A 55,718-nucleotide genomic window follows, 5' to 3' on the forward strand; every position below is an offset into this window, starting at 1 on the left:
CGGGCAGAAGATGCTCGGACTGATCCATGCGGCCGCCGTGATCGATGGGATCTACGACCGGCTCACCCAGCAGGCCCGGATGGTGCAGGTCGCGAACACGGCAGCCGTGAAAGACGCCACTGCGGGACGGACACCGGATCCGGACGCTCCGGGCGATTCGGACGATGACCGCAGCATCGACCAGCTCCGCGCRGACCTCTGCGCCGACACCCTCCTCACSGGYGCCSCGTCMGGGCACGACACGACCGCGGGSYTGCTSKCCGCGATCCAGGCRCGRGTSGAAGTCACAGTCCCCGTGTTCACCGCGATGGCCGCCGACACCGCGGTCGCAGGTCTCGGCTCCACGTTCGGGATCCGCACCGAGCAACCCGCCGAACTCGCCGGTGGGCAACCCATCGACACGCACACCGCCCGCATCCTCGCCGGTAACGCCGTCGCTTGGGAACGCGTGCTCACGCATCCGATCACCGGGGCGATCCTCGCCGTCGACCACTACCGGCCCAACACCGACCTGCGCCGACTCCTGCACGCCAGAGACTCCCGATGCCGATTCCCCACCTGCGGACTCCCACCCGCCGCCCAAGACCTCGACCACACCATCGACGCCGCCTACGGCGGCGCCACCGAAGAAGGCAACCTCGGCGGGCTCTGCCGACGCCACCACGTCCTCAAACACCAGACGGCGTGGAAAGTGAAACAACGCGGCGCCGGGGTCCTGGAATGGACCAGCCCCGCCGGATCCACCTACATCGACAAGCCACCCGCACCCGTCACCTTCACCACCGAAGACCCGGAACCGGATCCACCACTCATCGACGAAACCGCGCCGTTCTGATGCAGTCCTGAGCGTGTCGGCAGGATCCCGTGGCGGGGCGCTTCGACAAGCTCAGAGACAGACGGGCTCAGCGCCCCTCACCGGAGGATGACGCTGGCCTCGGACGTGTACGCCGAGAACGTCACCGACTCCTGCGCGTACAGCCGGATCCCGTCCGCGTCGTGCGAGAGGTAGCCGATCGCCACGTCCTGGCCGAGGGTGAGCGCGTAGTCGCCGCCGCGCATCGTGAGCACGATCGCACCGTCGAGCGCCGGCGCGAACACGATGGTGCCGTCGTCACCGAGCAGCCGGCGCAGATGCTCGTGCACGGGGTAGCCGTGATCGACGGTCTCGGAGGCCGCGGTGTACAGCTCGGCCGAGAGCAGCAGCGCGTACGGGCCCTGCACACCGACAGTACGGAGCACCGTGAGCGCCCGCGCGACCGCCGCCGGCAGCTCGCGCGGATCCGCGGGCACCGGGATCGTCGCGTTCGAGCTGCTCGCGACGATGCCCTGCACGCCCGCCGCGTCGGAGCCGGCGAACACCAGGGTGTCCTCGGCGGTGGCAAGCGCCTCCACGGCATCCTTCACGGGCTGCCAGTCGGAGTCCTGCGCACCGCGGTCGACGTCGTCGACGGCGGCACGGGTGACGGTGAACTCTGCGCGCAGCTCGATCAGCGGCTGCACTCGCCGGCGCCGCGCCTGCACGGCGGGGGCGGGAGCGTCGATGGCCTCGAGGTGCCCCGTGCCGACGGCCGACAACGCGGTGCCATCCGGTTCCGGCACATCCACGACGCGGCGCCCCGCGATCCGCGTGATGAAGGTGCGCCGTGCCTCGTCGTCGATCTGGTCCCACGCGGCCGAGGAGATCGGCGCGAGCCTGCGGTGGAGGTTGTCCATGTCTGCGACCTTTCGCTGGGTGGGGGTCAGTGCGCGGCGGCGCTGCGGAGCCCGCCGATGCCCAGGTCCGCCTTCGCGTCGGCATCCGACGGAGCGCCCACCGGAGCGGTCGCCGATGCCGAACCGGGCCCGGGTGGTACGTCGTCGAGGAAGTCGAGGGTGGGCGTGAAGAACAGGGTTCCCGTGCGGGCGGTCGAGAAGTCCAGGATCCGGTCGGTGTTGCCGGGCGGGCTGCCCAGGAACATGTTGCGCAGCATCTGCTCGATCACTCCGGGATCCGCCGCGTAACCGATGAAGTAGGTGCCGAACTCTTCGGTGCCGAGCCGGCCGAACGGCATGTTGTCGCGCAGGATCTGCCGCTGCACGCCGTCGGCGTCGATGACCGTGTTGAGGTGCACGTGGGAGTTGACCGGCTTGATCGCGTCGGGCATCTCGACGTCCTCGAGTTTGCTGCGACCGATCACGCGTTCCTGCTGCTCGACCGACAGCTCTCCCCACGCCTCCAGGTCGTGCGTGTACTTCTGCACGATCACGTAGCTGCCGCCGGCGTATTCCGGATCCTCGTCGGCGACGAGCACGGCGGCCGGGGCGGCGGCGCCCTCGGGGTTCTCAGTGCCGTCAACGAAACCGAGCAGATCGCGCTCGTCGAAGTACTTGAATCCGTGGGTCTCGTCGATGACCACGGCGTGGCCGCGCAGCCGGTCCATGACCTGCCGGGACAGTTCGAAGCAGATGTCCATGTGATGCGCGCGCACATGCAGCAGCAGATCCCCGGGCGTGGCCGGGGCGCGGTGGCGCGGGCCGTCCAGCGGCACGAACGGGTGCAGACCTCTCGGACGCGGCAGCGCGAACATCCGGTCCCAGAACTCGGCGCCGATACCGAGCACGCAGTTCAGCTGATCGTCGGGGATGCGGAACGACACCGATCGCGTGATGCTGGAGAGGTCGGCGAGCACGTCGCGCACGACCTCCTCGCTGCCTTCGTTCACCGTGAGCACGAGGAACAGCGCCGCGCGAGCGGGTGGTGCGACGAACTGCTGAGTGACCACCGGATCCGTCCCCTCCGCGCGCGTTTGCGACGCACGGTCAGCCTGTCACGGGCTCGCATCCGCTTCAAGCCGGTTGTCGCCTGCGTCAGGTGGCCTTGGTCCCTGTCACAGGGCAAGCGACGTGCGGAACCTCCCCCGGAAGCGTCCTCACCCGTCGCTTCCGGAGGGGGCCTTCTTCGCCGGCCGATAGCAGAGCGCGAGCTGGCCGAGACCGCCCGCCACCCCCAGTCCGGCGGCGATCGCCAGCGCGGGCCAGCCCGAGAGCAGCGGGGCCAGCGGGGTGTGCGCCAGCAGGAGGCCGTCCCCGCTGTAGCGGCCGGCCCCGATCGTCGCGATCGCGACCGGAGCGACGGCGAGCACGAGGTTGTACTCCCAGCCGTTGGTCGTGACGAAGAACCCCTTGCGCCCCTGCACCGTCCAGATCGCCACCAACATCAGGGCGACGAATCCGGCCGCCGGAAGCGGGGTGAGCACGCCCGCCGCGAGCCCGAGGCCCGCGAGCACCTCGAGCGATGCCGCCGCTCCGGCATTGAGCAGGCCGGGGCGCATGCCGACGCTCTCGAACCAGGCGGCCCGTCCACGGATCCCGCCCTTGCCGAAGAACTTGTCGAGCCCGTGCGCGGTCAGCGTCAGGCCCAGCAGCAGCCGCAGGATCAGCACCCCCGCATCCACCGCCGTCGAGTCCCCGATCATCGGCCCCGCTCCCTCCGGTCTGCCCGACCCACAGATGTCACCGCTCGGCCTCGTCGTCCTCCGCTGCCCAGCGCTCGCTGTTGGCGCGGAGCACCTCGGGCGCGCGCTCGGCCTCCTCGCGTGTCGCGAAGGGGCCGACCCGCACCAGCGACGGGGACTCGAGGCCGTACTCCACGGCACCCGTGCGGGAGTTGTACCAGTACGAGTGCTCGCCATCGGGCATCCGCACGGTGTGCGCGGCGCCGGGATCCGCCGGGAACACGCTCCACTCGGGGCGCAGGAACGGCTCCGCCAGGTCGGCGCCGTCCACCTGGAAGAGGGCCTCGTCGTCGGTGAGGGTGCGCAGGAACACGGCGGCGTGGCGCGCCGCGCCGCTGCGCAGCTCGTAGGTGTGGCCGGCGACCAGGCTCGACCAGTCATGGATCTCGTTCGCGTCCGCAGACGTCGGTTCGGAAGTCATGCGGGAGATCCTAGGAGCGGATCGCCGGGCACGTCGAGGTAGCCCGCCCTCAGTTCGTCCCGCAGCGCCGGGCGTGTCGTGCGCCAGCCGAGCCGGTCCTTGGCGCGGTCCGCGCGGGCGTGCTGGTCGAGCAGCAGCACCCCGGCGAGCGCCGCGCCGAGGCGCTCGCCTGTCTCCTCCGCGGACTCGGCGCGCACCGTCGCTCCGGCGGCGGACGCCGCCGCCGCGGCGAGCTCGGCGACGGTCTCGTCCGCCTCCGATGCCGCGATGTAGACGTCTTTCTGGTGCGATTCCGCGCCGATGATCCGCACGTACAGGTCGGCGAGGTCGTCGACGTGCACGGTGGCCCAATGCTGGGATCCGTCGCCGATCGACGGCAGCACCGGCTCCTGACCGCTGCGGTCGAGGTCGTCGACGAACCGGCGCGGGATGCCCTGACCGTGCCCGTAGACGATGCCCGGCGCGACCACGACCACCCGCATGCCCTCGCTGTCGTCGGCGAGGAGCCGGCGCGCGGTCTCGTCCATCCAGGCCACGGCGGCGGGCGGCGCAGCGGGCGACTCCTCGGTGAGGTCGAGTCCCGATCCGTACGTCCACAGGCTGCTCGTGTAGACGAACGGCTTGTCGCTCGTGAGCAGGCCCGGCATCACTGCGGCGATGAAGTCCGCATCGTCCGCGCGCGAGGTCGCCGTATGGATCACCCCGTCCGACTCGAGCGCGAGCTCGGATATCGTGCGGGTGTCCTCCTCCGACGCGAGGAACGGATCCGCTCCCGCGGCGCGGACCTGATCCGCGTCGTCCTGGTCGTCGACCAGGGCGGTCACCCGGTAGCCCGCGGCGACGAGCGCCGTCAGGACCGCTTGCCCGATGAAACCGGTCGCGCCGGTCAGCAGCACGCTCATCGATCCTCCTCGTCATCCGATCCCGGATCCGCGGCGATGTCCTCGGGCACCTCGTAGGAGAGCACATACGAGAACAGCTGCCCCTCGCGCTCCTCCGGCTCGACCTCGTAGACCTTGGTCCAGCGCCGGCCGTCCTGCTCCACGTGGCGACGGAGCACCTCGTCGGGTCGTCGCTCGATGAGGAGCAGTCCCTCGAGCCGCTCCACCACGGGGCCGAAGGGCCGGTCGCGCAACTCCGCGGTGTACGTCTCCGGGCTCATCATCGTCGTGTCGCGATGGTCATGGCAACCCCCTTGTGGCACGCCACGCTAGCCCGCCCGGCGCCCCCTCGGCAGGGGTCCGGCCACGGACCTGTCCGCGGGCACAAGAGGCCCTGTGCCGCGGACAGAGCTGACCGAACACGCCGCTCCCTCGGGGCGACCGGATCACGCGGACGGGCTCGCGGCGTAACCTCGCTGTCAGCGACGCGCTGAAGGCAAGACGGAAGCCGCGCAGGATCGACAGGAGTGGACATGACCGACCTCACGGCGGCGGACGCATCCGGCGCAGGGGTGCGATGAGCACGAGCGATCGCGACGAGGGAATCGCCTGGGTCGAACACCACCTGCCCGGCCTGATCGAGAGGGTCTACGCCCGCAGCGTCGAAACACTGGCCGTCTATCAGGACGAGAAGCACGTCTCCACCGGGGAGCTGCGGCGCTCCATCGAGGACAATCTGCGCTTCCTCGTGCACGCTCTTGGGCACCCGGAAGCTCCTCTCGACCCGACCGTGCCGGAGCAGACCGGACGGCGCAGGGCGCACCAGGGCGTGCCACTGCCCGAGGTGCTCCAGGTGTACCGGATCGGGTTCGGGATCCTGTGGGGAGCGCTGGTGGAGCGCGCCACAAAGGACCCGCGCACCGAGACGCTCACGCGCCTGCTGAGCACCTCGACGCGGATCTGGGACGTCGCCGAGGAGCACGCGACCGTCCTCACCGAGGCGTACCGGGCAGCGACCGCAGAGATCATCATCGCGCAGGAGCATCGCCGCGCCGCGTTGGTGGAAGTGCTGCTCACCGGGCATGTCAGCAGGGACGCCGGGCCGTGGGAGGCGGCGTCGCTGCTGGGCTTCCCCTCGGACGCCGACCTGATCGTGGTCGCCGCGCAGACCAACGAGGTGGCAGCGGAGTCGCTGCCGGGGATCGCCCGTCGGCTCGCCGAACAGGGCTGCGTCTCGGGGTGGCGGCTCACCCCGGCCCTGCAGCTCGGAGTGGTCGCCCTCACCCGGCCCGAGGCGCTCGAAGAGGTGCTCACCGTGCTGCGCAGCTACACGGGAGCTCGGGTGGGCGTGAGTCCGCCCTTCCCCGTGCGCACCGACGCGCCACGCGCGCTGCGCCTCGCCCGTGCTGCGCTGTCGATGACGGCGCGTGGCACGTCCGCGGTGCGCGTGTTCAGTCCTAGCCCGATCGCCGCGATGATCGCGGCGGATCCGCACGAGGCCGAGCGCCTCACCGAGGATGTGCTCGGGCCGGTGCTGCACCTGCCCGAGGGCGACCGCGATGTGATCCTGGAGACGCTCGAGACCTACATCGACACCGGCGGATCGGCAGCCGACGCCGCGGCGCTGCTGCACTGCCACCCGAACACGGTGCGGTACCGGCTGCGGCGGATCGAGGAGCTCACCGGGCGCAGCTTCACGCGCCCGAGCGACATGGCCGAGCTCTCGGCCGCGTCATACGGCCTCGAACTGACCCGCATCGCGCAGCACCGCGGAGCCTGAGCCGACGCGCCGTCGGGGTTACGGGCGACATGCCCGGGGCGGGTGCGGCGTGCGGGAGAATTGAGTCATCCCCTCTTCTCCCCCGACCGAGGATCTGCGTGAGCGACTCTTTGAACGCCTTGGGCCGCTATGTCCGCGCACGACGCGGGGTCGTGCTGCCCGAGGACGTCGGGTTGGTCCGACAGCCGGGGCGGCGAGTCACCGGGCTCCGCCGGCAGGAGGTCGCCGAGCTCGCCGGGATCAGCGCCGAGTACTATCTGCGGATCGAGCAGGGGCGCATCGGGCGCCCGTCGGAGCAGGTCCTCTCGGCCCTGGCCCGTGCGCTCCGCCTCGACGACGAGTCGATCGCGCACCTGCACCGGCTCGTCGCAGGACGGCCGCCTCAGCAGGTGGAGCCCGACCCCGCGGTCGCGGAGCGCCTCGCGCGCACGCTGTCCCGCTGGTACCGCACACCCGCGTACATCTCCGACCCGCACCGGGACATCGTCGCCGCCAACGCGCTGGCCACCGCGCTGGGGCACGGGGGACTCGCCGTGGGCTCCAATCAGATCGCCGGGCTCTTCAACGACCGCATGAAGAGCACCCTGGTGGAGTGGGAGGCGATGACGCGCTCGGCCGTCGCCACGCTCCGCCGGGACGCCCATCCGGACTCGCCGCGCCTGGCCGAGCTGGTGCGCGACCTGTCCGCGGATCCGGACTTCGTCCGCATCTGGGCGCGGCACGACGTCTCCGGCCCCGAGGACACGACGTTCCACATCGTCATCGAGGGGTTCGGCGAGGTCGCGATCGACGCGCACAACTTCGCTGTGCGCAGCCTCCCGGGCTACCAGCTGACGGTGCTGTCGGCGGGCCCCGGAGGCAAGGCCGAGACGCTCTTCGCCGGAATCGCGGCGTCTGTGCCGCTCTCGACCGGGACGATCCGCTCAGCCCCTCCGGCGAGCGCGACGTCCGCCGGAGGGTAGTACTACGCGGGCCTCCCTCTCCGGTGCCGGCCGGGCCTAGCGTGTGTCTCGCGGCTGCGCGGCGATCCGTCGCCGTCCGCGTCGCGCCCCCTCCCCCAGGAAAGGACACACGATGCCCTACATCACCACGCCCGACGGCACCGAGATCTACTACACCGAGCTCGGCGAGGGCCGCCCCGTCATCTTCAGCCACGGCTGGCCGCTGAGCTCGGACGCCTGGCAGAAGGAGCTGAAGATCTTCGCCGACGCCGGGTACCGCGCGATCGCACATGACCGCCGCGGCCACGGCCGCTCCTCGCGCACCTACCGCGGCAACGACATGGACACCTACGTCGCCGACCTGGCCTCGCTCGTCGAGCAGCTCGACCTGAAGGACGTCCTCCTCGTGGGCCACTCCACCGGCGGCGGAGAGGTCGTCCGCTACGCCGCCACCCTCGGCGCAGGACGCGTGTCGAAGGTCGCGACGGCCGGTGCGGTCCCGCCGATCATGCTCCAGTCGGCCACGAACCCCGAGGGCACTCCGCTCGAGGTGTTCGACGGCATCCGCGCGGGCGTGCTCAACGACCGCTCGCAGTTCTACAAGGACCTCGCGGAGTCGTTCTTCGGTTTCAACCACCAGGCGGAGAAGCGTTCGCAGGGCCTCGTCGACGACTTCCAGCGCCAGGGCATGATGGCCGGCCTCAACGCCGCCTACGACTGCGTGAAGGTCTTCTCCGAGACCGACTTCACCAAGGATCTGCAGGCGCTCGACGTCCCCATCTTCCTCGCGCACGGCGATGACGACCAGATCGTCCCGATCGCCGCGGCTGCGGAGAAGGCGATCACCCTCGTCTCGCAGGGAACGCTGAAGGTCTACCCCGGTGCCTCGCACGGCATCTGGGGTGACTACCAGGTCGCCCTGGACGACGACATCCTCGCGTTCTTCGCCGAGTGACGCCGAAGCGGCGGGGGTCTCAGGGCCCCCGCCGCTCTCGTCGCATCGCGCCGCCGGAATCGGTCAGAGCCGGTCGAGGCCCTCTTCACGACGCTCGTCCTGCGAGCCCTCGTCGTCGACGCCGCCGGTCTCATCGAAGGCTTCGTCGCGACGGTGCTGCCGACGCTCCTCCTGACCCTCTCGCTCGTCGCGCAGCTCGTCATTCTTGTCGTGACCCATCGGATCCCTCGCTCGTCATCGTGCGCGGCGCCGGTTCGCGCCTTGCGCGCCTGTGGCCAGCATGCTCCTCCCGCCGGCGGAAAGCACGGGTTCTGTGCGCCAGGACAAGCAAGACGGGTGCGATCCGGGACCGTTCAGCGTCCGGGTGGGCCCTCGAGCACGGTTGGCACGTACTCGAGCAGCTGCAGACGACCGTCGAAGGTGCGCGACTCGATCAGGTCGAGACGCACATCGGGGTATCCGTCGAAGATCCGATCCTGTCCCGTCGCCCCGGTGATCACCGGGAACAGCACCACGCGGTACCGGTCGACGAGGCCGGCGTTCAGCAGTGACCGGCACAGCGCCAGACTGCCGAGCGTGCGCAGCGCACGATCCGATTCCTCTTTCAGCCGTCGCACGAATTCCACGGCGTCGTCACGGACCAGGATCGAATTCGCCCAGGTCAGCGGCTCGTCGAGCGTCGATGAGAAGACGTACTTGGTGATCCCGTCGAGCACGTCGATGCCCTCCTCGCCGGCGGCGGCGAATGCCGACATGAGCCGATAGGTCGTCGCGCCCATGAGGATCGGGTAGTCCTTGTCGGGCGCGGTGGCGAGCCATTCGAAGTACTCGGGCCCGCCCATCCCCCAGAGCCCTGGCCAGCCCTCGGCGGCGCCGTAGCCGTCGAGGGAGCAGATGAAGTCGATCGTGAGGTTCTGCATGTCTTCTCCTCCAGCTCCGCCGGGGCGCCGAGGATCTCCGGTGCGTGCGGAGGCTTCGCGCTGGAGTCTAGGCTGCGGCGGGTGCCCGCGGAAGACGTCGGCGGGTTACGGTCTCCGGGCGAACGTGAGATAACAGAGCCATGCAGATCCCGCGACCCTCCGAGGACTCCAAGGAGTTCTTCCACGCCGTCATCCCGGCGACGCCCGGTGTCGAGGTCAAGCCGATGTTCGGCAACCTGGGCGCCTTCGTGAACGGCAACATGTTCGCCGGGCTCTTCGGCGATGACCTCGGTGTGCGCCTCATCGACGAGAGCTCGCTCAGCGCCCTGCGGTCCGTTCCCGGCACAGGCCCGTTCGGCCCCGCCGAACGACCGATGGGCGGCTACCTCGCTCTGCCCGGCGAGTGGCGGAATGATCCGGAACGGGTCACCGAATGGGTCACCGCCGCGCTCGAGCAGGTCGGGGCCCTCCCACCCAAGAAGCCCAAGACGCGTGCCCCACGGAAGAAGGCATGACCATGAGCGCGACGTTCCCCGGGTGGTCGGAGCGCGCGAGCGCCTTCTACGTCGGCTTGGAAGCCGACAACACCAAGGACTATTGGACCCGGAACCGCGCGGTCTACGACACGGAGGTGCTCGCCCCGATGCAGGCCCTGCTGGACGACCTGTCCACGGAGTTCGGCGAGGGAAGGATCTTCCGCCCGAACCGCGACATCCGCTTCAGCGCAGACAAGTCTCCCTACAAGACCTCGATCGCCGCGACACTCGGCCAGGGATACATCGAGTTCTCGGCCCGGGGCATCGGCACGGGCGCGGGCTGCCACATGCTGACGCCGGACCAGCTGACGCGGCTGCGGGCCGCCGTCGCCGACGATGAGACAGGCCCCCGGCTCGAGGCCGTCATCGGCGAGCTCGAGGCCTCGGGCATCGACGTCACCTCGCACGACCGCCTCGCCACCGCACCCCGCGGATACGCGAAGGACCATCCGCGCATCGATCTGCTGCGCAACAAGGACCTCGTCGCCCGATCGCACTGGGGCCAGGAGACGCCGTGGCTGCACTCCCCCGAGGCCGCCGAGCACGTGGTGGCCGTGCTGCGCGCCGCCCGTCCGCTCATGCAGTGGCGGGACGAGAACGTCGGCGCGAGCACGATAGAAGGGCGCCGCTGAGGAAGCCCGGTGCCGGCAGGTCGGAATCGGCGGTGCTCAGCCGCGGGCGACGACGCGCGGGTGGTCGCGCCAGGCCGGCATCGTCGCCATGTAGTCCAGGGTCTCGCGTTCGAGCTGGTCGCGCGATGCGCCGGGGTTGCGCCGCGTCTGCCATGACACCATGCGCTCGAACCGCTCGTCGAACGACGTCAGGTTGCCGGCGGCATCGGTGCAGTGCTCGCAGTACCGACCCGTCTCGATCGGCATTCCACAGCTTTCGCAGTGCGCGGATTCGGTGTTCATGATCCATCCTTTCGTGGTGATTGCGGAGAGGCCGACCGATTGACGAGCAGCTCGGAGAGCGTTTCGAGCATCTCGTGCGCCTGGCCGGCTGGGAGCCGCGAGAATGCGTCTCCCAGCCTGCTGACGTCGAGCACCTGCTGTTCCTCGTGAACGCTGCGGATGCCCTCCGATGTGAGCCAGACGAAGGTGCGTCGGCGGTCGGTCGGATCCGATTCCCGCTCGAGCAGGCCGCGGCGTTCGAGGCGGGTGACGATCTCGCTGACGACGGATTGCGTACGCTTCAGGTGCTGCGCGGCTTCCCCGATCGTGACCGGGCCGGTCGCCGCCAGGTGCAGGAGGACGGCCCGCGATGGACCGGAGAGCGCGCTCCTCGGCCCTGACCGACGGTGAAAGGACAGGTACGTCTCCATGAAGAGCGCGGCGAACCACTCCGCTTCGTCCTGGTGACTGTCTGCAGCCATGCTGGCATCCTCGCGAGCACGAAATACATCGTCAAGCCCGATGGATCCGGGTCGATGCGAGAACCCGCGGGTGCCGGGCACGTCCGCCGCGAGGTCAGACGATTTGTCCCGCGCCGAAGCGGATCAGCGCACGACGAAGACCCGGATGCAGATCTGATCGTCCTCCTCGCGCGCGAGACCGAGGAACTGGTGCTCGGCGAGCCAACGGTGCTCGGGCGCATCGGTCTGGAACACCGGCGCAGTGCGATAGTACGGGGCCTCCGGATCCGCCGTGGGGCGGTAGTACCCGCGGTTCACGATGTCGATGACCGCTCCGCCCTCTGCACGCAGGAGGTAGCGAGCGTCGAGCTGGCAGGTGGAGCCCCGCTCGACATACCAATCGCCCCCGCCGGGCAGCACCTCCCCGCGCAGCATCGGCCCGTCGACCGTGCCGCCGACGATCGGCGCGAAGGTGAGGCGTTCGTCCGGACCTCGCCCGACAGGCAGATCCTCCGCGACCGCGACGCGGATCTCGAAGGCGAACTCCAGCACCGGTTCGCGCAGGGCATCGGCAGTCATGGATCGTCTCCGCTTTCGTCGCACACGTTGGCTTTGGCGCGCCGCACGAGAGGGTCGGCGCTCATGTCGATCCTGCCCGATGCGACCGGCGCGCACGTTCACACGAGGTCCCGGTCCCAGGCTCGGCGTCCGTCGTCGGGATCAGAGCGTCTCACGCCCGCGCAGCTGTCGCGGCTCTTCCCCGCAGCGCGGATGCGAGCCGCTCATCCTTGAGCCGGGCGCCGGCCTCACCCAAGGACACGTCGTGTCCGTCGGCGCAGCGCACCGTCGCCTCGAGCGACGCGCCACAGCCGACATGCACCAGCTCTACACCGGTGTCGTGGTCGTCACGCACCCCTTCACCCCACTGCATGAGGGCGACGAGGAGTGGGTAGAGCGCCCTGCCGCGCTCGGTGAGGACGTACTCCTTGCGGGTGCGCTTTCCCGGATCCTGATACGGGCGCTGCTCGACAAGACCGTCCGCGTGCAACTGCTTGAGCCGACCGCTCGCGACCGCGTCGCTCAAGCCGGTGCGACGCGCGAGCTCGTCGAAACGCGATCCGCCGTAGAAAAGCTCGCGCACGATCAGCATCGCCGACTTCGTGCCGACCACCTCCAGCGCGCGCTCCATCCGGCACCAGCCGGTCGACGGCCAGAGGTCGCGCTCGGCGAAGGCGCCTTCGAGGTTGATGACGTCCGCTCCTGGAGTGGCCATGCAGACATTCTACCTCTCACTATGGTTTTACGTAGTCAGCGGTGTATCGTCCTGACTATGGATCTCAAGAGTCAGGCAGAACCCACCCTGAAGAATGCCGTCGTCCTGATCACCGGAGCCAACGGAGGGCTCGGCACCGAGTTCGTGCGCCAGGCTCTCGAGCGAGGCGCCTGCAAGGTCTACGCCACTGCACGCACGCCACGGGAGTGGGGCGACGAGCGCATCGTCCCACTTGCTCTGGACGTGACCGACGCCGCGTCGATCGCCGCCGCGGCCGCCGCCGCGCCCGACGTCACCGTCGTGATCAACAACGCCGGCGCGACCAGTCCGCATTCGAGCCTGCTCGACGCCGACCTCACCGAGACCCGGGCACTGTTCGAGACCAACTTCTGGGGACCGCTGGCGGTCGCGAACGCCTTTCTCCCGGCGCTGACCGCGACGAAGGGCGCGCTCCTCAACGTTCACTCCGTGCTGAGCTGGCTGGCGATCGGCGACGCCTACAGCGCCACTAAGGCCGCGCTCTGGTCGGCGACCAACACGCAGCGCCTCAGGCTCGCACCTCTCGGCGTCCACGTTGCGGGTCTGCACCTGGGCTACGCCGACACCCCGATGACCGCGGGCGTCGACGCGCCGAAGCTCGCCCCGGCCGATGTCGTGCGGGACGCGTACGACGGCGTCGAAGCACGGGAGTACGAGATCCTCGCCGACGACCTGAGCCGGCAGGTCAAGGCGGGACTGGCGGCCCCGATCACCGCGCTCTATCCGGACCTGCCGCCCGTGGGCTCGACCCTCGCACGGGCATGAACCGAACTCGCACGTACTCATGGGGTGACGCCGAGGTGCTGGCCCGAGCGGCCCGCGAGTCGGACGGGCTGGACTTCCTCAGCCGAATCGGATCCGGCGAGCTGCCGGAAGTGCCCGCCGGCGTCACGACCGGGATCCACCCCGTCGAGGTCGGCGACGGGTGGGCGATCTTCGAGATGACACCCGAGGAGTGGCACTTCAACCCGCTCGGCACGGTGCACGGCGGGATGCTCGCGGGCCTTGCCGACTCGGCGCTCGGCTGCGCCGTGCACACGAAGCTCAAGGCGGGCGTCGGCTACACCTCACTCGACCTCACCATCAAGTTCACCCGCCCCGCGACCCTCGACAGCGGAACTCTGCGCTGCCGAGGGGAGGTCGTCACGATCGGGCGACGCACCGCCAGCGCCGAAGCCCGGATCACCGATGGATCGGGCCGCGTGATCGCCCATGCCATCGCGACCTGTCTCCTCCTCGCCTGACCAGGCAACGGCCTTCGACGAACGGAGAGACGATGACCTCCACCCTCACCTACGACGTATATGTGGCGGATCCGATCCCGCAGCACAGCACCGCCCTCGTACCGATTGGTGACAAGCGCGAGTTCTCGCCGTTGTCCATCACTCTGATCTCGGGCGATCATGACGCCGTGCTCGTCGATCCGCCGATGACGATTGCCCAGACGGCGGCCGTCGAGGATCGGGTCGCGGCCAGCGGGAAGAACCTGACGCACATCTTCGTGACCCACGGTCACGGCGACCACTGGTTCGGGGCGAGCGAACTCGCCGCGAGGTTCGGCGCTGATGTGGTCGCCACGGCAGGGACCATCGAGCAGATGCACAAGAACCTCGCGATCCGGGAAGTGTTCTGGGACGCTCTGTTCCCCGGCCAGATCCCCGTCACCGATGTCATCGCCGAGCCGGTGGTGGGTGGCCGACTCGACCTCGAGGGCCACGCTCTGAACGTGGTGGAGGTCGGCCACTCGGACACCGACGACACCAGCGTCCTGCACGTGCCGAGCATCGAACTCGTGGTGGCCGGGGACGTCATCTACGCGATCCACGACAACGCCCTCGACTTCTTCACCGCGATGCTCGACCGATACCCGGATCGGCTCAACCCCGGCGCACTGTGGGGCGGAGCCGTCGCGCTCTACCGCTGACGGGGTGCAGCTCCGCCCTCAGGTCAGTGGAAGTCCCCGCCGCCCTGGAAGTCACTGGCCATGTCGGCGAAGCGCGAGAAGTGACCCTGGAAGGCGACCTGGATGGTGGCCGTCGGACCGTTACGGTGCTTGGCCACGATGAGGTCGGCCTCGCCGGGACGCACGTCCTTGTCGTAGACGGAGTCGCGGTGCAGCAGGATCACCATGTCGGCGTCCTGCTCGATCGAGCCCGACTCGCGCAGGTCGCTGATCGCGGGCTTCTTGTCCTGACGCTGCTCAGAGCCACGGTTCAGCTGTGAGAGCGCGATCACCGGCACCTGCAGCTCCTTCGCGAGCAGCTTCAGGGCACGGGAGAACTCCGACACCTCTTGCTGACGCGATTCGACCTTCTTGCCGCTGGTCATCAGCTGCAGGTAGTCGATGACGACCATCCTCAGGCCGACGCGCTGCTTGAGCCGGCGGCACTTCGCGCGGATCTCGACGAGCGTCATGTTCGGGCTGTCGTCGATGTACAGCGGTGCGTCGTTGATGCGTCCACGCGTCGACGCGACGGTCGTCCAGTCGCGCTGGTCGAGCGTGCCCTTGCGGAGGTTCTGCAGGGGCACGGCACCCTCGGCGCTGAGCAGGCGCATGGCGATCTCCGCCTTGCCCATCTCGAGCGAGAAGAAGATGGAGGGCTGGTTGTGCCCGATCGAGGCGGCACGGGCGAAGTCGAGCGCGAGCGTGGAGTTGTGCGTCGGGATCATCGACTCGCCGGCGAGGTAGAGATGGTCGTCGTTGTCGACCTGCACGCACCGCACGGGCACGCTCGGGATAGGGCGCACCGCCTTCACGTACCGGCGCCCGATCCGCAGGGTGCTCGATGGACGCTCCTGCGCGTGAGCGAGCCGCTTGCGCTCCAGGTGGAAGACGTCGTCGACCGTGGAGAAGTTCAGGATGTAGGCGACCGATGACGCCTCGGTACGGCCGCGTACGCGCCCCGTCGTCCGACCGCACTTGTACCCGAGGCTGACGATCAGCTCGTACACGCTGTCGGCCAGACGCTTGCTCGTCACCGAGAACTGGCAGGATCCGACGCCCTTGACGACCGTGCCGTCGGTGTCCATGAGACCGGCGAGCAGCTCGCGACGCTGCGCCTCGGATGCCCGCAGGTACCGCACGGGGATGTGCTTGTCACCCAGCACTCCGACCTTGCGCAGCAGCGCGGCGAAGCTGCCGTGATCGCGGTGGCACGCGTCGCAGCGCAGCGCCTCACCCGAGTACGCGTGACCGCAGTCCGGGCAGGACAGCCGCTCCGGGTGCGCGCCCTTGTTCTTCGGCCCGCAGGTGCGGCCGCACGTGTTCACGTTGGGGTGCCGCGCGACGAACTCGACACCGCAGACATCGCAGTTCTTGACGAGCAGCTGCCGCTCGGCGAGCTGGAGCGAATACAGCATGCCGCCGCGCGCCTGCGTCCGGACGCCGGTCGCCGCGATCAGCGCCGGGATCTCGTCTGTCTCGCTGGTCAGGCGGGCTGAGGCACCGTGTCCGTCGCCCAGCCAGGCGCCCAGCACGTACGGAGGGATCGGCAGCTCGGCATCGGCCGCGCGCAGCGGCGCCGCGTTGGGGATGGAGTGATTGGCGCGCCCCTCCACGCCCACGGTCAGCGTCTCGAGGATCTGCTCGGTCGTGACGGTCACCGTGCCGCCGATGCCCCGACGTGAGGCTCGGGTCTCAGTGACCCACTGGTGCTGCGCGTCGGCGACGATCGTGGTGCCATCGGAGAACTCGACCTCATAGCAGGGGCGGTCGAGCATCACGTCGGTGACGGCGACGACGCTCGTCGGGTGCCCGTCCGCGCCGTAGAGGTAGTCGCCGACCTGCACCTCGCCCATCGTCGTCCACCCGGTGGGGGTGGCCAGCGGGGTGTCGAGGGCGAGCGCCTTGCCCATGGCGGGACGCGCGGCGACGACGATCATCTGACCGCCGTGCAGGCCGTTGGTGAGCTCGTCGAGCTCGCGGAACCCGGTCGGCACGCCGGTCATGGATCCGTCCCGGCCGCTCGCGGCCTCCATCTCCTCGACGGCGGCATCGACGGCGACGGTGAGCGGGACGTAGTCTTCGGCGGCCTCGGTGCCGGTGACCGCGTAGATCTCGGCCTGGGCGCTGTTGACGAGGTCGGTGGCGTCACCCTGTCCGTCGTAGCCCATCTGCACGATGCGGGTGCCTGCATCGACGAGCTTGCGCAGGAGCGCACGCTCCGACACGATCCCCGCGTAGAAGCCGGCGTTCGCGGCGGTGGGCACGATCGACGTCAGCGAATGCAGATAGTCGGCCCCGCCCGCGCGCGACAGGTTGCCGGTCTTGATCAGCTCGTCGGTGACGGCGATGACGTCGGTCGGCTCGCCGTGCGAGTACAGCGAGAGGATCGCGTCGAAGATCAGCTCGTGCTTGGGGATGTAGAAATCGGCCCCGCGCAGAGACTCGATGACGTCGGCGACCGCGTCCTTCGACAGCAGCATGCCGCCGAGGGTGCTCTGCTCGGCCATGAGGTCGTGCGGCGGGGTCCGCTCAGGCCCACGTCCCGAACCGAGCCGCTCCTCCGCGATGTCCGCGATCGACACGCGCGCCCCCTCTTCCTCCACCGATTGCCGAGCACATCACCGTCGGATCCGCGCCTCGGGCGGGATGAACATCCCGCAGCACAAAGCACACCACCAGGGTCCGACATCGGGATGCTCGACAACGCTACCTGCAGCGCTCGGGAGCCTGTGGATAACTATGTGGAGAGATTGCGGGTAACTCCGGAGTGTCTGTGCAGAGTGCCTGGGGACAACTGTGGGGAACGTTCGCCTCCGGAACTTTTTTGCCCAGCCTGATCAGGCGTTTCCCTCTTCCCCACCCTGTGGATGAGAATCTGTTTAAAGTCCCTCTTTAAGGTTCGCCGTCGCGTGGTGGGATGTGCACAACCTGGGGACGCCCCCCACGTGGGCCGCCTTTTGTCAAGTCGGCCATTCGGCGGGTGTGGCGCTGCTCATCCGCGCACTCCAAGACGGCGCGTGCGCTCAAACAGCCGGATCCTTCGCCGCGTCGCACCACTGCTCCAGACGTCGCTGTGCGAACGTGCTGCTGAGCTCGCTCCGGTCCGCCGGATGCTCGAGCCAGAACCGCAGCGCGCAATAGATCACCCACGGCGGCGTCGGATACTCGTCGACTCCGATGCGCCACGGGTCCTCGCCCTCGCGCTCGATCAGGACGCTCCGGGATCCCTCCGTGTCGGAGTCCTCCCGTGCCACGGCGGTGATCGCGCGGATGTCCTCCCAGCGAACGGACTCGATGTTGTCGACGTAGTACCGGGAGATGCCGCTGCGACCGATCGAGAGCCCGATCGGGATACGGGCGAACGACGCGCTGCGGAACGCGATGATCAGCGCGATCGCCCCGCACAGCACGAGGATGGCCGCGCACAGCCCCAGCGGAACGACGAGCAGCAGCCATCCGCCTGCATCGACGGCGATCGCACGTACGCCCGCCATCACCAGAAGCACGGCGGATCCGACTCCGCCCAGCAGCAGCGCCCAGCCGAGAGTCCATGACGCGAGCCCCTCGCGGAAGAAGTGCACCCAGGAGTCCGGAGGCGCCGAATCCGCCCGCGTGAGGGTGACCGCGTTCATCAGCACGGGGCCCTTGATCCGCCTTCGGCCGCCTTCCCGGGAGACCGAGACGCCGGCCATGAGCGCACCATAGAACACGCTGGCCAGGACGGTACCCAGCACGTCTCCGCCGAGAGCTCGCAGGGCGCCGAATATCAGTAGTCCCGCGGCGACCACAGTCATGATCGCGATCGCGGTCGCCGGCAGGGGACCCATCCCTCTGTCCTGCCAGTTGCGGGGCAGCGGATACGGCAGCACCCCGCCGGCATCCGTGCTCATGCTCCCCCCACGCCTCGACAGTAGCGCGCCTCTTCCGCGTCGGGAACAAGAATGCGCCCCCTGGACGTGCGCCGCCGGCGAGCCTACAGTCAGCACCAAGCGAACGTCGTCCTCGCGACGTCACTCGGTCACTCGGGATCCTGGGAGGTGACCGTGGACGTGACCGTTTGGAGCGGTCACCGACTCCGTGTCGGTCTGCTCTCGGGCGCCTGTCTCCCCCTGGGCTGGGCGGCGCTCTCCGTGATCTTCGGCTCCTCGCCGGCGCACGCGGATGACTCCGGTGGACTGCTCGGCGACGCCGTCGGCCTGCTCGTCGGCACCTCCTCCGAGATCGCGTCCACCGTCGGCGACACGCCGACCACCGCCAACGGCGCCGTGGATGCGATCATCGCGCCGGTGCAGAGCATCGTCCACGAGGCCGCGCCAGCCGTCTCCGACGCCGTGGGTGCGGCGTCGACCATCGCCTCGGATGCCGCATCGCCCGTCCTCGATGCCGTCGCATCGGCACCCCCCGTCCCTGATCCGGTTGCGAATGCCGTCACGGGTCTCGGCGGCACGGTTTCGGGCGCCGGCCCCGACGTGCTCGCGCCGGTCTCCTCGGTGCTCGCGTCGTCGCCGCTGTCGTCGCTCACCGATCACCGGGTCCCACCCCGTCGACGGTTGCCCGCGCCCCAGCCCGTGCAACCTTTGAGGCAAACCATACCGGTCTTCCGGTATTCGGGCAATGGATCTGGTGCAGAGCGCAGAGCCTCATCGGCCGATCCGGACAGCCTCCGCCGTTTCAGCCGCGGGAGGCGCGATAGCGGTTCTCCGGGCGCCCCACCGTGCCGTAGCGGGGCGCGACCTCCGCCCGCCCGATCGTGGCGAGATGATCGAGGTAGCGGCGAGCGCTCACCCGCGACATCCCCAGAGCGTCTGCGATCTCCGCCGACGACATGTCGCCCGCGGCCCCGTCGAGAAGCGCCGCGACCCGCTGCAGACTCGAGGCCGAGAGGTTCCTGGGCGCGGCCACGGCGTCATCGGAGCCGCCGCCCAGCATGAGATCGACCGCCCGCTGGTCCAGATCCGCATCCCCCGCCGCCATGGTGAGGGCGCGCTGCACCTCGTTCAGACGGCGATGCAGATCGGCCCTCGTGAACGGCTTGACCAGATAGTGCCGGACGCCCAGCGTCCGCGCACGACGCACCGTCTCGAGGTCGCGCGCCGCGGTCACGGCGATCACCTCGACGTCGGTCCGCATCGTCCGCAGCCGTCGCAGGAGCTCCAGGCCGTTCAGGTCGGGAAGGTAGACGTCGAGCAGCAGCAGATCCGGGCGGTGGTGCTCGATCTCCCTGAGGCCCGCCGATGCGGTGTGCGCCACGGCGACCACCTCGAAACCGGGGTGATCGCCGACCAGCTTGGCGTTGAGGCCTGCGAGCAGCCGATCGTCCTCGACGATCACGACCCGTGCGGAGCTCATCACGGAGCCTTGACCTCGAACGACCACGGCACATCCACCACGAATCGGGCGCCGCCCGATTCGGATGCCTCCGCGATCGCGGTGCCGCCCAGTCGCTGCGCCACCCGCTTGACGATCGTCAGGCCGATGCCCCGCCGCTCCTTGCGCGGAACAGACCCCTTGTCCGAGACATCGATCTCGAAGACGGCTTCGCGCAGGTGCGCCGGAACACCGGGACCGTCGTCGTCGACGCTCACGGTGATCCGATCCGGCAGGACGTCGTCGTTGATGCGCAGCACCACCTGCCCTCCCCGGGATCCGAGGGCTTCGATCGCGTTGTCGAGCAGGTTCCCGATGATCGTCAGCAGGTCGTCGTCCTGCTCGACCTCGCGCAGGTGCGAGTCGGGATCCACGACCAGGTCGATCCCCAGTTCCTGGGCGCGCGCGGACTTGGCCAGCACGAGCGCCGAGACCTCGATGTCGTCGATGCCGTGCAGCAGTTGTCCCGTCGGAAGGGATCCGCCGCCGCCGACGCGGTGGATGAAGGACAGCGCCGCATCGGTCTGATCGGTCTCGAGCAGGCCGCTGAGCACCTGCAGGGTGTTGGAGAAGTCGTGGGACTGCGCCCTCAGGTCATCGGCCAGGCTGCGTGCACCGCGCAGATCGCGCAGGGTCTCCTCCAGTTCTGTCCGGTCGCGCAGCATCGCGATGTGACCGACATCGCGATCCTTCACCCGCGCCGCAGCCCCGTGCACCACGAGCACGCGCTCGCCGGACAGCACCGGGGTCTCCCCGGTCTCCCCGGAGAGCAGGAACTGCGCCAGCTCTTCGTCGAGCACGTCCGCAACGTCCTTGCCGAGGATCTCGTCCGACTCCACGCCGAGAAGTCGGGCGGCCGCGTCGTTGACGACGACGAGACGTCCGTCTGCATCCACCGCGATGAACCCCTCCTGGATGCCGTGCAGCATGGCCTCCCGGGTGTCCAGCATCGTGCGGATCTCCTCCGACTCGAGGCCGTAGATGCGCCGGCGCAGCAGTGCGCCGATCCAGACCGAGCCGATCACGCCGATCACGGCGGCCGCGATGGGCGCGATGATGAGACCCGGGAGATCGTCGACGAACTGCGCCTGCAGATCCGTCTCGAAGATCCCGACCGAGACGATCCCGATCACCCGGTCGTCCGGTCCGTGGATCGGCACCTTCACCCGCCAGGATTCACCCAGCGTGCCGGTCTGGGTCTCGATCTGCACCTTTCCGGAGAGGGCGACCGAGGGGTCCGTGGAGACCTTCTCGCCGATGCGCTCGGGATTCGGATGCGAATAGCGGATGCCGTGGTCGTCGGTCACGACGACGTAGCTGAGGCCGGAGGACTTGCGCACGGCTTCCGAGATCGGCTGGATCTGGCCCTCGGGATCCTGCGCCAGCAAGGCCTCGACCACGGTCGGCAGACCGGCGACGGACTGCGCGATGGCGACCATGCGATCCCGGTAGGCGTCCCTGTTCGCCTGGGCGGCGAGGAAGGCCGCGACCGCACCCGTCCCCGCGACGATGACCAGCACGATCGCGATCTGCAGCACCAGCAACTGCGTGCTCAACGACATCGGACGACGCACGGCAACAGTCTCCCACGCGCCAGGGAGGCGCCCACCGGAGGAGAGACCCTCCGGGCGGGCGCCGCGCGTGCGCTCCGCGACAATCACTGCCGGTCGCTCTGCGTGCGTGCCGCCTCCCGGTCCGGTGTCCGGCCGTCGACCGGCGTGCGTTCCGGCGCCTCGATCGTCGGGACGGCTTCGATCGTCGGGACGAGGGAGGTCGGCAGAGCGCCCACCTCGACCAGGACGTCCCGCTTCGAAGGGCGGCGGCGCAGCGCGAAGGTGAGGATGAACACCAGGGCGAGCGTGCCGTAGATCGCCCACGTGAAGGGCGTCGAGATCAGCGTCGCAGGGTCACCGCCGGCGATGTCGAGCGCCCGGCGGAACTGCACCTCGGCGATCGGTCCGAGGATCGCTCCCACGATGAGCGGTGAGACCGGGTAGCCGAAGCGGCGCATGACGTAGCCGAGCACGCCCAGCACGAGCAGCAGGCCCACATCGAAGGTCGAACCCCCCGCCGCATAGGCGCCCAGCACGGCGAACGTCGCGATACCGGCGAACATGTACGGCTTCGGGATCTTCAGCAGCTTCACCCACAGCCCCACGAGGGGAAGGTTCAGCAGCAGCAGGATCGCGTTGGCGACCACGAGGCTCGCGATGAGGCTCCACACCAGGGGGCCGTTGGTCTCCAGCAGCTGGGGCCCGGTCTGGATCCCGTACTGCTGGAACGCGACGAGGATGACCGCGGCGGTCGCAGAGGTCGGGATGCCGAGTGTGAGCAGCGGCACCATGGTGCCGGCCGCGTTGGCGTTGTTCGCCGCTTCCGGCCCCGCCACGCCCTCGATCGCGCCGTGGCCGAACTCCTCGGGCCTCTTGGACAGCCTGCGCTCCAGCGTGTACGACAGGAAGGTCGGGATCTCGGATCCGCCGGCGGGGATGACGCCGAGCGGGAAGCCGATCGCCGTGCCGCGCAGCCATGGCTTCCACGACCGCCGCCAGTCCTCCCGGTTCATCCAGCGGCCGGCGAACGGCATGACCTTGAACAGCAGGGTCGACTGATGGGCGACGACGTAGAACAGCTCGCCGATCGCGAACAGCGCGACGATCAGCACCACGGTGTCGATCCCGTCGAGGAGCGGCAGGAGGCCGAAGGTCAGGCGCTGCTGTCCGCTCTGGAAGTCGATGCCGACGAGCGAGATCGCGAGCCCCACCGCCATCGAGATGAGTCCCCGCAGCGGCGAGCTGCCGACCAGCGCGCTCACGGTGAGGAATGCCACCACCATGAGGGCGAGATAGTCCTGCGGGCCGAGCTGCACCGCGATGTCGACGATCCATGGCGCGAAGAACGCGACCAGCATCGTCGCGATCGTGCCCGCGACGAACGATCCGATCGCGGCGGTCGCAAGAGCCGTGGCGCCCCTTCCCATGCGCGCCATCCTGTTGCCGTCGATCGCGGTGATGACCGACCCCGATTCTCCCGGAGTCTTCAGCAGGATCGCGGTGGTCGAACCGCCGTACATCGCGCCGTAGTAGATGCCGGCGAACATGATGAACGCGGCCGACGGATCGACGGAGTAGGTGAGCGGAAGCAGCAGGGCGATCGTGAGCGCGGGCCCGATTCCCGGCAGCACGCCCACGAGCGTGCCGACGATCGTGCCGATGAGCGCGAAGATCAGGTTCTGCGGCTGGAACGCCAGCTCGAACCCGTGCATGAGTCCTTCGAGGCCGGGCATCAGATGATCCCTTCCAGCCCGCCCGCGGGCAGGTCGATCGAGAGCAGCCTCGTGAAGGCGAAGAAGATCACGCAGGCGGTCGCCAGCGCGATCACGGCAGCGATCAGATAACGCCGGGACCCCATCGCAAGCGAGATCAGGAAGAACATGACCGTAGTGGCGGGGATGAAGCCGAACGGCTCCACCGTGAACAGGAAGAACAGCAGGCCGGCCGCCGCGATGCCCAGCGCCACCCAGTGCGTGCGGGTGACGTCGACGTCGCCTTCGGCCTGTTCGGGCTCACCGCGCTTTCCGCGCGCGAGTTGCACGGCCAGCAGCGCCGCGAGCAGGAGCAGTGCGCTGCCCACGACGATGGGCATGAAGCCGGCGCCGATCCCGGACGCGGACGTGGACTGGCGCTGGCCGAGCCCGTCGAAGAGGACGACGCCGCCCAGCACGAACACGGCCGCGGCGACGACCCACTCGCCGAGTCCCCTGGTGGATGGCGGCCGGGTCCCGTGTCCGAGTTCCTCCGGATGCGGGTCTTCGGGCGTGGCGGTTTCCTGAGGCGAAGAGACGTCGCTCATCGGATGCTCCTTGGTGCGGCTTGACACAACGGGCGCGACCGCTCGCGGAGGAGGATGCCACTCCGCGAGCGCTCATGCTACTTCGCGAGACCCAGGTCCTTGAGGACGCTCTGCACCCGCGTGTTCTCCGACTTCAGCCACCCGGCGAACTCGTCTCCGGCGATGTAGTTGTCGATCCAGTCGTTCTTCTGCAGCTCGGCCTTCCACGCGTCGCCGGCGTGCATCTTCTCGATGGCGGCGAGGTACTGCGCGCGCAGCTTCGCATCGATGCCGCCCGGCGCCATGATCGAGCGCCAGTTGGCGAACTCCAGCTCGGGATCGATCTCCCCCGCGGCTTGGGCGAAGGTCAGGTCGCCGTCGTTCTTGAGCGAGGAGACGAGCAGGCCGGTCAGCTCGCCGCTCTCGATCTGCGCCGCGAACTCACCGGTGCCCGCGATGCCCGCCTGCACCTTGCCGCCGAGCAGCGCCGTGGTGGCCTCGCCGCCGCCCGAGTACGGCACGTAGTTGACGTCCGACGGCTTCACGCCGTAGTGCTGCGCGAGCAGGCCGATGAAGAGATGGTCCGCGGATCCGGCGGATCCTCCCGCGATCGCGACGGACTTCGGATCCTTCTTGATGGCCGCGAAGAGATCGTCGATGCTCGCGAAGGACGAGCCCTTGGGCACGACGATCGCCTCGTGCTCGCCGACGAGACGCGCGATCGGGGTCAAGTCGTCGAGGGACACCGAGGTGCCGTTCGTGACGACGCCGCTCATCATCGCCAGCCCCGACATGATCAGCAGGTCCTTCTGGCCCTTCTTCGGCGCGACCTGCGCGAGGGCGACGGTGCCCGAGGCGCCGGGTACGTTGTTGACCGTCACGGTCTTGGCCAGCTTGTCGGCCTGCAGCGAGCCCTGGGTCGCGCGGGCGGTCTGATCCCACCCGCTTCCCGGCGCGGCCGGGGCGATCAGCTCGAGCCGGGTGAGCGGCTTGAATGGAGTGGTGCCGGAATCGGCGGAGGCGCCCTGGTCGCTCTTCGGGGAGCTGCACGCCGTCAGGGCGAGGAGCAGAGCCGTCCCCACCGCCGCGGCACGGGCGAATGTCGAGATCTTCACGGACGATGCCTTTCACATGTCACCGGCGCCATCGCCGGTGTGCGGAGCCGGCGACCCTGCCGGACCCGTCGAATGTACTGAGGCATCCGGGTCGAACCCGGTTCTGGTCATTAAGAAAAGCGCGGTGATCTCGCGGTGCTCCCACCCTCCACCTGTGACTGCTCCAGGACACGCGAAAGGGGCCGCCTCCCGAAGGAGACGGCCCCTGACAGGCAGTCGGCGCTTTGCAGCGCCCGCCGGATTACTTGGCGGCGACGACCTGCAGCGTGATCACGGCGGTCACGTCGTCGTGCAGACGAACCGTGGCCTCGTGCTCGCCGACCGACTTGATCGGCGAGGTGATGTGCACCTTGCGCTTGTCGATCGCACCGATACCGGCAGCCTCGACGGCGGCGGCGACATCGGCGGTCTTGACTGAACCGAACAGACGGCCCTCGGCGCCGGCCTTGACGGCCAGGCGCACCTTGGCGGCCTCGATGGCGTTCTTCAGCGCCACCGCGTCGTCGAGGTCATGGATCGCACGCGCCTTGCGGGCGGCCTGGATCTGCTCGACCTGCTTCTCGCCACCGCGCGACCACGCGACAGCGAAACCCTGCGGCACGAGGTAGTTGCGGGCGTACCCGTTCTTGACCTCGACCACGTCACCGGCGCTACCGAGCCCGGCGACCTCATTCGTGAGAATCAGCTTTGCCATGTCGGTACCCCTTAGCGGCCAGCGCCGGCGTAGGGCAGGAGCGCCATCTCGCGCGCGTTCTTGATCGCCTTGGCGATCAGGCGCTGCTCCTGCACCGAGACACCGGTGATACGACGGGCGCGGATCTTTCCACGCTCCGAGATGAACTTGCGGAGGGTCGCGACGTCCTTGTAGTCGATGACACCCACGCGGATGGACTTCGCGGGAGCGGTGGGCTTGCCACCCTTCCGCGGCTTGCGGCGGTCGCCGCTCGACTTTCCAGCCATGAGTCTTCCTTACGAGAAATGGTTTTCGGATCCGTCAGGATCCGCAATCTTGTTTGTGCTCCGGCCCCTGTGCGGGACCGACGACGGCCTCAGAAAGGCGTGTCGTCGCCGAAGCTGCCGGGAGTGCTCCACGCGTCAGCGCTCGAGGAACCGGGGGTCGACCACGGCTCGTTCGAGGACTGCTGCTGCGGACGTCCACCGCCGCTGTTGCCACCGGAGAAGCCACCGCCGTTGCCGCCGCCGTTGGAGGCGGCACGGGTGACCTGCGCGGTCGCGTAGCGGAGCGAGGGGCCGATCTCGTCGACCTCCAGCTCGATCGCGGTGCGGTTCTGGCCTTCTTTGTCCTGGTAGGAGCGCTGACGCAGGCGTCCGGATGCGATGACCCGCATGCCCTTCGTCAGGGATCCCGCCACGTGCTCGGCGAACTCGCGCCACACGGACGCACGGAGGAACAGCGCGTCGCCGTCCTTCCATTCGTTCGCCTGGCGGTCGAAGGTGCGCGGCGTCGAAGCGATGGTGAAGTTCGCCACCGGCAGCCCGTTCTGCGTGTAGCGCAGCTCGGGGTCGGCAGTGAGGTTTCCCACCACGGTGATGACGGTCTCGCCGGCCATGATCCTTAGACCTTCGCGGCCTTGGGCTTGCGGGCGGCCTTCTCCTCGGCACGCTTGGCCTCGGCTGCGACCATCGCCTGCGCCTCTTCGGCACGCAGAACCTTGGTGCGGAACACGAGCTCCGACAGGTTCAGCTGGCGGTCCAGCTCGTTGGTGGCATCGCTGCTCGCGGTGAAGTTCACGACGGCGTAGATGCCCTCGGTCTTCTTGTTGATCTCGTAGGCGAAACGGCGCTTGCCCCAGATGTCGACCTTGTCAATCGAGCCACCATCGTTGGTGATGACCTTCAGGAACTTGTCGAGGTTGGGGGCAACCTGGCGCTCGTCCAGCTCGGGGGTCAGAATGACCATGAGCTCGTACTGGTGCGTCACTTACCCACCTCCTTCGGACTAGAACGGCTTCCGGGACTTTCCCGGAAGCAGGAGGGTGTTGTGCACGTGTCAGGGCACAGATGTACCCAGACAACCTGAACAGCTTAGCGGATCCGGCAGGGTGCCGCGAACCGGTCCGGCTGTGCGGTCGATGGGCGAGGCGGGGAAGACCCCSCCTCGCCCCGGCCGTCAGGCGCAGGAACTGAGTGCGGGCGACGTCACGAAGAGGTCGGCGTTCTGGCGCGATCCTCCGGTGACGTACGGGAGCGTGAAGGTGTAGGTGAACAGGACAGTGCCGTCCGAGCTGGGCGTGAAGGTCGTCGCGGGCGTCTGCGCGCTGCCGAAGTGGGTGTAGCCGACGAGGCCGTTGGGAACGACCGCGATCGCCGGGTTTCCGTAGTACCCCTGCACGACTCCTGGCATGTTCGCGCCGGCGCCGGCCACCGAGATGTCCAAGTACTGCGGTCCGAGGTAGTCCGCCGAGGCATAGACCGGCATCGTGAACGAGTACGCGATGCCCGCCTTCACATCGACGGCGTAGTTCGCGGTGATGACGGAGGGCGTCTGGTCTGCGCCGTCACGGTTGTCGTTATCGTCGAGCGACAGGAACCCGACGCTGTTCTGCGGGTCGCCGCCGCCCGACCACCAGCTGGCCGGCGTCGGAGCGACCGCGGAGTCGGTCTGAGACCAGAGCCCCGTCTGCGGGTCCTGGACCGGCGCCTTGGGCGGAGTCCAACCGGTTCCGAACAGTCCATCTGATGTCGGCGATGTGCCGACCCGACCGTCGGACACCAGGTTCCCGCCGACGACGGTGAACGACCCCACCGGCAGCGCCGCGCAGGGAGCAGGCGCGGTCGAGGCCACGGCCACCGGGGCGGCGACGGCCATGGCGATGACCGGTACCGACCACGCGGCGGTCTTCACCACGGTGCGACGGCTGAGGCCGCGATGGACGCTGTCCGTTTCGGGCACGACGAATTCGGGCATGCAGGTTTCCTTCCCCATTGGATGCCGCACGGCCCCCAGCGGGCGCGCGACGACCGGCTCACGGGTCGGGTGCCCGTGATATTCCGGCATCGAGCAAAATAGCGGATCCGCCCGTCACGTTCCGCATCCCTTGCGGAAACATACTGTGACCGGTCCCATGTCAAAGTCCGCGTTGTTCTTCATCTCCAAAACCCACATCGGTGGATGCGCGCCGCGACGATAGCCTGGCGGCATGCGATGGGAGAACGACGTCGAGGTCGGCAACTGGATCCGGGATCGTCTGGATCCCGGCTTCACGACGATGCACGGCGTCGTGCCGCACGGGTTCGAGGCGTACGCCAGGATCTTCCATCCGGCGTCGGTGCGGAGCCTCCTCGGTGGCGGCGTCGTGCCGACGAGCGACGAGCTGCGCGCGATGTCGGACGACGAGTTCGACCGCACCGTCGCGTCGTTGCGGGACGAGGTCGTCACCTGGGCGGACACGGCCGCAGCCTTCGGCACGGTGCTGCACCCGCTCGCACAGTGGAACCGGATCGTGCGCACGCCGGAGGGCGAGGACTGGCGCGGCCGGCGCTCCCCCGACGGGCGGCAATTCAGCGCGCCGATCGAGGGCGATCTGCCGCCCGCGATCCTGGCTCATGTCGCCGAGCACCTGGTCGCGCACACCACGACGCCGGACGACGGGATCGCGGGCGTCTGGGCGGGCTGGGGCGGCCTGCTCGGTGGCTACGGTCCCGCCGGGCGCGTGTTTCTGACGGCCACCGGCGACGCCGCCGAAGCGCACGCGGCGCTGCTGGCCGAGAGCATCCACGACCCGTTCAACAACCCGTACCAGAAGGCGGTGTGGCACGACGGGATCCTGCCCCGCGAGATCTCCGAGAGCGCGCACCTCGAGCTCCCGCAGCGCGAGCACGTGCTGTTCGCCGCGCCGCCGCGCGCGTTCGCGGATCCGGACTGGGTGGCGTTCGTCCCCTGGCGCGACCCTTCGACAGGCTCAGGGACCGGGCTCGACGAACGCGGCGTCGCACCGATGGCGCAGCACCCGAGCCTGATCTGGCCGGCGGACCGCGCCTGGATCCTGGTCAGCGAGATCGACTTCGACTCCACGGTCGTCGCCGGATCCGCCGCTCTCGTCGCCGCGCTGTGCGCGGACGAGCGGATCGAGGCCCTGCCTCTCGCCGAGGGCGCGGACCTGCAGTGGGACGCCGACGAGCTGAACCGTTGAACGCCCGCCGCGGTCCGGCCAGGATGCGAGCCATCGGGGTTAGCGTGGACGCGTGACCGTGCCGACGAACCGACCAGCGGGCTCGTATCCTTTCGATGCCACCCCGCTCACCGCGCCGATCGACCGCGCCGCGCTGGCCGCGTTCGCCCGTTCGGCGCCCGCCGGAGGCTCCGGAGCGAGCGCGCCCCAGATCATCGGCATGGTCTTCGGCGGCATCGCCATCGTCTTCATCCTCGGCGTCGCGGGCAGCATCTTCGGTGCGATGCTGAGCACCTCCTTGGGAGTCGGCGTCAGCGTCATCGTCACCCCCCTCTTGCTCCTGGTCGTCGCGGCGGTCATCACGGTGGGCGTCGTGTTCTGGGTGCGCGGCCGGAGGATTCGGGCCTATCGCCTCGCCGCATTCGCGGCGGCAAACGGCATGAGCTACCTCCCTGAGCTCGCCGATCCGCAGCTTCCCGGCATGATCTTCGGCCTGGGCCATGCGCGGGCGTCCCGTGACCTGGTGCGAGGCACGACACCCCGCTTCGTCGAGTTCGCGAACTATCAGTACACGACCGGATCCGGCAAGGAAGCCGAGACCCACCATTGGGGCTACGTCGCCATCCGACTCGACGTGCCGCTGCCGAACATCGTGCTCGATTCGCTCGCGAACAACGGTTTCCTCGGCTCGAACCTGCCCGCGTCCTACGGCAGGCATCAGCGTCTGTCCCTCGAGGGCGACTTCGATCAGTACTTCGCGCTGTACTGCCCCGAGGGCTATGAGCGCGACGCGCTGTATCTGTTCACACCTGACGTCATGGCGCGCCTCATCGACAACGCCGCCTCCTTCGACATCGAGATCGTCGACGACTGGCTGTTCCTGTACGCCCAGAAGACAGAGGTGACGACCCTGGATCCCGCGGCCTGGGCGCAGCTGTTCGGCACCGTGGGGGCCGTCATCACCAAGCTGCAGCAGTGGGCGCGCTGGCGCGACGACCGGTTGCGCGCGGCGGGAGCCGTCGGCGCCGGCTCCACGGCCGCCCCGTCCGCGTCCCCGGTGCCGGCCACGGCCCCTGGCGTGCCGGTCGCCCCGCTCGGATTCCTCGCCGGCGCCGCTGCCCCGAGCGCCGACGCCACCGGCTTCGCCGCACCCACGCCGGCGGATCCGGGCCAGCCCTGGTCGCCGCCCCCGGGCGTCGCTTCCGGCGGGCGCCGGCTCAAGCGCGCGTTCCCCTGGGTGTCGGTGCTCATGTTCGGCATCATCGCCGTGGCGTGGTTCGTGTTCCGGGTGCTCCTGTTCGGGCACTGATCCGGGCACCGGCCCCTCGGCGAGGACCCCGCGGATCCCGCGGCGGTTCGGGCTAGCGTGGGGGCGTGAGCACCCCACTGCCCCCGGGATACTTCGATCCCCGGCCACTGACCGACCCGGTCGATTCCGGCGCCGTCGCCGCGTTCGCGCGGCAGCAGCGCGCGCAGCACCCCACGTCGGGCGGCACGATCGTCGGAATCGTGATCGCCGCGGTCGTGATGGCGCTCCTCGTCGTTCCGATCATGTTCGTGATCGCGATGGGCATCGGCCTCACGATCGGCTCCGCGGTGGGCCACGGCGCGGGTGGGAGCGCGGGCGCTGCGATCGGCGGGTTCGGCATGCTCGTCCTGATCGGGGGGATGGGCACCGGCGCCTGGCTCCTCATCGCCAGGGCCCACCGCGATCGACGGGTCGCTCAGTACCGCATCGCCTGCTTCGCCGCGGCGAACGGCATGTCGTGCATCGGGACGATCGCGGATCCGCCCCTTCCCGGCATGATCTTCGGGCACGGCTCGGGGCGTGCGACGACCGACGCGGTGCGCGGCACGCAGCCGAGGTTCGTCGAGTTCGGCAACTACCGGTACACCACCGGCTCGGGCAAGGACGCCCACACGCACCAGTGGGGATACATCGCGGTCAAGCTCGACGTGCCCCTCCCGCACATCGTGCTGGACGCGCTCGGCAACAACGCGCTCGGCAGCAACCTGCCCGCCTCGTTCGACAAGCATCAGCGGCTCTCGCTCGAGGGCGACTTCGACCGCTACTTCACGCTGTACTGCCCGGCCGGCTACGAGACCGATGCGCTGTACCTGTTCACGCCCGACGTGATGGTTCGGTTCATGGACAGCGCGGCCCTGCTCGACGTGGAGATCGTCGACGACTGGCTGTTCCTGTACACGCAGCGCCCCGTGTCGACCCTGGATCCGAACAGCTGGGGCTGGCTGTTCGGTGCCGTCGCCGCCGTGCTCGGCAAGCTCGACCAGTGGGAGCGCTGGCGCGACGACCGGCTGCGGCTGGGCGCTCCCGCGGACGCGACCGCTCCTGCCCTGGCGAGCTCCGCCGACGCCGTCGGCGTGGTTTCGCCGTCCCCGGGGCCGACCGCCGGGCACGCGCTGCCCTTCGCGGCGCCCGTGGACCTGCTCACCCCGCCGCCGCCCGGCGTGGCGCCATCAGGCCAGCGTCTGCGCCGGCGAGGACCGTGGGTGACGCTCGCGATCGTGTTCGGCGTGGTGCTGGGCGTGCCGGTGATCTTCATGGGCGCGCTCGGCGTCATCGCCCTTCTCGTGGTGGGCCGCTGAACGGGACCCACTCCCTTCTCCGGTCGTTGAGCGAGCACGGCCGAAGGCTGAGCGAGACGAAACGCGGTGCCCTTTCGAGATGACCCCGTTTCGACTCGCTCCGGCTGCGCCGGTGCTCGCTCAACGACCCCGTGAGGGGTCTGGCCCTCAGGCGCCGCGGCGCACCGCCTGCCAGAGAGCGCGGCGCTCGGCCTGCTCCACCGGATCCGGCACGGGAAGGGCCGCGAGCAGCTCCCTCGTGTAGGAGTTCGACGGATCGTTCAGCACCTGCGCGGTCGTGCCCTGCTCCTGGATCCGTCCCTGCCGCAGCACGATGATGCGGTCGGAGACGGCGTCGATCACGGCGAGGTCGTGACTGATGAACAGCGACGCGAAGCCGAGCTCGGCCTGCAGCTGTACGAACAGGTCGAGCACCTTCGCCTGCACCGAGACGTCCAGGGCGCTGGTGGGCTCGTCCGCGATGAGCAGCTTCGGGTCCAGGGCCAGAGCGCGAGCGAGCGAGGCACGCTGACGCTGGCCACCGCTGAGCTCATGCGGGAAGCGGTCGCCGAAGCTGGTCGGCAGCCGCACCGCATCGAGCAACTCGTCCACGCGCGCACGCGCGGCGGCGACGCTCGACGCCCTGCCGTGCACGACGAGCGGCTCCGCGATGCACTCGGCGATCGACAGCAGCGGATTGAAGCTGGTTGCCGGATCCTGGAACACGAACCCGATTTCGGGGCGGAGCGGGGCCAGTTGACGCTGCTTGACGCCGTTCATCTCCTGGCCGAGCACGCGCAGCGACCCGCCGACGACCGTGGTGAGGCCGACGACGGCGCGGCCGATCGTGGTCTTGCCTGATCCGGACTCGCCGACCAGGCCGACGACCTCGCCGGGGCCGACGTGGAAGTCGACGCCCTTGACCGCCACGACGCCGCCGCGGCCGAACCGTCCGGGATAGCCGATCTCACACGCCCGCGCGACGATCAGGCTGCCTTCCGGGGCCTCGTCCGCGACGCCGGAGGCCGGGCTGGTCACCGCCGCCGCCTCCAGCATCGACTTGCCCTGGCCGACGTGCGGCACCGCGGCGAGCAGTTCGCGCGTGTACTCCTGCTGCGGGTTGGCGAAGAGCTCCCGCACCGGGGCCTGCTCCACGATGTCGCCGCGCAGCATCACCACCACACGGTCGGCGAGGTCGGCGACGACGCCCATGTTGTGGGTGATGAGCACGATCGTCGCACCGAATTCGTCGCGGCAGGCGCGGAGCAGCTCGAGGATCTCGGCCTGCACCGTGACGTCGAGGGCGGTGGTGGGCTCGTCGGCGATGATGAGCCCGGCGTTCAGCACGAGGGCCATCGCGATCACGATGCGCTGCTTCTGCCCGCCGGAGAACTGGTGCGGGAACTCGTCCACGCGCTGATCCGGATCCGGGATGCCCACCTTGCGGAGGATCTCGATCGCCTTCGCCCGCGCCTCCTTCTTGGAGAGCCGGCCGTCGTGATGCGCGCGCAGTCCCTCGGCGATCTGCCAGCCCACGGTGTAGACGGGGTTCAGCGCCGTGGACGGCTCCTGGAAGACCATCGCGGCGTCGCGCCCGCGCATGGCGCGCAGCTTCGCCGCCGAGGCGTGCACGACGTCGGTCTCGCCGCCGCGCCCGCGCACGATGACGGCGCCCGACATCGTCGCGGTCTCTGGCAGCAGGCCGAGCAGCGCGTTGGCGGTGACGGTCTTGCCGGATCCGGATTCGCCGACGATGGCGAGCACCTCACCGGCGTGCGCCTGGATGTCGATGCCCTTGACCGCGTCGACGGGCTCGGCGTCAGTCGCGAAGCGCACCTTGAGACCGCGGAGTTCTGCCACATCGGGCAGGCCGGTGTTCATGGTCGTGCCGGTCATGCCGCACCTCCCGCGCGACGGCGGGTGCGCAGTCGCGGATCGCTCAGGTCGTTGAGGCTCTCGCCGACGAGGGTGATGCCGAGCACCACCAGCACGATCGCGAGGCCGGGGAAGATGGACGTCCACCAGATGCCGCTGGTGACGTCCGCGATGGCGCGGTTGAGGTCGTAGCCCCACTCCGCGGCCGAGGTCGCCTCGATGCCGAAGCCGAGGAAGCCGAGCCCGGCGAGGGTCAGCAGCGCCTCGGAGGCGTTCAGCGTGATCACGACCGGCAGCGAGCGCGTGGAGTTGCGCAGCACGTGGCGTGTCAGGATCCGCCCGGTCGGCACGCCGATGACTCTCGCCGACTCGACGAACGGCTCGGCCCGTACGCGCACCACCTCGGCGCGGATCACGCGGAAGTACTGCGGCACGAACACCACGGTGATCGACAGGGCCGTGGCCATGATGCCCGACCACAGGTTCGACTGCCCGTGGCTGATCACGATCGACATCACGATGGCGAGCAGCAGCGACGGGAACGCGTAGATCGCATCGGCGATCACGACGAGCGTGCGATCGAGCCAGCCGCCGAAGTAGCCCGACACCAGGCCCAGCGCGATGCCGATGAAGATCGAGCAGGCGATCGCGGCGAGGATCACCAGCAGTGCGGTCTGGGATCCCCAGATCACCCGGGAGAAGACATCGAAGCCGCTGACGGTGGTGCCGAGAAGGTTGGTGGCGCTCGGCGGCTGCTGCGTGCCGAACTTCACCCCGTTCACGGACTGCTGCGCCCATGAGTACGGGGCGATGAGGGGCGCCAGGATCGCGACCAGCACGAAGATGCCGGTGATGACGAGACCGGTCACCAGCATGCCGCGTTGCAGGCCCACGCTCTGGCGCAGCTGCGAGACCACGGGGATCCGCTCGCGCCAGCGGCGCTTGCGCGGCGCCTGTGTGGCGAGCACCTCTGTCTTCGGGGTCGGGAGGTCGCGGTCGATCACGGGGTCGGGGGTGTTGTCGACGTTCATCTCAGTACCTCACCCGCGGGTCGATCATGGCGGCGACGATGTCGACGACGAAGTTGGTGACGGCGACGATCACCGCGATCATGACGACGATGCCCTGCACGGCCACGAAGTCGCGCGCCTTGAGGTACTCGCTCAGCATGAAGCCGATGCCCTTCCACTCGAACGTCGTCTCGGTGAGGATGGCGCCGGCGAGGAGCAGTGCGATCTGCAGGCCCATCACGGTGATGATCGGGATCAGTGCCGGCCGGAACGCGTGCTTGGTGACCAGACGGTACTCGCTCACGCCGCGGGAGCGACCGGAGGTGACGTACTGCTGGCCGAGCGTTCCGATCACGTTGGTGCGGATGAGCCGCAGGAAGATGCCGGCGGTGAGCAGGCCGAGGGCGAGGGCCGGCAGGATCGCATGCCACAGCACGTCGAGGATCGCGGGACCGTTGCCCAGCCGGATGGCGTCGAGCAGGTAGATCCCGGTCGGCGTGCTCACGCCGCTCATCAGCAGCTCGGTCTGCGTGCTCGCGCGCCCGGAGACCGGCATCCAGCCCAGCCAGACCGAGAAGACGAGCTTCAGCAGCAGGCCGACGAAGAAGATCGGCGTGGCGTAGGCGAGGATCGCCATGATGCGCAGAGATGCGTCCTGCCACTTGTCGCGGCGGTGCGCCGCGACGAGGCCGAGCGGGATCGACACCGCGAACGCGACGATGAGCGCGTAGATCGCGAGCTCGAGCGTGGCGGATCCGTAGGTCAGCAGCACCGTGGTGACCTTCTGGCCGTCGGTGATCGTCGTGCCGAAGTCCCCGCGCAGGATGTTGCCGAGGTACTCGAAGTACTGGATCAGGACCGGCCGGTCGTAGCCGGCCTGGTGCACACGCGCGGCGAGCTGGTCGGGAGGCAGGCGACCGCCGAGGGCCGCGGTGATCGGATCGCCGGTGACCCGCATCAGGAAGAAGACCAGGGTGACCAGGATGAGGACGGTGGGGATGATCAGCACGAGGCGGATCAGGATGTAGCGCCACAGTCCTCCTCCGGAGGACTTGGGACGCGTCGCCACGGGATCTGCGGCGAGGACATCAACGGCCATGGGGAACCTTCGTGAGGGTGGAGCGGATCCGGTCGCTTCACTGCGAACCGGAGTCGGGCGGATCAGGACCCCGTGACGGGGAGTCGAGCCTGTCGAGGTTAGGGACCGGATCTGCGCCCTGGAACGAGGACGGGGCACCGTCGCGAGTGCGGCGATGCCCCGTCTGAGGGTGCGCTACTTCGTCAGCGGTGCGTAGCGGAACTTGAACGACGCGTCGAGCGTGGTGCCGTTCACGTCCTTGCCGACGACGGCGACCTGCTTGCCCTGCAGCAGCGGCAGGGTGGACAGGTCCTTCGCGACCATGTCCTGCACCTGCGCCAGGTCGGCCATGCGCTTGTCCTTGTCGGTCTCGGTCTGCGACTTCACGATGAGGTCGTTGACCGCGGTGTTGTCGTAGTGGTTCTTCAGGAAGTTGTCCGTCGTGAAGAACGGCGACAGGTAGTTGTCGGCGTCGGAGTAGTCCGGGAACCAGCCGAGCTGGTAGGCCGGGTACACATCGGCCGTGCGGTCCTTGGAGTACTGCGTCCACTCGGTGCTCTGCAGGTTGACGGTGAACAGACCGCCCTGCTCGAGCTGCGCCTTGATCGCGGCGTACTCGTCACCCGAGGACGGGCCGTAGTGGTCGCCGTTGTACTGCAGGTTCAGCGTGACCGGACCGGTGATGCCCGCGTCGGCGAGGACCTTCTTCGCCTTGTCCAGCGAGGGGCCGCCGTTGCCGTCGCCGTACATCGACTTCAGCGGCTGGGTCGCGCCGGCCATGCCGTCGGCGACGAACGAGTACAGCGGGCTGTACGTGTCCTTGTAGACGTCCTTCGCGATCGCCTCGCGGTCGACGAGGTCGGCCGCCGCCTGGCGCACGGCCTGAGCCTTGGCCGGGTCGGCCTCGGGGGTCGTCGCACCGAACGGCTGCGTGTTGAAGTTGAAGACGACGTAGCGGATCTCGCCGCCGGGGCCCTCGACCAGCTTGACCTTCTTGTTCTTGCCCAGGTCCGCGGTGTCGGTGGCCGACAGACTGCGGAACGCCACGTCGACGTCGCCGTTGCCGATCGCGAGCTTCAGGTTCGACGCGTCGGCGAAGTACTTGACGTTGACCTGGCTGTTGGCGGCCTTGCCGAGCTCGCCCTGATAGCCGGCGTACGGCTTGTAGGAGATGAGCTGGTTCTTCTTGTAGTCGGTGATCTCGTACTGACCGGCGAAGGCCTTGCCCTTGACGATGGTGTCGTCGTCGGTGACCTTGTCGGCCGAGAAGACCTTCTCGTCGACGATGGGCGCGGCCGGGCTGGAGAGGATGAGCGGCCAGATCTGATCGTTGCCGTTCTTCAGCGTGAAGACGACCGTGGTCGCGTCCGGCGCCGCGGTACTGGCCAGGTTGCCGAGGAGCACAGCCGGCCCGTTGGGATCGTTGATCTTGACCATGCGGTCGAAGGAGAACTTCACGGACGCCGAGGTCAGCGGGTCGCCGTTGGCGAACTTCAGACCCTTCTTGAGCTTCACCGTGTACTCGGTCGGCGAGGTGAACTCCGCAGACTCGGCGATGTCGGGGGTGACCTCCGCGGTGCCGTATTTGCTGTTCATCAGGAACGGGTAGACCTGGTTCATCACCGCGAACGACCCGTTGTCGTACGAGCCGGCCGGATCGAGGTACGTGATCTTGTCGGTCGTGCCGACGGTGATCGTGCTGCCGGAGGATCCCCCGGTCGAACCCCCGCCGCCCGTGCTGCTCGTCGCACAGCCCGCGAGAACGAGGGCCGTGGCGCCGAGCGCGCCGATGGCGAGGCCGAGACGGCCTCGAGTGCTGTGGAATGACATATACACCTCTGTATCGGTTCCGAGACCGCGCTTCAGCGCGGCCGCAACATCCATGGCCGTCAGGGTTCACGGCGCACGGGACACCCGATTGTAGGCATGGGTCGGCGATTCGCGGGAGTTCCGACGCCGAGACGTAACCTGGTCAGGAGATCTTCCTGGCCGGGGTGATGCGCCGGATCAGGCCAAGGCGAAGTGCTCCAGCTCAGCCTGATCGAGCATCCGCGAGCGGGTCAGGAACCGTTTGCCGGTCGGCGCCTCGACGCTGAATCCGGATCCGCGTCCGTCCACGACGTCGATCGTGAGGTGCATGTACTTCCAGTACTCGAACTGCGACGCGGACATGTAGACCGGCACGGAATCGTCGAGGCCGACGTCGAGATCACCGAGCAGCACGTCGCCGGATCCGATCAGGAACATCCCCACCGGATAGCACATGGGCGCGGAGCCGTCGCAGCAGCCGCCGGACTGGTGGAACATCAGCGGACCGTGCTGCGCCGTCAGTTCGCGCAGCAGCGTCGCCGCCTCCGCCGAGACGGCGACGCGATGGAACTCGGGCATCGCCCGCTCCTCTCTTGTGTCGCCCCCTCGGCCGTTGAGCGACGCTTCGACTCGCTACGCTCGCTCAGCGCGGGTCTTCGCGAGACGAAACGCGGCGCCCTGTCGAGCTGCCCGCGTTTCGTCTCGGTCGCCTTCGGCGTCCTCGCTCAACGACCGGTGGTGGGTATCCGGATCAGAAGAAGCCCATCGGGCCCTCCGCGTACGAGACGAGGAGGTTCTTCGTCTGCTGGTAGTGGTCGAGCATCATCTTGTGGTTCTCGCGGCCGACGCCCGACTGCTTGTACCCGCCGAACGCCGCGTGCGCCGGGTACTGGTGGTACGTGTTCGTCCAGACGCGGCCGGCCTCGATCGCCCGGCCGGCCCGGTAGGCGATGTCGCCACTGCGGCTCCACACACCGGCGCCGAGGCCGTAGAGCGTGTCGTTCGCGATCGAGATCGCGTCGTCGAAGTCGGCGAAGCTCGTCACCGACAGCACCGGCCCGAAGATCTCCTCCTGGAAGATCCGCATGTCGTTGGTGCCCTCGAACACGGTCGGGGCGACGTAGTAGCCCTCGCTGAGGTCGCCACCGAGGTCGACACGCTCGCCCCCGGTGAGCAGGCGCGCACCGCCCTGCTTGCCGATGTCGATGTAGCTGAGGATCTTCTCGAGCTGATCGTTCGACGCCTGCGCGCCGATCATCGTGGTGAGATCCAGCGGGTTGCCCTGCACGACCTTCTTCACCCGCTCGAGCCCGTCAGAGAGGAATCCGTCGTAGATCGAGCGCTGGATGAGGGCGCGGGACGGGCAGGTGCAGACCTCGCCCTGGTTCAGGGCGAACATCGTGAAGCCCTCGAGCGCCTTCTCGTAGTACGGGTCGGCGGTGGAACTCGCGACGTCCTCGAAGAAGACGTTGGGGCTCTTGCCCCCGAGCTCGAGGGTCACCGGGATGAGGTTCTGCGACGCGTACTGCATGATCAGGCGCCCGGTCGTGGTCTCGCCGGTGAAGGCGACCTTGCGGATCCGCTTGTGCTGAGCGAGCGGTGCACCCGCCTCGATGCCGAAGCCATTGACGATGTTCACGACGCCGCCCGGGAGCAGGTCGCCGATGATCTCGAACAGGAACAGGATCGATGCGGGCGTCTGCTCGGCCGGCTTGATGACGACGCAGTTGCCCGCGGCGAGCGCCGGGGCGAGCTTCCACGTGGCCATCAGCAGCGGGAAGTTCCACGGGATGATCTGGCCGACCACGCCGAGCGGCTCGTGGAAGTGGTACGCCACCGTGTTCTCGTCGAGCTGGCTGATGCCGCCCTCCTGGGCGCGCAGCACGCCGGCGAAGTAGCGGAAGTGGTCGACGGCGAGCGGGATGTCGGCGGCGAGCGTCTCGCGGATCGGCTTGCCGTTCTCCCACGTCTCGGCGATCGCGATGATCTCGAGGTTCTGCTCGATGCGGTCGGCGATCCTGTTCAGGACGTTGGCGCGCTCCGTGGGGCTCGTCTTGCCCCAGCTCGCGAACGCCTTCCAGGCGACGTCGACGGCGCGGTCGATGTCCTCACTGGTGCCTCGGCCCACCTCCGTGAACGGCTTGCCGTTGACCGGGCTGATGTTCTCGAAGTACTGGCCCTTGACGGGCTCGACGAACTCGCCGCCAATGTAGTGCCCGTAGCGCGGGCGGTAGTTCGCGAGCGCGCCCGGCTGCCCGGGTGCCGCATAGGCGGTCGACACGCTCTCCTCGATGATGGTCATCGCGTCTCCTTCGACGTACCGCGGCTCCGATGCCGCGCGGGTTGATGTGTGCCTCGACGGTAGGCGCGTGCACGTTGCGCCCGGATGCGTCACGTTGCATCGGGTTGCACCCCGGGGGTCGTTGAGCGAGCACGCCGGAGGCGAGCGAGACGAAACGCCGGGAACGGCGGCGTCAGCCCTGCTCGAGGCGCTCGATGCGGCTGACGAGACCCGCGCGCTTCGGCGAGCGCGCGGGCAGCAACTCCAGGCAGAGGCGCAGGATCTCGGCGTCCTCGGATCCCTCGGGGATCTCGGCGTACGACAGCAGTACGTCGATGCTGGCCTCGGTGCGCATGGTCTCGCGCAGGATCGAACGCACAGAGTCGCGATACTCCTCCACGCCCGGCGCCGCCGAATCCGGAAGCACGGGGCCGCGGTACGCCGAAAGCGCCACCCGGTGCGCACCCCTGTCGAGCAGCGACAGCACGTCCTGGGCGTCGGTCTCCAGCGGCACGGTCAGCCGGTACGGACGCGACTCGGGAACAAGCGCGGCCCAGATCCGCTCGAGCGCCCTGCGCAAGCGGACCATCTCCGGGCGCAGGGTATCGGCCGAGGATCCTTCGCCGTACACGAGCTCGGCGAGACGCTCGGCGGACAGCCCCTGCCTGTGCACGGCCAGTAGCAGCACGATCTCGGCGTGCCGCGCGCTGAGCTCGACCGAGCGCTCGCCGTCGTCGCTGAACACCTCGAGCCTGGCCCGATCACGGCCCAGCACGCGCAGGGCGGCGCGCTCGGGAATCGGACGCCGCCGCGGGGCCGGCGCGACGGGGGCCACCGGCTCGGCGCGGGCTCGCAGCCGTGCCACGAGCAACTCGGCCTCGACGGCGCGGGCGGTGGCGTCGACCAGCATGCGCGCCTGCGGGCTCGCGGCCTCGGCGCCGCCGGTCACATCGATCACCCCGAGGATGCGCCGGTCCTCCGGATCGAACACGGGTGCAGCGGTGCATGACCACGGCTGCACGAGACGGTTGTAGTGCTCGGCCCCGTGGATCTGCACCGAGGCGCCGAGTTCGAGCGCGGTGCCCGGGGCGGAGGTGCCGACCGCTCGCTCCGACCAGTTCGCGCCCTCCACGAAGCCCATCTCACCGGACAGGATCCGCTGATTCAGATCCCCTTCCACCCACAGCAGCCGCCCCGCGTGGTCACCGACCGCGATGATGACGCCCGAATCGTCGGCGGATCCCGGCAGCAGCAGTGATCGGATGGTGTCCATCGCGCCGGCGAGGGGGTGCGCGAGACGGTAGGCGTCGAGAGCGTCGGTGGTGAAGTCGAGCGGGGGCAGACCCTCGGCGCCGACGCGCTGCCGCCACGACCGCTCCCACGACTCCCGCACGGATGAGCGCACGCTCTGCAGACGGCCATCGTCGATGTTGCCCGCGACGAGCTCCTCATGCGCGCGCTCGATGAGCAGGCGCGCGGGCGCCGGCTCGCGGGAGGGCTGCCAGCCAGAGGACACAGGGTCTCCGATCGTCGGCGACGGAGTGGGTCCAGTGTACGGCGACCGGACTCGGCAGTGCCGCGATCGGAGCATTGCGGCTCCCCGCGGCGTCAGGCCGGCGCTTCGTGCTCGTCGACCGTGCGCGCGTCGGTCAGGCTGAGCGCGCCGATGCCGGCGATGATGCCAACCGCCACGGCGAGCACGGCGAACACCACCTGCTCGCCGTGGAAGAAGGATGCGACGAGGGCGGGATCCCATGCGCCGACGGGGAGCGTCACGGTGACCAGGGCGGCGATGAGCGTGCCGACGACGGCCGTACCGACGCTGGTTCCCAGCTCCTGTGCGGTGTCGTTCATGGCGGCGCCCATCGAGGTGCGGTTCTCGGGCATCGCGCCGACCAGTGCCACCGCGCAGATCGTCATGACCGTGCGCAGGCCCGCCGTCATCACCACCATCGCGAGCGCGATAGCGAGGTAGTCCTGCTCGACCGCCCAGGCCATGACGCCGAGGCCCGCCGCGAGCAGGCCCGCGCCCATGAGACAGGCGATGCGGTGCCCGAACCTGCGCACGAGCCACTCGGTGAGGGGTGTGGCGAGGATCATCGTCGCGATGAGCGGCAGATTGGCCAGGCCCGCCTGCAGCGGCGACCATCCCCACGCGTACTGGAAGTGCAGGATCAGGGCGAACATCACGCCCGCCATCGCGACCGAGGTGCCGATCTGGGCGATCGCCGCGCCGCGCACGGTTCCACGGCGGAACAGGGCCAGATCCAGCATCGGCGCCACCGCCCGTTGCTCGCGGAGGATGAAGAGCACGAGCGAGACCACGGCGCCGACCGCGACCGCCACGGTGATCGGAGATGTCCACCCGTTCTCGATGCCGCTGGTGAGCACGTAGCAGCCCATACCGATCGTGAGGATGCTCAGTGCCGCGCCCGGCAGATCGAGCCGGTCCTTGGTGAGGCCGCCCGGGGCGTCGGCCGGCACACCGAAGTGGACGCCGGCGGCGGCGATCAGGGCGATGGGCGCGTTCACGAGCAGCAGCCACTGCCAGGGCAGATGAGTGAGCATCGTGCCGCCGAGGAGCGGACCGAGGACGAAGCCCGACATTCCGACGACCATCATGAGCGTGATGGCGCGCATGCGCAGCTTCTCGTCGTCGAACAGCCGGAAGACCAGCGAGTTGGTGATGGGCGCCATGGCGGCCGCGGCGATCCCGAGCAGGGCACGCAACGCGATGAGCTCGCCGGTGCTGGCGACGAGCAGTACGGCCAGGCTGATCAGCCCGAACAGGCCGAGCCCGATCTGCAGCACCCGGCGTCGCCCGAAGCGGTCGGCGATCGAGCCGGCGGTCAGCAGCAGGCCGCCGAACGTGAGCGAATAGGCGCCGGTGATCCACTGCAGCGAGGTCGTGTCCCCTCCGAGCTCGCGACCGATGGTCGGCAACGCGATCGAAAGGAGGGTGTTGTCGACCATCTCGACGAAGAACGCGAGACAGAGAGCGGCGAGCGGGATCCAGGCGGCCCGCAGGGATGAGTAGGTGCGTGAGCGAGCGAGGACGGGTGCGTCGGTCATGGCGATTCCTCCGATCGACAGTTAATCGAACGGCGTTCGATGACCGAACGCCGTTCGATAGAATAGAACGATGTTCGATGATGTGCAAGCGCCTCCGGCGCCGGGACGATTCGCATGGTGGGATGGAGCCATGGCAACCACACCGCAGCAGGCCGACGGGCCCGCACGCCAGCGCGGTCCGCGCACCCGATCCCGCGCATCTCATTCGCTGGAGTCGGTCCTCGCCGGGGCGGTGGCGATCCTGGACGAGTCCGGCGCGCAGGGCCTGACGATCCGTGCGCTGGCCGCACAACTGGGCGGCGGCGTCGCGAGCGTGTACTGGTACGTATCAGGGCGTGACGAACTGCTGGATCTGGCTGCCGACTCTGTGCTGGGCGGCGTACTCGAAGCGACGGCGGACGTCGGCGGCGAGGACCCGATCGAGGACCTCCACACCATCGCGCTCGCCATGTTCGATGCGATCGTCGATCGGCCCTGGCTCGGCGCCTACGCCCTCCGCGACACGACGAGCCAGATCCACTCGCTGCAGCTCTACGAGCGCATCGGGGAGCACGTGATGCGCCTAGGCCTCACGCCGCGCCAGGCGTTCCATGCCACCTCGGCGGTCGTGGGCTACGTGATCGGCACCGCCGCCGACCTCGGCCAGGAGCCGCCCGCCGCCGTCGTGTCGGGCAAGGTGAGCCGCGAGCAGTACATGGCCGAGGCCACCGCGCAGTGGCGTGCACTCGATGCGGCCGAGTTCCCCTTCATCCACCACATCCTGGACGAGTTCGACGGCCACGACGACCGCGACCAGTTCCTCGGCGGTCTGGACCTGCTCCTGGCCGGCCTCCGCCTGCAGGCCGGGCGCTAGTCCCCGCGCTCAGCCCCGCGCTCAGACCTGTGCGGCGCGGCGCGAAACATCGGTAGTGACGCGCGAGCCGTACTACTGTGCGTTGCGTGGTAGTGTGCGGAGCAACGCAGTCGCCGGGGCTGCGGAGGAGGGTGAATGGACACCACACAGCTGCTCAAAGGTGTGCTGGATCTGGCCGTGCTCGCGGTGGTCCGCGACGAGGATGGATACGGATACGACATCGTGCGCCGCCTCCGCGACGCGGGCATCGGCGACGTCGGCGACGCGTCGGTCTACGGCACGCTGCGCCGACTGTACTCAGGCGGAGCGCTCTCGAGCTATGTGGTGCCCTCCGACGGCGGGCCTCACCGCAAGTACTACGCGATCAACACGCAAGGCAAGCAGATGCTCGATGAGCAGATCGCCACCTGGTCGCAATTCGCCGTCGCGATGTCGGGGCTGCTCGCGCCGCACGTGCCGCCCGCGGCCGCCGCTCCACCCGGAGCTACTGCTCCTATGGCGCAGCCCGCCCTCTTCCGACCCCCCGTCAACCCCACCGGGATCCTCTCCGAAGGAGCGCAGCGATGAACGAGACCACCCTGAGCGCCGCGGAACGGATCCGCACGTTCGCCGACGCCGTCCGTGCACAGCTCGCGGACCTGCCGCCCGACGAGATCGACGATCTCGTTGACGGCCTCGTCGGAGACCTCACAGACCAGGCGGATGATCACGGCGGCGACATCGAGCTGGGTGACCCGGCCGCGTACGCCGAGGAGCTGCGCAGCGCAGCGGGACTGCCCGAGCGTGCTACCGCCGCGGTCGCCCCGACGAAGACGCCCTGGCGCGCGCGGGTCGCAGCCGCAGCAGGAAGAGGCGTCGGAAGGATCCGATCCTCTCACGCAGGGCGCGAGATTCTGGGAGTCTTGGGCGCACTCCGGCCTCTGTGGTGGCTCGCCCGAGGTTTCGGAATGTTCGCCATGGTGAGCGTGCTGCTCGGCTACGGAATCTGGACGATGCTCACGCAGGGATGGCCAGGCATGCGGATCCTCGCGTGGACGCTGCTGATCCTGCTGACGGTGCTCAGCGTGCAATGGGGGCGTGGACGCTGGCTGCCGAAGAATCGCCTGAAGCACATCCGCACCGTCGTGAGCGTCATCGCACTCCTCGTCCTGCCGTTGGCCGTCGGCGTCTTCGTCACGGCGGTGACGAATCGAGGGACGGTCCAGGTCGTGAATCAGCCGGCGCCCGGCCTGTCTCTCGACGGGGATCGTGTCGTGAACCTCTTTGTCTACGACAAGGACGGCAAACCCATCGAGGGCGCGCAGGTCTACACGAACCGCGGCACCCCGCTGAACCTCATGGGACGTGGCAGCGATCAATTCGACAGCGCGGCTGCGTTCTGGGGCCCGGGCGACAGCGGCACCACGACCCTGCCGTATCGGGATGCGCAGGGGCGGCCGGTCTGGAACGTCTACCCGCTGCAGCTGGGCCGAGTCGACGACCAGACGGGTCAACTCGACTCGTCGACCACGATCGCGCCGCAGCCCCCGTTCCTGCGGGCGCCGGATCGGGTGCTCACGGTGACGCCGCAGCCCACGGCCAGTTCGACGATGCCGCCGACGACGTCCCCTACACCGCAGCCGTCCGACTCGGCCCCCAGCCCCTCACCGACCTCCACGCCGGCGGGCTGAGTCGTGACGGAACCACGGATCATCTCGATCGACCTCACGCACATCGTCGAAGCCGCCCTGCGCGGCGAACATCACGGGCAGACCGCCGGCGACCCCGTCGCGCATCTTGTCGACCCGGCCTCCGCCTGCAGGCGGGGCGCTAGTTCCCGAGCTCAACTCCGCGCGGCCCACCAGGCGCGCAGACGCTGCTCGGCGACCTCGGGGCCGATGACGCCTTCGTCGAGGCGCAGCTCGAGCAGGAAGCGGTACGCCTCGCCGACTTCGCGGCCCGGGGCGATGCCGAGGATGCGCTGCACGTCGTTGCCGTCGAGCTCGGGGCGGATCGCGTCGATCTCCTCCTGCTCGCGGAGTGCCGTGATCCGCGCCTCGATGTCGTCGTAGGCTGCGGCGAGGCGGGAGGCCTTGCGCTTGTTGCGGGTGGTGACGTCGGCGCGGGTGAGGATGTGCAGCCGCTCGAGCTGGTCGCCCGCGTCGCGCACGTAGCGGCGCACCGCCGAATCTGTCCATGCGCCCTCCGCATACCCGAAGAAGCGCAGGTGCAGCTCTATGAGCTTCGCCACCGCGTCGGTCGACTCCTTGTCGAACCGCAGCGCCTGCATGCGCTTACGCGCGAGACGGGAGCCCACCACGTCGTGATGATGGAAGCTCACCGCGCCCCCCGGCTCGAGCTTGCGGGTCTGCGGCTTGCCGATGTCGTGCAGCAGCACGGCGAGACGCAGCACCGCGTCGGCCGGTTCACCGGGGTGACGGGCGTGCTCCAGCGCGATCGCCTGCTCCAGCGCGGTGAGCGAGTGTTCGTAGACGTCCTTGTGGTGGTGGTGCTCGTCGACCTCGAGCCGAAGTGCATTGACCTCGGGCAGGAACTCGTCGACGAGACCGGTGTCGACGAGCACGCGGATGCCGCGCACCGGGTCGTCGGACTGCAGCAGGCGGATCAGCTCCGACTGGATGCGCTCCGGGCTCACGATTCCCAGCGTCGAGCGCAGCTCAGCCATCGCCGCGAGCGTGCGCTCCTCGATGCCGAAGCCGAGCTGGGCGCTGAACCGGGCCGCGCGGAGCATGCGCAGCGGATCGTCGCCGAAGCTCACCTCGGGGGTGGTGGGAGTGCGCAGGAGGCCCGCGATCAGATCCTCCACTCCCCCGGTCGGATCCACGAGCCGCTGCTGCGGGACGAGGAAGGCCATGGCGTTGACGGTGAAGTCACGGCGCACGAGGTCGCCGTCGATGTCGTCTCCGAAGGAGACGACGGGCTTGCGGGTGACGCCGTCGTAGGCGTCGGCACGGTACGTGGTGATCTCGACCTGCTCGGACGGACCGTCGGGCGAGGGCACCTTGGCGCCGATCGTGCCGAACTCGCGGCCGATGTCCCACTGCGTGGTGGAGATCGGCTTCACGATGCGGAGGATGTCGTCGGGGCGGGCGTTCGTGGTGAAGTCGAGGTCGTGCGTGGGCCGGCCGAGCAGCGCGTCGCGCACGGGGCCGCCGACCACGGCGAGGTCGAACCCGGCGTCGGCGAACGCCGTGGCCAGGGTCCGCACGACCGGATGCTCGGCGAGGGCGCCCAGGCGCGCAAGGGAATCGGCCATGTTGAGCATGGTCTCCAGGGTACCGGGGTGGGCTCAGCCGCTGCCGAGCGCGCGGTCGTCGGCGCCCCTCGGCCGCTCAGTAGGATCGCGGCATGGTCAGACGCAAGAACTCCCCTGCCCCGGGCGACGGATCATCCGCTGCGGCCGGCGATCCCGCCGGTGCACCCGAAAACGCAGCCGCGACGCCGGACGACGGCACGGGTGACTCGGCGGGGAAGGGCCGCTCCCGGTCTCGCCGCGACTTCCTGCGCCTCGGTGGACTGACCGCCGCCGGAGCTGTCGTCGGCGGCGGTGCAGGGGCTGCGGCCGGCTACGCGCTCGGCCAGCACAACGGCTTCGCGGAGGCGCTGGACGACTACGGCGCCCTCGCACCCCGGCACGCGCCCGGATTCGACCACATCGTGGTCGTCATGGGCGAGAACCGGTCCTTCGATAACCTGCTCGGCTACCTGTACACGAAGGAGAACCTGCCGGAGGGCAAGGACTTCGAGGGCCTCGACTTCGGCGAGTACTACAACGAGCTCGACGGCGTCCGCTACGACGCGCACGTCTACGAGGGCCCGACCGACCAGATCATGACGTGGCCGGATCCGGATCCCGGCGAGATGTATCCGCACGTCAACACACAGCTGTACAACGTGATCAATCCGGCAGAGAACGCCGACCTGTACGACGGCGGCTTCCATCCCCCGTACAACCATCCCGAGGACGGCCAGGAGCCAACCATGAGCGGCTTCGTCACCGACTACCAGGTGAACCTCATGCGCCTCAAGCACGGCAAGGAGCCGAGCGAGGACGAGCGCAAGCGCATCATGGGCTCGTTCTCACCGGAGATGCTGCCGACGGTGTCGACGCTCGCCCGCGAGTTCGCCGTGTTCGACCACTGGTTCTGCGCCGTGCCCTCGCAGACGTTCTGCAACCGCACCTTCTTCAACGCGTCGACCTCGCACGGCTTCGTCACGAACCACGAGGGCGGCGACTACGACAAGTGGCTGAACGCGCCCAAGTCGCCGACGATCTTCAACCGCCTCGAGGATGCGGGCCTGAAATGGAAGGTCTACTTCGACGAGCTGCAGATGGTCTCCTTCACCGGCGTGCTGCACGCACCCGTGCTGGAGAAATTCTGGCGCACCGAGCACTTCGGCACGATGGACGACTTCTACGCCGATGCCGAGCACGGGGAGCTACCGGCCTACGCGTTCATCGAGCCGCGGATGATCTACAACCACAACGACTTCCACCCGCCGTTCGGCGCGCGCCGGGAGAGCGACGTGGAGGGATCCGAGGTCATCAACAGCGCGTTCTCGGACGTGCGCGCGGGCGACGACCTCGTGCACGACATCTACGACGCGATCCGCACCAGCAAGTCGCCGAAGGGGTCCAACGCGATCAACACGCTGCTGCTGATCACCTTCGACGAGCACGGCGGCACCTACGACCACGTCGTCCCGCCGAAGGCGACGCCGCCGGACAACTCCGGCACCGGCGAGATGGGCTTCGAGTTCGACCGGCTCGGCTGCCGCGTACCCGCGATCGCCGTCTCCGCCTATACCCGAAAGGGCACGATCGTGAACGACCAGATGCATCACGGATCCGTGATCGCCACGCTCACCCGGCTGCACGGCCTGAAGCCGCTGACCCGTCGGGACGCGACCGCGAACGACCTGTTCCAGATCATCAACCTGGACAAGCCCCGCCACCCGGCGGACTGGCCCGAGACGAAGTCGCTGTACACGCCCCCGAATCCCGAGGCGAAAGCGCCGCACCCCGCGCACACGCATGCGAACAAGCCGCTGACCCCGCCGGCGCAGGGGCTGCTGGGTCTACTGCTGGCGCGCTACGGCCTGCCGGACGATAAGGAGCCGCAGACCTTCATCGAGGCGTACGACCTGCTGCACAAGCACGGCAAGGGGCTGTTCGGCGCGCCGGACGAGGACTGAGGTCGGGCCGCGGTGGCCCGGTCGGGCCGCCGCGCCCGGGCCGCCCGCACGCTCGGCACGGCCCGGCTGCGCACGGCCCGGCTGCGACGCTCGCACGATCCGGGGACGAATGCACGACGCGATCCCGGATCCGGTCGTGCAGGTGTCGCACGATCGTGCCGGCGTCGCGTCTCAAGGCGTGGGGCGGGAGGCGGCAGGCGCTCAGACAGCGTCGCCCTGCACCGGTCCCTCGGTGTTCGGCTTCCAGCCCAGGGCGGGGCCACGTGCTCGGCGAACGCCTGCAGCACGTGCAGGTTGTATTCGGGGCCGAGCTGGTTCGGTGGTGGTGAACATGACGCGAGCACGAACCCGAGCTTGCCCGGGACATCACAGAAGGCCGAGGACTTGAGTGGATCCTCAGCCTTCTTCGCGCTTCACCCCCAGTTGAACACCAGCTCACGAGGCGGTCGGTGTCGCAGCCGCGGGAACAGTCCTCGGTTCTAGCGGAGTTGCGTCGGCACCTTCGGCTATGTCTCGGTACTGGTTGTACAGCTCTCCAGCGTGATCGGGCTCAAGCTCCATCACCACCGTTGGTTTGCTGGATCGGAATGAGCCTCCGGCGAAGTAACCTTGCCGATTGGAACCCAGGAAGTAGCGATCATGAAGTGCTGTCGCAGGGACATAGATGACTGTGCAAGTCGGACTGGCGGAGGCCTGTCTCCCCAGCTCCTCCTCAAACTGGCCCCGCTTCAGCGACGCATTGAGTCTGGGCTTATCGAAAGCATCAACTTTCGAGACCTCTCGATCAATTGTCAGGAGGGTCACTCCGGGCAGAGCATCTGCGAGCATGGCGAAATCATGGGGGTGGAAATACGGATCGACCACGATTGGTTCCGCGAGGGAATCCAGCTCGCTCATCAATCCGATGTAGTCAAGAGGCGCCTCCGGGTCGAGTTTGAACACTGCGCTGTTATCCGAAGACTGGCGCATCGTCCCCTTGAGGAGCGCGATTCCCTGTTCTGTGATTATCAGTCTCTGCGACGAAGCTCGGGACACGAGCCCGGCACCGAGGAGATAGGTTGACGCAGTGGGTCCGGCTACAGGGTGGAAGAGATCCCTCGCGAGCGAGGAGGTTCCCCGCAGTCCTCCGCCGTTCCATTCCCGCTCCAGCGGCAGCTTGCTCGCGCCCACAAAATCTATCTCGGCGGCTGTCATGCCGGGCCCAGTCTGAGCCAACCAGAGCATGTAGAGAGGTCGAGTGATGCTCTCGGGCAATGGGTCCGTCATGTTTCCGGATGATACAGCCGCACCCCCGCTGTGAACGCACCGTGTGCTGCTCAGACGGGTCCGTCGGAGCTACTCAATAGACTCGGGCCATGGAGAACGAGCCTGCGAAACCCACGGAAGAGCAGATGCCCGAACCGCAGGAGGCAGAAGACGACTTCGCTCTCGGCTCTCTGGACTTCGATGGGCTCTCCCCCACCGACTTTGAGGAGTTCTGCTTCGATCTGATGTCGGAGAGCGGCTTCTCCAATGTGGACTGGAGAAAGGGAACCCCTCTCTCGTCCTCACCCTCAGACCGAGGCCGGGACATCGTGGCGCGAAAGACGCTCACAGATATAGATGGCCACGAGTACGAAGAGCGGTGGTTTGTCGATTGCAAACACTACAAGCGAGGTGTTCCGCCCGACGCTCTCCAGGGCACCCTTGCCTGGGCCAATGCCGACCGCCCCGCGGTCGTGCTGTTCATCGCTTCCGGCTACCTCACCAATGGAGCCAAGGACTGGATCGCAGAGTACGAGCGCACCAATCGCCCGCCGTTCCGAATCAGGGTGTGGGAGAAGCCCCAGCTCCTCAAGCTGGTCGAGAAGCACCTTGATCTCGCCTTCAAACACGATGTAGGTACGAGCACTCTCCGGCGAGTATCGGAGATCCTCGCGGCGGAGTCCGAGCTCACTGAGCGCCTCTGGTACGGGCGAAAGCCAACGGATGAGGATATTGCCGCGAACGACTGGTCGGAGGACATCAAAGCGGCTGTCCGCGAGGGCAAGCGGATGGCGGAGAAGGAGTATGGCGTGGATGTCCTCGAAAAGGATGTCGCGTCCGACTGGGACTGGGGATACCTATCCGGGCGGGCCTCAGCCATCCGATGGGTGCTCGGCGACGACTGGCACAATCTGGACAGTTAGGTTGGTCCTGATCTCGCTGAGCCGCGATCGAGTCCTCAGAACTGCCAGCCGTAGGCCCGGATGTAGTCGAAGAACTTGATGGTTCGTACCCGGTGCTCATCGGCAATGTTCGGGATCTTCTGGTTCTTGTCTTCGGTCCCCGGCCCTTTGCGGTTCTCCTCTGACACGATGGTGGACCGCTCTGACTTTGCGTGTGCGATCACGAAGGGGTCGGCTTCATTGAGCTGGCCCTGAACCCAACCGGGGTGAGCTACGCCGATCTCAGCGACGGTGATCAGCTCCTCGTCTGTGATCGGACATACGAACCCCTGCAGGTTCTTCGCCCAATCATGAAGCTCGTCTCCACCGCGATGAACCTCACGAAGAATGGCCTCGCAGATGCAACTTTCACCTGCTGCGACCGTCGCTTCGATGTTGTCCCACATCGCTGGGAAGATGTCGCGCGGGTAGCGCTGCACCAACCCAATCAGGATGTTGGTGTCGAGGGTGTAGCTCATTCAGCACCACCTGTCCGGTAGTACTCACTGAGCATTTGCTCCACCATCGGAAGCCGGGCATTGAGCAGATATGTAGCGTCGACAAGGTCGACACGGCGGTCTTCAAGCGCCCGAGCGACTGTTCCGATGTAGGTGGGGCCTAAATCTCGATAGCGCAGTCGCCAAGGCGGTACGAAGCCATCCTTCTGCTTGAGCGCCTCTCTTGCCTGCTCCCAGGTCTCTTCGCTGGCTGCTCGAACTTCATCGAGATCTTCGTCGTCGATGAAGTCGAGACGACGAAGCCGGACGGCCGCAGCGAGGTTACTCACCTTGAAGTGTCGGGCCAGGTGCTCAGATGCCGCGAAGGGGTCATCTGCGAACTTCAAGTTCGCTCGCACAGCGGCCTCCGGCATGAGGAACTTCGCCGCGAAGTTGTTGGCAATAGCTTCTTCGTCGACCGTCTCCCGAAGAGCGCACAGCCCGCTTGTCCGGTTGATGAGGTGGGCGACTTCGTGGAACAAGGTGAATGTTCGGCCAGCTGGGCTGTCGCCGCCGTTGACCATCACAACTGGAAGTTCGTCGTGATGGACGGAGAGACCGCGGAAAGTGTCTAGGGAGATCTTGGTGGTTTGGAAGACCAGCACGCCATGATCTTCAAGCAACCCGCGCCAGAAGTTGAAGACCTGACTATTCGCGGACTCGGGAGGTACGAACACATCTGTAAGCCCGAACTGCTTCCGCAGATCCCGCGCTCGCGCTGGGATGTTGCTCCACCCGATGGAGCCTTCCTTGAGCCGCCGTTCTGGTCGGCCGCCGAGGTCCAGCATGGCGGCGCGATGCTGCTCCGCCCGGCGCATCTCCTTCGCCAGATCTGCAGGGAGGTCGGCGTGGACTCGTCCACGGAAGTCGGCGGTGTCGGGAACATCTGGAACCGCTGGAGGGGCAGCGAAGAAGAATCCGAGGGGCCGATCTAGCTTGGTGGCGAGCAGCGTCAGCTGTCGGAAAGTCGGAAGGGCGTCGCCGCTCTCGAACTCCTCGAAGCGGTCAGGCTTGACACCGACAGCGTGGGCGAGGTCTTCCTTGGTCACATGATTGACCTCGCGAGCCCAGGTCAGAGCCAACGGATTGATAGGCGCTCTTGCCATCGCTCCACCTCCTGGCCCCCGCGCGCGGTGCGCGCCGCCGAATGATTGTCATTCTATGGCTACCCACCGACGAACCCAGGTCCTCGGGAACTCGAGGCCACAGACTGCGATCTCAGGCTGTTTCGACGCCTTGATCAATGCCTCGTCGTCATCCAGGAAGAGGCCTCAGATCGCGTATCCCTCGACAGGGCCCTCGGAGTTCGGCTTCCAACCGAGGGCAGGAGCCACATGCGTCGCGAACGAATCAAGGACATGTACACAATAATCAACGCCGAGCTGGTTCGGGATCGTCAGCATGAGGGTGTCGGCGGCCATGACGGCCTCGTCCTGCTTCAGCTGGGAGATGAGCACATCGGGCTCGGCGGCATACGTCTTGCCGAACGTGGAGCGGAACCCGTCGATCACGCCGATCTGGTCGCCGTTCTCCTCGCTGCGCAGCCCGAAGTAGGCCCGATCCTGATCCGTGATGAGCGGGAACACGCTGCGACTCACCGACACCCGTGGTGCGCCGGTGTGACCGGCCTCCTTGTAGGCGGCGCGGAACAGGTCGATCTGCTCGCGCTGCAGCTCATGGAACGGCTGGCCCGTCGCCTCCGTGAGCAGCGTCGAGCTCATCAGGTTCAGGCCCTTGCGTCCGGTCTCCTCCGCCGTAGCGCGGGAACCCGCTCCCCACCAGATGTGGTCGCGCAGCGCCGGGGACTGGGGCTCGATCGCCAGGTAGCGGCCGGCGCCCACCATGCGGGGGTCGCCGGGCGCCACGCCCGCCCCGTCGATCACCTGCAGGAACAGGTCGAACTTCTCGCGGGCCATCACGCCGCCGCGCTCCGGATCCTCCTCGTCATGGAAGCCGAAGGTCTCGTAGCCACGCAGCGCGGTCTCGGGTGAGCCACGACTGACGCCGAGCGCGATGCGTCCATCGGCGATCCAGTCCAGAGCCGCTGCCTCCTCGGCGAACTGGAATGGGTTCTCGTAGCGCATGTCGATGACGCCGGTGCCGACCTCGATGCGCTCGGTGCGCGCAGCCATCGCGCTCAGCAGCGGCATAGGCGACGCCGCCTGGCGCGCCCAGTGATGCACGCGAACATATGCGCCGTTGACGCCGATCTCGTCGGCGCCCTCCGCGAGCTCGATCGTCTGGCGCAGCATGTCGCCGGCGGTGCGGGTCGTCGACCCCGGCACATCGCCGTAGTGCCCGAACGAGAGGAATCCGAAAGCCTTCATGATTTATTCAAACGCATGGATCCGGACATGCATTCCCTTTCAGTGCTCGGCGGGGATCAGGAAGCCGTCGGTCACGAGTGCGCGCAGACGCGGCTCGAGGTCGGCCCAGAGGTCGGTGAGGGACACCTCGAACAGGTCGGCGAGCGCGGACACGATCTGGACGACCGTGAGGTCGCCGTCGCTCGCGCCGACGAAGCCGGCGAGCGCCGGGTCGACCGAGATCGTGCGGCCGAACCCTCCGCCCTGGCGCAGCTCGATCACGCTCGGCGCCTCCTGACCGGGCAGGTGATGGCGGGCCTCGGTCACGTCGGGCGCGACGAGCAGCACCTCGGGGATGCCGTCGGCGAGAGCGTCGTGCCCTGCCAGCCCGTCGCGGAACGCCCTTCCGGCGCTCGTCACGGGCTGGGTGAGCGTCTCGAAGCGGCGCAGCGGACTCACCGAGGCACCGGAGTCGGCCCCGACGGGCCGGCGGATCAGCACGTACCCGAACCCGATCTCGGTCACGCCACGGGCGGCGAAGTCGGCGAGCCAGGCGTCCAGCAGCGGCTCGAATGCGGCGTCACGGGGCGTCGTGCCGCCGTCGCGGATCCACAGCTCCGCATAGCCGAGCGGCGACAGCGTCTCGCGCTGCACGACCCAGACGTCCAGTTCCGGGGCGATCCACGACTCCAGGCGGCGGAGCCCCAGAACGGCACCGCGGGACTCCCAGTTGCCGAGCAGCTGCGCGGATCCGCCGGGGACGAGGTGTGCGGGGGCCTGCGTCACGAACGCCTCGACGAGCGCGTCGCCCACGAGCCCGCCGTCGCGGTACTCGTACTCGGGCACGTCCGCGCCGCGCGGCGTGATCACGAACGGCGGGTTCGACACGATGAGCCCGAAGCTCTCGCCCGCGACCGGCTCGAACATGCTGCCTTGGCGGAACTCAATATTGTGCACGCCCGCGAGCATCGCGTTCAGCTCGGCGTAGGCGAGGGCGCGCGCCGAGATGTCGGTGGCGATGACGGATCCGGCGTGCCGGGAGACCAGCAGCGCCTGGATGCCGCATCCCGTGCCGAGATCCAGCGCACGCTCGACCTCGACCGGCATGACGAGCGATGCGAGGGTGCGGGAGGCGCCGCCGACACCGAGCACATGGTCGGACGGCAACTCGCCGCCGCCTTCCATGTGGTGCAGGGCCAGCTCGTCGAGGTCGCTCGCGATCCACCACTCGCCGACCCCGTCCGCGTCGACGAACGACTGCGGCCGGATCAGGGCGGCCGGCACCACCGCGCCGTCCTCCCGGTAGCCGAGGCCCAGCGCCTCGAGCCCGTCGAGGCCGGTGCGCGCGAGCGCTGCCGCGACGTGGGCCTCCGGCTGCGGCATGCCCAGTACGAAGAGGCGCCCGAGCGTGGCCAGGGCATCGGTGCGGCCCTCGACCGCCGCGAGCAGCGGCGAGCGGATGCCCCGGGCGAGAGCGTCGTCGGCCTCCGCGCCCCAGGCGGCGCGCAATGGCTCCGACCGAAGGTCGGCGGCGTCGAGATCGGCGGCGAGCGCCGCGCACAGCACGGAGTCGGGACGGGGCAGCAGGTGTCGGACCACGGCGCCAGCCTACGCGGGGCGCTGCGCGGTCTCCGCGGCGCGCTCGATGGTGCGCATCGGATGTCCCGCACCCTGCCCGCCTCCAGGGATCGGGCCTGTGCGCCGCCTAGAATCTCAGGGCCAGCACTCCCCTGCGCCCCGCGCGCCCGACGGATCCCCCGATGACTGCGACTCAGACCGAATCAGCCCCCCTGCGCCTGCGCGTGCGACGCGCCGCCGGAGCCTTCGCCGTCGCGCTGGGCCTGCTGCTCCCCCTTGCCGCACTTTCACCTGCCGCGGCGGAGGAGACCCCCACCCCTAGCCCGACGCAGACACCGCAGCACACGGGTGTGCAGCTCTCGCTGCAGCCGGACGGAAACGGATCCTATGCATCCGGATCACCGCT

The 55,718-nt window shown here is 68.6% G+C and carries 55 protein-coding genes and 2 pseudogenes (1 of these 57 running past the window's edge); 18 read left to right on the plus strand and 39 right to left on the minus strand.

From position 1 onward, the window contains the following. A partial coding sequence (locus tag AB4078_RS06590; RefSeq protein ID WP_441976456.1) for an HNH endonuclease signature motif containing protein occupies window positions 1-835 on the plus strand: 835 nt, incomplete at its 5' end. Window positions 836-912: 77 nt separating this feature from the next. Here the strand turns inward: AB4078_RS06590 and AB4078_RS06595 are convergent. The 6 genes from AB4078_RS06595 to AB4078_RS06620 all read right to left on the minus strand — a co-directional run bounded on the left by AB4078_RS06595 (window position 913) and on the right by AB4078_RS06620 (window position 5,077). Continuing rightward, window positions 913-1,713 carry a family 1 encapsulin nanocompartment shell protein gene (locus tag AB4078_RS06595; RefSeq protein ID WP_441976457.1) on the minus strand — a complete coding sequence of 267 codons (801 nt, stop codon included), beginning with the start codon at window positions 1,711-1,713 and terminating at the stop codon, window positions 913-915. Window positions 1,714-1,739: 26 nt separating this feature from the next. Beyond that, complete coding sequence (locus tag AB4078_RS06600) at window positions 1,740-2,762, minus strand: Dyp-type peroxidase (protein ID WP_441976458.1); 1,023 nt, start codon at window positions 2,760-2,762, stop codon at window positions 1,740-1,742. A 147-nt stretch (window positions 2,763-2,909) separates the two neighbouring features. Further along, window positions 2,910-3,455 (minus strand): DoxX family protein, encoded by a 546-nt coding sequence (locus AB4078_RS06605; RefSeq protein ID WP_441976459.1) that lies wholly within the window; start codon window positions 3,453-3,455, stop codon window positions 2,910-2,912. Window positions 3,456-3,492: 37 nt separating this feature from the next. Beyond that, window positions 3,493-3,915 carry a hypothetical protein gene (locus tag AB4078_RS06610; protein WP_441976460.1) on the minus strand — a complete coding sequence of 141 codons (423 nt, stop codon included), beginning with the start codon at window positions 3,913-3,915 and terminating at the stop codon, window positions 3,493-3,495. Next, on the minus strand, window positions 3,912-4,817 hold the full coding sequence (locus tag AB4078_RS06615; protein WP_441976461.1) for an NAD-dependent epimerase/dehydratase family protein: 906 nt from the start codon (window positions 4,815-4,817) through the stop codon (window positions 3,912-3,914). The genes AB4078_RS06610 and AB4078_RS06615 overlap by 4 nt, the downstream gene beginning before the upstream one ends. Then, a complete protein-coding gene (locus tag AB4078_RS06620; protein WP_441976462.1) occupies window positions 4,814-5,077 on the minus strand; it encodes a hypothetical protein in 264 nt (87 codons plus the stop codon). Before AB4078_RS06620 ends, AB4078_RS06615 begins: the two co-directional genes overlap by 4 nt. A 296-nt stretch (window positions 5,078-5,373) precedes the next feature. On the opposite strand from AB4078_RS06620, the gene AB4078_RS06625 reads away from it, so the two are divergent. The 3 genes from AB4078_RS06625 to AB4078_RS06635 all read left to right on the plus strand — a co-directional run bounded on the left by AB4078_RS06625 (window position 5,374) and on the right by AB4078_RS06635 (window position 8,472). Beyond that, window positions 5,374-6,576, plus strand: coding sequence for a PucR family transcriptional regulator (locus AB4078_RS06625; RefSeq protein WP_441976463.1), 1,203 nt, complete (start codon window positions 5,374-5,376; stop codon window positions 6,574-6,576). Between the two features lie 98 nt (window positions 6,577-6,674). Further along, window positions 6,675-7,538 (plus strand): helix-turn-helix transcriptional regulator, encoded by an 864-nt coding sequence (locus AB4078_RS06630; RefSeq protein ID WP_441976464.1) that lies wholly within the window; start codon window positions 6,675-6,677, stop codon window positions 7,536-7,538. 112 nt (window positions 7,539-7,650) lie between these two features. Continuing rightward, a complete protein-coding gene (locus tag AB4078_RS06635) occupies window positions 7,651-8,472 on the plus strand; it encodes an alpha/beta fold hydrolase (protein WP_441976465.1) in 822 nt (273 codons plus the stop codon). A gap of 63 nt (window positions 8,473-8,535) precedes the next feature. Here the strand turns inward: AB4078_RS06635 and AB4078_RS06640 are convergent, their stop codons facing one another. Both AB4078_RS06640 and AB4078_RS06645 read right to left on the minus strand, forming a co-directional pair. Further along, a complete protein-coding gene (locus tag AB4078_RS06640) occupies window positions 8,536-8,691 on the minus strand; it encodes a hypothetical protein (protein WP_441976466.1) in 156 nt (51 codons plus the stop codon). A gap of 134 nt (window positions 8,692-8,825) precedes the next feature. Beyond that, entirely contained in the window at window positions 8,826-9,392 is a 567-nt protein-coding gene (locus AB4078_RS06645; protein WP_441976467.1) for a dihydrofolate reductase family protein, read from the minus strand. 140 nt (window positions 9,393-9,532) lie between these two features. Between AB4078_RS06645 and AB4078_RS06650 the strand changes: the two genes are divergently transcribed. Continuing rightward, the gene (locus AB4078_RS06650; protein ID WP_440732674.1) at window positions 9,533-9,907 is read left to right on the plus strand and encodes a TfoX/Sxy family protein; all 375 of its coding nucleotides are present in this window, start codon (window positions 9,533-9,535) and stop codon (window positions 9,905-9,907) included. A 2-nt stretch (window positions 9,908-9,909) separates the two neighbouring features. After that, on the plus strand, window positions 9,910-10,560 hold the full coding sequence (locus AB4078_RS06655) for a DUF2461 domain-containing protein (RefSeq protein WP_441976468.1): 651 nt from the start codon (window positions 9,910-9,912) through the stop codon (window positions 10,558-10,560). A gap of 36 nt (window positions 10,561-10,596) precedes the next feature. On the opposite strand, the gene AB4078_RS06660 is transcribed toward AB4078_RS06655, so the two are convergent. The 4 genes from AB4078_RS06660 to AB4078_RS06675 all read right to left on the minus strand — a co-directional run bounded on the left by AB4078_RS06660 (window position 10,597) and on the right by AB4078_RS06675 (window position 12,555). Further along, complete coding sequence (locus AB4078_RS06660; RefSeq protein WP_440732676.1) at window positions 10,597-10,842, minus strand: hypothetical protein; 246 nt, start codon at window positions 10,840-10,842, stop codon at window positions 10,597-10,599. Further along, window positions 10,839-11,384 (minus strand): MarR family winged helix-turn-helix transcriptional regulator, encoded by a 546-nt coding sequence (locus AB4078_RS06665; protein WP_441976469.1) that lies wholly within the window; start codon window positions 11,382-11,384, stop codon window positions 10,839-10,841. The genes AB4078_RS06660 and AB4078_RS06665 overlap by 4 nt, the downstream gene beginning before the upstream one ends. Before the next feature lie 42 nt (window positions 11,385-11,426). Beyond that, window positions 11,427-11,861, minus strand: a complete 435-nt coding sequence (locus AB4078_RS06670) for a DUF3237 domain-containing protein (RefSeq protein WP_440732678.1) — start codon at window positions 11,859-11,861, stop codon at window positions 11,427-11,429. Between the two features lie 151 nt (window positions 11,862-12,012). Beyond that, complete coding sequence (locus AB4078_RS06675) at window positions 12,013-12,555, minus strand: winged helix-turn-helix transcriptional regulator (RefSeq protein WP_441976470.1); 543 nt, start codon at window positions 12,553-12,555, stop codon at window positions 12,013-12,015. 57 nt (window positions 12,556-12,612) lie between these two features. On the opposite strand from AB4078_RS06675, the gene AB4078_RS06680 reads away from it, so the two are divergent. From AB4078_RS06680 to AB4078_RS06690, 3 genes are read left to right on the plus strand one after another with little or no spacing between them, the layout of a single operon-like run. Next, window positions 12,613-13,359 (plus strand): SDR family oxidoreductase, encoded by a 747-nt coding sequence (locus AB4078_RS06680; protein ID WP_441976471.1) that lies wholly within the window; start codon window positions 12,613-12,615, stop codon window positions 13,357-13,359. Then, complete coding sequence (locus tag AB4078_RS06685) at window positions 13,356-13,838, plus strand: PaaI family thioesterase (protein WP_441976472.1); 483 nt, start codon at window positions 13,356-13,358, stop codon at window positions 13,836-13,838. The genes AB4078_RS06680 and AB4078_RS06685 overlap by 4 nt, the downstream gene beginning before the upstream one ends. A gap of 32 nt (window positions 13,839-13,870) precedes the next feature. Beyond that, window positions 13,871-14,518, plus strand: a complete 648-nt coding sequence (locus AB4078_RS06690) for an MBL fold metallo-hydrolase (protein ID WP_441976473.1) — start codon at window positions 13,871-13,873, stop codon at window positions 14,516-14,518. 23 nt (window positions 14,519-14,541) lie between these two features. Here the strand turns inward: AB4078_RS06690 and dnaB are convergent, their stop codons facing one another. The 12 genes from dnaB to AB4078_RS06750 form a co-directional block, all read right to left on the minus strand. Continuing rightward, on the minus strand, window positions 14,542-17,046 hold the full coding sequence (dnaB, locus tag AB4078_RS06695) for a replicative DNA helicase (RefSeq protein WP_441976628.1): 2,505 nt from the start codon (window positions 17,044-17,046) through the stop codon (window positions 14,542-14,544). 516 nt (window positions 17,047-17,562) lie between these two features. Beyond that, on the minus strand, window positions 17,563-18,429 hold the full coding sequence (locus AB4078_RS06700; RefSeq protein WP_441976474.1) for a hypothetical protein: 867 nt from the start codon (window positions 18,427-18,429) through the stop codon (window positions 17,563-17,565). A 781-nt stretch (window positions 18,430-19,210) separates the two neighbouring features. Continuing rightward, window positions 19,211-19,888 (minus strand): response regulator, encoded by a 678-nt coding sequence (locus AB4078_RS06705; RefSeq protein ID WP_441976475.1) that lies wholly within the window; start codon window positions 19,886-19,888, stop codon window positions 19,211-19,213. Further along, window positions 19,888-21,480, minus strand: a complete 1,593-nt coding sequence (locus tag AB4078_RS06710) for an ATP-binding protein (RefSeq protein ID WP_441976476.1) — start codon at window positions 21,478-21,480, stop codon at window positions 19,888-19,890. Before AB4078_RS06710 ends, AB4078_RS06705 begins: the two co-directional genes overlap by 1 nt. Window positions 21,481-21,563: 83 nt before the next feature. Further along, a complete protein-coding gene (locus tag AB4078_RS06715; protein WP_441976477.1) occupies window positions 21,564-23,192 on the minus strand; it encodes a tripartite tricarboxylate transporter permease in 1,629 nt (542 codons plus the stop codon). Beyond that, a complete protein-coding gene (locus AB4078_RS06720; protein ID WP_441976478.1) occupies window positions 23,192-23,758 on the minus strand; it encodes a tripartite tricarboxylate transporter TctB family protein in 567 nt (188 codons plus the stop codon). The genes AB4078_RS06715 and AB4078_RS06720 overlap by 1 nt, the downstream gene beginning before the upstream one ends. A 77-nt stretch (window positions 23,759-23,835) precedes the next feature. Beyond that, a complete protein-coding gene (locus tag AB4078_RS06725) occupies window positions 23,836-24,852 on the minus strand; it encodes a Bug family tripartite tricarboxylate transporter substrate binding protein (protein WP_441976479.1) in 1,017 nt (338 codons plus the stop codon). A gap of 241 nt (window positions 24,853-25,093) precedes the next feature. Then, the gene (gene rplI, locus AB4078_RS06730; RefSeq protein WP_440732688.1) at window positions 25,094-25,546 is read right to left on the minus strand and encodes a 50S ribosomal protein L9; all 453 of its coding nucleotides are present in this window, start codon (window positions 25,544-25,546) and stop codon (window positions 25,094-25,096) included. An 11-nt stretch (window positions 25,547-25,557) separates the two neighbouring features. Next, a complete protein-coding gene (gene rpsR, locus AB4078_RS06735; RefSeq protein ID WP_071641238.1) occupies window positions 25,558-25,812 on the minus strand; it encodes a 30S ribosomal protein S18 in 255 nt (84 codons plus the stop codon). An 89-nt stretch (window positions 25,813-25,901) separates the two neighbouring features. After that, on the minus strand, window positions 25,902-26,423 hold the full coding sequence (locus tag AB4078_RS06740) for a single-stranded DNA-binding protein (RefSeq protein WP_378806617.1): 522 nt from the start codon (window positions 26,421-26,423) through the stop codon (window positions 25,902-25,904). A gap of 5 nt (window positions 26,424-26,428) precedes the next feature. Further along, complete coding sequence (gene rpsF, locus AB4078_RS06745; protein WP_440732690.1) at window positions 26,429-26,794, minus strand: 30S ribosomal protein S6; 366 nt, start codon at window positions 26,792-26,794, stop codon at window positions 26,429-26,431. Between the two features lie 189 nt (window positions 26,795-26,983). Then, window positions 26,984-27,781 carry a hypothetical protein gene (locus AB4078_RS06750; protein WP_441976480.1) on the minus strand — a complete coding sequence of 266 codons (798 nt, stop codon included), beginning with the start codon at window positions 27,779-27,781 and terminating at the stop codon, window positions 26,984-26,986. 232 nt (window positions 27,782-28,013) lie between these two features. Between AB4078_RS06750 and AB4078_RS06755 the strand changes: the two genes are divergently transcribed. The 3 genes from AB4078_RS06755 to AB4078_RS06765 all read left to right on the plus strand — a co-directional run bounded on the left by AB4078_RS06755 (window position 28,014) and on the right by AB4078_RS06765 (window position 31,592). After that, window positions 28,014-29,006, plus strand: coding sequence for a hypothetical protein (locus tag AB4078_RS06755; protein ID WP_441976481.1), 993 nt, complete (start codon window positions 28,014-28,016; stop codon window positions 29,004-29,006). Between the two features lie 52 nt (window positions 29,007-29,058). Further along, the gene (locus AB4078_RS06760) at window positions 29,059-30,294 is read left to right on the plus strand and encodes a hypothetical protein (protein ID WP_441976482.1); all 1,236 of its coding nucleotides are present in this window, start codon (window positions 29,059-29,061) and stop codon (window positions 30,292-30,294) included. Between the two features lie 65 nt (window positions 30,295-30,359). After that, window positions 30,360-31,592 (plus strand): hypothetical protein, encoded by a 1,233-nt coding sequence (locus AB4078_RS06765; RefSeq protein WP_441976483.1) that lies wholly within the window; start codon window positions 30,360-30,362, stop codon window positions 31,590-31,592. Window positions 31,593-31,739: 147 nt separating this feature from the next. On the opposite strand, the gene AB4078_RS06770 is transcribed toward AB4078_RS06765, so the two are convergent. The 8 genes from AB4078_RS06770 to AB4078_RS06805 form a co-directional block, all read right to left on the minus strand. Next, on the minus strand, window positions 31,740-33,467 hold the full coding sequence (locus AB4078_RS06770) for a dipeptide ABC transporter ATP-binding protein (protein ID WP_440732694.1): 1,728 nt from the start codon (window positions 33,465-33,467) through the stop codon (window positions 31,740-31,742). Next, the gene (locus AB4078_RS06775; RefSeq protein ID WP_441976484.1) at window positions 33,464-34,477 is read right to left on the minus strand and encodes an ABC transporter permease; all 1,014 of its coding nucleotides are present in this window, start codon (window positions 34,475-34,477) and stop codon (window positions 33,464-33,466) included. The genes AB4078_RS06770 and AB4078_RS06775 overlap by 4 nt, the downstream gene beginning before the upstream one ends. 1 nt (window position 34,478) lies before the next feature. Further along, window positions 34,479-35,555 carry an ABC transporter permease gene (locus AB4078_RS06780; RefSeq protein ID WP_441976485.1) on the minus strand — a complete coding sequence of 359 codons (1,077 nt, stop codon included), beginning with the start codon at window positions 35,553-35,555 and terminating at the stop codon, window positions 34,479-34,481. A 174-nt stretch (window positions 35,556-35,729) separates the two neighbouring features. Continuing rightward, window positions 35,730-37,364 (minus strand): ABC transporter substrate-binding protein, encoded by a 1,635-nt coding sequence (locus AB4078_RS06785; RefSeq protein ID WP_441976486.1) that lies wholly within the window; start codon window positions 37,362-37,364, stop codon window positions 35,730-35,732. A gap of 177 nt (window positions 37,365-37,541) precedes the next feature. After that, window positions 37,542-37,922, minus strand: coding sequence for a DUF779 domain-containing protein (locus tag AB4078_RS06790; RefSeq protein ID WP_441976487.1), 381 nt, complete (start codon window positions 37,920-37,922; stop codon window positions 37,542-37,544). Window positions 37,923-38,094: 172 nt separating this feature from the next. Continuing rightward, entirely contained in the window at window positions 38,095-39,645 is a 1,551-nt protein-coding gene (gene exaC / locus AB4078_RS06795; RefSeq protein WP_441976488.1) for an acetaldehyde dehydrogenase ExaC, read from the minus strand. A 172-nt stretch (window positions 39,646-39,817) separates the two neighbouring features. After that, the gene (locus AB4078_RS06800; RefSeq protein ID WP_441976489.1) at window positions 39,818-41,140 is read right to left on the minus strand and encodes a GAF domain-containing protein; all 1,323 of its coding nucleotides are present in this window, start codon (window positions 41,138-41,140) and stop codon (window positions 39,818-39,820) included. Between the two features lie 92 nt (window positions 41,141-41,232). After that, on the minus strand, window positions 41,233-42,696 hold the full coding sequence (locus AB4078_RS06805; protein WP_441976490.1) for an MFS transporter: 1,464 nt from the start codon (window positions 42,694-42,696) through the stop codon (window positions 41,233-41,235). A 130-nt stretch (window positions 42,697-42,826) separates the two neighbouring features. Between AB4078_RS06805 and AB4078_RS06810 the strand changes: the two genes are divergently transcribed. From AB4078_RS06810 to AB4078_RS06820, 3 genes and pseudogenes are all read left to right on the plus strand, one after another. Next, entirely contained in the window at window positions 42,827-43,549 is a 723-nt protein-coding gene (locus tag AB4078_RS06810) for a TetR/AcrR family transcriptional regulator (protein WP_441976491.1), read from the plus strand. A gap of 135 nt (window positions 43,550-43,684) precedes the next feature. Next, a pseudogene (locus tag AB4078_RS06815) lies at window positions 43,685-43,993 on the plus strand (PadR family transcriptional regulator); the annotation flags it as partial. 119 nt (window positions 43,994-44,112) lie between these two features. Next, the gene (locus tag AB4078_RS06820) at window positions 44,113-45,219 is read left to right on the plus strand and encodes a hypothetical protein (protein WP_441976492.1); all 1,107 of its coding nucleotides are present in this window, start codon (window positions 44,113-44,115) and stop codon (window positions 45,217-45,219) included. A gap of 152 nt (window positions 45,220-45,371) precedes the next feature. Here the strand turns inward: AB4078_RS06820 and AB4078_RS06825 are convergent, their stop codons facing one another. Next, complete coding sequence (locus AB4078_RS06825) at window positions 45,372-46,814, minus strand: CCA tRNA nucleotidyltransferase (RefSeq protein ID WP_441976493.1); 1,443 nt, start codon at window positions 46,812-46,814, stop codon at window positions 45,372-45,374. 83 nt (window positions 46,815-46,897) lie between these two features. Between AB4078_RS06825 and AB4078_RS06830 the strand changes: the two genes are divergently transcribed. Beyond that, window positions 46,898-48,745 (plus strand): alkaline phosphatase family protein, encoded by a 1,848-nt coding sequence (locus AB4078_RS06830; RefSeq protein WP_441976494.1) that lies wholly within the window; start codon window positions 46,898-46,900, stop codon window positions 48,743-48,745. 201 nt (window positions 48,746-48,946) lie between these two features. On the opposite strand, the pseudogene AB4078_RS06835 reads toward AB4078_RS06830, so the two are convergent. Both AB4078_RS06835 and AB4078_RS06840 read right to left on the minus strand, forming a co-directional pair. After that, a pseudogene (locus AB4078_RS06835) lies at window positions 48,947-49,065 on the minus strand (LLM class flavin-dependent oxidoreductase); the annotation flags it as partial. 115 nt (window positions 49,066-49,180) lie between these two features. Then, the gene (locus tag AB4078_RS06840; RefSeq protein ID WP_441976495.1) at window positions 49,181-49,939 is read right to left on the minus strand and encodes a hypothetical protein; all 759 of its coding nucleotides are present in this window, start codon (window positions 49,937-49,939) and stop codon (window positions 49,181-49,183) included. 161 nt (window positions 49,940-50,100) lie between these two features. Here AB4078_RS06840 and AB4078_RS06845 point away from each other — a divergent pair, with 161 nt between their 5' ends. Beyond that, window positions 50,101-50,913, plus strand: a complete 813-nt coding sequence (locus tag AB4078_RS06845) for a restriction endonuclease (protein WP_441976496.1) — start codon at window positions 50,101-50,103, stop codon at window positions 50,911-50,913. Between the two features lie 35 nt (window positions 50,914-50,948). On the opposite strand, the gene AB4078_RS06850 is transcribed toward AB4078_RS06845, so the two are convergent. The 4 genes from AB4078_RS06850 to AB4078_RS06865 all read right to left on the minus strand — a co-directional run bounded on the left by AB4078_RS06850 (window position 50,949) and on the right by AB4078_RS06865 (window position 55,333). After that, window positions 50,949-51,410, minus strand: a complete 462-nt coding sequence (locus tag AB4078_RS06850; protein ID WP_441976497.1) for a DUF4411 family protein — start codon at window positions 51,408-51,410, stop codon at window positions 50,949-50,951. Then, on the minus strand, window positions 51,407-52,534 hold the full coding sequence (locus AB4078_RS06855; protein ID WP_441976498.1) for an ImmA/IrrE family metallo-endopeptidase: 1,128 nt from the start codon (window positions 52,532-52,534) through the stop codon (window positions 51,407-51,409). The genes AB4078_RS06850 and AB4078_RS06855 overlap by 4 nt, the downstream gene beginning before the upstream one ends. Window positions 52,535-52,699: 165 nt before the next feature. Continuing rightward, entirely contained in the window at window positions 52,700-53,755 is a 1,056-nt protein-coding gene (locus AB4078_RS06860; RefSeq protein WP_441976499.1) for an LLM class flavin-dependent oxidoreductase, read from the minus strand. 39 nt (window positions 53,756-53,794) lie between these two features. Continuing rightward, entirely contained in the window at window positions 53,795-55,333 is a 1,539-nt protein-coding gene (locus AB4078_RS06865; protein ID WP_441976500.1) for a DUF7059 domain-containing protein, read from the minus strand. A 161-nt stretch (window positions 55,334-55,494) separates the two neighbouring features. On the opposite strand from AB4078_RS06865, the gene AB4078_RS06870 reads away from it, so the two are divergent. Beyond that, window positions 55,495-55,718 carry the beginning of a DUF6049 family protein gene (locus AB4078_RS06870; RefSeq protein WP_441976501.1) on the plus strand. It continues 1,978 nt past the right edge of the window, so the window shows 224 of its 2,202 coding nt (coding positions 1-224); its start codon is at window positions 55,495-55,497; the stop codon falls past the right edge of the window.

This window comes from Microbacterium sp. 2MCAF23, assembly GCF_052115565.1.
Lineage (GTDB): Bacteria > Actinomycetota > Actinomycetes > Actinomycetales > Microbacteriaceae > Microbacterium.

What these genes read in the sequence shown, in the direction of transcription:
- AB4078_RS06840 (WP_441976495.1), bottom strand. Translation starts at nt 49,939, where the DNA reads ATGACAGCCGCCGAGATAGATTTTGTGGGCGCGAGCAAGCTGCCGCTG.
- AB4078_RS06830 (WP_441976494.1), top strand. Translation starts at nt 46,898, where the DNA reads ATGGTCAGACGCAAGAACTCCCCTGCCCCGGGCGACGGATCATCCGCT.
- AB4078_RS06850 (WP_441976497.1), bottom strand. Translation starts at nt 51,410, where the DNA reads ATGAGCTACACCCTCGACACCAACATCCTGATTGGGTTGGTGCAGCGC.
- AB4078_RS06780 (WP_441976485.1), bottom strand. Translation starts at nt 35,555, where the DNA reads ATGGCCGTTGATGTCCTCGCCGCAGATCCCGTGGCGACGCGTCCCAAG.
- AB4078_RS06855 (WP_441976498.1), bottom strand. Translation starts at nt 52,534, where the DNA reads ATGGCAAGAGCGCCTATCAATCCGTTGGCTCTGACCTGGGCTCGCGAG.
- AB4078_RS06620 (WP_441976462.1), bottom strand. Translation starts at nt 5,077, where the DNA reads ATGAGCCCGGAGACGTACACCGCGGAGTTGCGCGACCGGCCCTTCGGC.
- AB4078_RS06615 (WP_441976461.1), bottom strand. Translation starts at nt 4,817, where the DNA reads ATGAGCGTGCTGCTGACCGGCGCGACCGGTTTCATCGGGCAAGCGGTC.
- AB4078_RS06625 (WP_441976463.1), top strand. Translation starts at nt 5,374, where the DNA reads ATGAGCACGAGCGATCGCGACGAGGGAATCGCCTGGGTCGAACACCAC.
- AB4078_RS06700 (WP_441976474.1), bottom strand. Translation starts at nt 18,429, where the DNA reads ATGAGCACGGATGCCGGCGGGGTGCTGCCGTATCCGCTGCCCCGCAAC.
- AB4078_RS06655 (WP_441976468.1), top strand. Translation starts at nt 9,910, where the DNA reads ATGAGCGCGACGTTCCCCGGGTGGTCGGAGCGCGCGAGCGCCTTCTAC.
- AB4078_RS06720 (WP_441976478.1), bottom strand. Translation starts at nt 23,758, where the DNA reads ATGAGCGACGTCTCTTCGCCTCAGGAAACCGCCACGCCCGAAGACCCG.
- AB4078_RS06715 (WP_441976477.1), bottom strand. Translation starts at nt 23,192, where the DNA reads ATGCCCGGCCTCGAAGGACTCATGCACGGGTTCGAGCTGGCGTTCCAG.
- AB4078_RS06845 (WP_441976496.1), top strand. Translation starts at nt 50,101, where the DNA reads ATGGAGAACGAGCCTGCGAAACCCACGGAAGAGCAGATGCCCGAACCG.
- AB4078_RS06605 (WP_441976459.1), bottom strand. Translation starts at nt 3,455, where the DNA reads ATGATCGGGGACTCGACGGCGGTGGATGCGGGGGTGCTGATCCTGCGG.
- AB4078_RS06755 (WP_441976481.1), top strand. Translation starts at nt 28,014, where the DNA reads ATGCGATGGGAGAACGACGTCGAGGTCGGCAACTGGATCCGGGATCGT.
- AB4078_RS06740 (WP_378806617.1), bottom strand. Translation starts at nt 26,423, where the DNA reads ATGGCCGGCGAGACCGTCATCACCGTGGTGGGAAACCTCACTGCCGAC.
- AB4078_RS06690 (WP_441976473.1), top strand. Translation starts at nt 13,871, where the DNA reads ATGACCTCCACCCTCACCTACGACGTATATGTGGCGGATCCGATCCCG.
- AB4078_RS06750 (WP_441976480.1), bottom strand. Translation starts at nt 27,781, where the DNA reads ATGCCCGAATTCGTCGTGCCCGAAACGGACAGCGTCCATCGCGGCCTC.
- AB4078_RS06860 (WP_441976499.1), bottom strand. Translation starts at nt 53,755, where the DNA reads ATGAAGGCTTTCGGATTCCTCTCGTTCGGGCACTACGGCGATGTGCCG.
- AB4078_RS06610 (WP_441976460.1), bottom strand. Translation starts at nt 3,915, where the DNA reads ATGACTTCCGAACCGACGTCTGCGGACGCGAACGAGATCCATGACTGG.
- AB4078_RS06680 (WP_441976471.1), top strand. Translation starts at nt 12,613, where the DNA reads ATGGATCTCAAGAGTCAGGCAGAACCCACCCTGAAGAATGCCGTCGTC.
- AB4078_RS06675 (WP_441976470.1), bottom strand. Translation starts at nt 12,555, where the DNA reads ATGGCCACTCCAGGAGCGGACGTCATCAACCTCGAAGGCGCCTTCGCC.
- AB4078_RS06805 (WP_441976490.1), bottom strand. Translation starts at nt 42,696, where the DNA reads ATGACCGACGCACCCGTCCTCGCTCGCTCACGCACCTACTCATCCCTG.
- rpsR (WP_071641238.1), bottom strand. Translation starts at nt 25,812, where the DNA reads ATGGCTGGAAAGTCGAGCGGCGACCGCCGCAAGCCGCGGAAGGGTGGC.
- AB4078_RS06645 (WP_441976467.1), bottom strand. Translation starts at nt 9,392, where the DNA reads ATGCAGAACCTCACGATCGACTTCATCTGCTCCCTCGACGGCTACGGC.
- AB4078_RS06820 (WP_441976492.1), top strand. Translation starts at nt 44,113, where the DNA reads ATGAACGAGACCACCCTGAGCGCCGCGGAACGGATCCGCACGTTCGCC.
- AB4078_RS06595 (WP_441976457.1), bottom strand. Translation starts at nt 1,713, where the DNA reads ATGGACAACCTCCACCGCAGGCTCGCGCCGATCTCCTCGGCCGCGTGG.
- AB4078_RS06670 (WP_440732678.1), bottom strand. Translation starts at nt 11,861, where the DNA reads ATGACTGCCGATGCCCTGCGCGAACCGGTGCTGGAGTTCGCCTTCGAG.
- AB4078_RS06635 (WP_441976465.1), top strand. Translation starts at nt 7,651, where the DNA reads ATGCCCTACATCACCACGCCCGACGGCACCGAGATCTACTACACCGAG.
- AB4078_RS06640 (WP_441976466.1), bottom strand. Translation starts at nt 8,691, where the DNA reads ATGGGTCACGACAAGAATGACGAGCTGCGCGACGAGCGAGAGGGTCAG.
- AB4078_RS06810 (WP_441976491.1), top strand. Translation starts at nt 42,827, where the DNA reads ATGGCAACCACACCGCAGCAGGCCGACGGGCCCGCACGCCAGCGCGGT.
- AB4078_RS06705 (WP_441976475.1), bottom strand. Translation starts at nt 19,888, where the DNA reads ATGAGCTCCGCACGGGTCGTGATCGTCGAGGACGATCGGCTGCTCGCA.
- AB4078_RS06650 (WP_440732674.1), top strand. Translation starts at nt 9,533, where the DNA reads ATGCAGATCCCGCGACCCTCCGAGGACTCCAAGGAGTTCTTCCACGCC.
- AB4078_RS06825 (WP_441976493.1), bottom strand. Translation starts at nt 46,814, where the DNA reads ATGCTCAACATGGCCGATTCCCTTGCGCGCCTGGGCGCCCTCGCCGAG.
- AB4078_RS06775 (WP_441976484.1), bottom strand. Translation starts at nt 34,477, where the DNA reads ATGAACGTCGACAACACCCCCGACCCCGTGATCGACCGCGACCTCCCG.
- exaC (WP_441976488.1), bottom strand. Translation starts at nt 39,645, where the DNA reads ATGACCATCATCGAGGAGAGCGTGTCGACCGCCTATGCGGCACCCGGG.
- AB4078_RS06785 (WP_441976486.1), bottom strand. Translation starts at nt 37,364, where the DNA reads ATGTCATTCCACAGCACTCGAGGCCGTCTCGGCCTCGCCATCGGCGCG.
- dnaB (WP_441976628.1), bottom strand. Translation starts at nt 17,046, where the DNA reads ATGGCCGAGCAGAGCACCCTCGGCGGCATGCTGCTGTCGAAGGACGCG.
- AB4078_RS06790 (WP_441976487.1), bottom strand. Translation starts at nt 37,922, where the DNA reads ATGCCCGAGTTCCATCGCGTCGCCGTCTCGGCGGAGGCGGCGACGCTG.
- AB4078_RS06770 (WP_440732694.1), bottom strand. Translation starts at nt 33,467, where the DNA reads ATGACCGGCACGACCATGAACACCGGCCTGCCCGATGTGGCAGAACTC.
- AB4078_RS06660 (WP_440732676.1), bottom strand. Translation starts at nt 10,842, where the DNA reads ATGAACACCGAATCCGCGCACTGCGAAAGCTGTGGAATGCCGATCGAG.
- AB4078_RS06685 (WP_441976472.1), top strand. Translation starts at nt 13,356, where the DNA reads ATGAACCGAACTCGCACGTACTCATGGGGTGACGCCGAGGTGCTGGCC.
- rplI (WP_440732688.1), bottom strand. Translation starts at nt 25,546, where the DNA reads ATGGCAAAGCTGATTCTCACGAATGAGGTCGCCGGGCTCGGTAGCGCC.